Origin of the sequence: Actinocrinis sp., from assembly GCF_035938995.1 — a bacterium.
GTDB lineage: Bacteria > Actinomycetota > Actinomycetes > Streptomycetales > Catenulisporaceae > DASZGI01.
In genome coordinates this window covers 1-52,731 of sequence record NZ_DASZGI010000314.1, presented here as the reverse complement: position 1 = coordinate 52,731, position 52,731 = coordinate 1, and the positions used below count along the sequence as shown (strand labels likewise).

The following is a 52,731-nucleotide window of genomic DNA, read 5'->3' as shown; positions in this document are numbered from 1 at the left end:
TTGGTCGGCTCGCTGCCGAGGAAGAAGTTGCGCCACACCGACATCAGGGGGACCATCGCCAGATCCTGATACACGGTCGCGATTCCGGCCGACCTTGCATCACGCGGGCTGGCGAAGTGGACCGGGCGGCCGTCCACCAGGAACTCTCCCTCGTCGGGCGGGAAGACCCCGGACAGGATCTTGATGAGGGTGGACTTGCCCGCTCCGTTGTCGCCGAGGACGCACGTGACCGTCCCGCGGCGGACCTCCAGTGAGACCTCTCGCAGGGCATTGACGCTGCCGAAGAACTTGCTGATCTGCTTGGCTTGGATGAAAGAGTCAGTCGTGGCCTCGGGCGCTCCGTCCATCCCAGTCATCGCGCTCCTCTCAGGCATGGTCACCGCCTCGCTCTCGTGGCCCGCCGGTAGACGACGGTGTTGACCACGACGGCCAGGAAGAGGATCACTCCGAGGAAGCTGAAGTCCCAGGAACTGTCCCACCCGGAGTAGATCACCCCCTGGAACGCCATGCCGATGATGCACGCGCCGATCGCCGCACCGACGGCGGAGCCGTAGCCGCCGGTGAGCAGGCAGCCGCCCACCACCGCCGCGATGATGTAGTAGAACTCGTACCCGACGCCCTGCTCGGAGACCGCCGAGTCGCTCTGCAGGAACGAGATCACGCCGACCAGGGCCGCGGCCGTGGAGGTGCCTACGAACAGCAGGATCTTGGTGCGGGCCACGGGCACGCCGACGTTGCGCGCGGCGTTCGCGTCGCCGCCGGCCGCGAAGATCCAGTTTCCGAAGGTGGTGCGGCCCAGCAGCCACACCGCCACGACGGTGACCCCGATGAACCACAAGATCGCGGTCTGATATCCGCTCGGGAGCGTGGCGCTGCGGGCGAAGGAACTGCCGAAGACCGCCTTCGCGCTGTTCAGGCCAGGATGCGCGCCCGCACTCAGCCCGATTGACGTGCTGCCGTGGTTCACCTTCAGCACGCCGCCGATGCTCAAGCCGCGGAACACGAAGTACGTCGCGAGCGTGACGATGAAGCTCGGCAGCTTGGACGTGACCACGATGACGCCGTTGAGCAGGCCGATGCAGATCCCGAACACGAACGTGAGCGCGACGGCGAGCCACGTGTTCCAGTGCAGGTTCCCGACCATCAAGGCCATGAGAATGGCAGTGAACCCGGTCATCCCGCCGGTGGACAGGTCGAACTCGCCGCCGATCATCAGCAGGCCGACCGGTACGGCCATGATGCCGAAGAACGCAGCCTGCTGACTCCACGATTCGAGGCCGGTCTGGCTGAGCCACAGGTGCTGCGGTGTGGCGTCGGTCGCGGTGAACAGGATGAACACCACGACGGCGCCGAGCAGCGCGCCGAGGGCCGGACGTCGCATGACCCTGGTGAGGAATGAGGCTTGGGTGAGGCGTTCGTCCACCGCCTCCGCGGCGGACGAGGATGGAGGTGGGGACGGCGGGGCCGGTTCCGGCTCCGCCGTCCGCGCGGCCGGTTCAGTCATCGCCGGCCGCAATCGCCGCCGCGACGTTCTTCACGTTGGTGCTGTCCACCAGCAGCGGGCCGCTGGCGACCGTCGTGCCGCCGCCGACCGCGTTGCCCTCGTGCTTGTCGTACAGGTACAGGAACGTGATCGGCAGGTAGCCCTGGAGGTACTGCTGCTGGTCCACCGCGAAGTCCAGGGTCGGCGGGCTCGCCTGCAGGTCGTTCTGAATATCGGAATCGAGGTCGAATGTAGCGATCTTGACATTTGCCGGCTTGGCGGACACCAGCGCCTGGCCGATCGCAGTGTTCAACGTCATCACCGCGTCGATGCCCGGGTGCGATTGCAGATAGGCAGTGACCTGGCCGATAGCCTGCTGCGGGTTGGACGCCGCGTTCGGGGTCGAGAGGATCAGCTCGGTGCACGCGGGTCCGTTCGCGGGCGCCGTACCGGTCGAGCACGTCGTGCCGACGCCGAGTCCCTGCGCGATGCCGTTGCAGCGGTCGAGCAGGTTCTGGCCCGACTGGTGGACCACGCACAGCACGTTCGTGGCGCCCTGGCTGTGGAACCGCTCACCGGCCTTCTGGCCCGCAAGCGTCTCCGGCTGCCCGACGCATGTCAGCGCTTGCGACGCGGCGATGTCAGCGTCGTCGCATCCTGCGTTCATCAGGACCACCGGGATGCCCGCGGCCCGCGCCGAAGCCAGCGTGGAGTTCATGATGGACGGGTCGTGGTCGGACACCACGATTCCGTTGACCTTGGCGTTGACGGCGTTCTGGATCTGGGCGTTCTCCGCATTGTCGTCCGGCTGCGCCTGCCCTTGCTGCTGGGATCCGTAGACCTCGCTCAGCTTGCATCCGTAGTCGGCCGCCGCGTTCTTCGCCCCCTTATAGACGACGCTCCAGAAGTTGCCGTTGTCGCCGTGAGTGATCACCGCGAAGGTGTAGGGGCACGACCCACCGGCGCCCACCGCGTTGTTGGTGCCCGATGCGGGAGTCGACGTGGTGCACGCGGCGGCGATCAGCACGAGCGGCGCCGCTATGAGGGAGAACAGGAGTCTGCGTCGGCTAGCCATGATCCACTCCTTTGTGGTCGGCTTGGCGGGAGTCACAGGTTTATGGGGGTGTTGTCAGGTCCCGGGGGCCGAGGTCCCGGGCAGGTCAGTCACAAGTCACGGTCACAAGTCACAGGTACGGACGCTGGGCCTTCTTCGCGTCCTCATACGCCGCGCGCGCGGCCCGGGTGGTGTCGAGCGCGGAGGTCTGCGCGACGGGTACGTCCCACCAGGCGCCGCTGTCGGGCGCGGGCAGGAGCGGATCGGTCTCGATGTGGACGACGGTGGTGTGGGACGACTGCCTGGCCTTCGCCAGCGCGCTGCGCAGGTCGTCGATCGTGGTGGCGCGCAGCACCTGCGCCCCAAGGCTTTCTGCATTCGCGGCCAGGTCCACCGGCAGCACCGACCCGTCGAGCCGCCCCTGTGCGGAGCGGTAGCGGTAGGCAGTGCCAAAGCGTTGAGAGCCGAGTGATTCGGACAATGCACCGATGGAAGCGAATCCGTGGTTTTGCACCAGGACGATGATCAGCTTGACGCCTTCCTGGACCGCGGTCGCGATCTCCTGCGCCAGCATCAGATACGAGCCGTCGCCGACGAGCACGAACACCTCGCGCTCCGGGTCGGCCAGCTTCACCCCGAGGCCGCCTGCGATCTCATAGCCCATACACGAATAGCCGTACTCGACGTGGTAGCCCCTGGGGTCACAGGTACGCCAGAGCTTGTGCAGATCGCCGGGCATCGATCCGGCAGCGCAGACGACCACGTCGTGCGGGCCAGCGGCTTCGTTGACCGCGCCGATGACCTCGGACTGCGCGGGCAGCGGACTGTGCCGGGTCGTGTAGGCGGCGTCGACCACGTCGGACCAGGCACGGGCGGCTTGAATCGCTTCCTCGCGGTACTGCGGCGTCACGGTCCAGCCGCGGAGCGCTTCGGCCAGCTCCTCCAATGCCTCGCGCGCGTCGGCGACCACTGCGATCCCGGCGTGCTTGGCAGCGTCGAAGGCTGCGACGTTGATGTTGACGAAGCGCACGTCCGGGTGGGCGAACGCGGTGTGCGACGCGGTGGTGAAGTCCGACCAGCGCGTGCCGATCCCGAGGGCCAGGTCCGCGTCGCGGGCGATCGCGTTGGCCGCCTGGGTTCCGGTCGCGCCGACGGCGCCGAGCGCGAGCGGGTGGTCGAAGGGGATCGCCGCCTTGCCCGCCTGCGTCTGCGCGACCGGGATTCCGGTCGGGTCGATCAGGCGCAACAGGGCCCAGGTCGCCTCGGAGTAGACCACTCCCCCGCCGACGACGATCAGCGGCCGGCGCGACCGCTTGACCGCCTGCGCGGCGCTCAGCACGGCGGCGCGGTCCGGTCTGATCCGCGGAACGTGCCACACCCTGCGGGCGAACAGCTCCGCGGGCCAGTCGAACGCCTCCGCCTGCGTGTCCTGCGGCAGGGCCAGGGTCACCGCTCCGGTGTCGGCCGGATCGGTGAGCACTCGCATCGCTGCCATCAGCGCGTGCGGCAACTGCTCGGGGCGGTGGATCCGGTCGAAGTACCGTGACACCGGGCGCAGCGTGTCGTTGACCGAGACGTCGTGGCTCTGCGGATATTCGAGCTCTTGCAGGACCGGGTTTGCGACCCGGGTGGCGAACACGTCACCAGGGAGCAGCAGCACCGGCAGCCGGTTGATCGTGGCCAAAGCCGCGCCAGTGACCAAGTTCGTCGCGCCTGGGCCGACAGACGTGGTGCAGGCGAGGGTCGACATCCGGTTGCGCATCCGGGCGAACCCGGCCGCCGCGTGCACCATGCCCTGCTCGTTGCGGCCCTGCCGGTAGGGCAGCGCGGCGGGGTCTTCGAGCTCGAGTTCGAGCAGCGCCTCGCCGATCCCAGCCACATTCCCGTGCCCGAAGATGCCGAAGCAGCCCTCGATGAGGCGGCGCTCGATCCCGTCGCGCTCGCTGTGCTGCGCGATCAGGAAGCGGACGAGAGCCTGGGCCGTGGTCAGGCGCACGATAGGGCGCGATGTGCCCGTCATGTGGTTCTCCGGGTGTGCAAGAGGTTCAGAACGCGCGGGTCGACCGGCTGGTCCGGCCAGGTGTCGCGGATCCATGCGAGGGCTGGGTCGTCGCAGATCCGCCAGGCGCGCTCGCCCGGGCCGGCCATCACGTTCAGGTAGTAGAGGTCGTATCCGGGCGACGCGATGGACGGCCCGTGCCAGCCGTGCGGCACCAGGACCGCGTCACCGCTGCGCACCTCGGCCAGCAGGTCGATCGGCCGCTCGGGCGTTCCGTAGAGCCGCTGATATGCGACGCCTGGTTGAGCCGGGCCATCCGCGACCTCGAAGTAGTAGATCTCTTCCAGGACACTCTCGCCCTCGCGCTCCTCGTCGTGCTTGTGCGGCGGATACGAGGACCAGTTGCCGCCTGGGGTGATCACCTCGCAGACCATCAGCCGGTCGGCCTCGAGCGTGTCCGGCATGCAGTAGCCATAGACCAGCCGCGAGCAGTTGCCTGCGCCGCGCGCCTCGACCGAGACCTGCGACGCGGCGACGTGCCGGAATGGGTGCGCAGCCTGTGCGAGGGCAGCTGGCACGGCAAACCGCCCGCCACCTTCACTGGTGATGCTGACCACGGTGTCCACGGGCACATAGACGAAGTCCGTCGGGCCGGAGAACACGTCGGCACGGCCGGTCAACTCGACTTGCCGCCCCTCGCTCTCGACAACACAGGACCCTGCCAACGGCAGCACGAGGACCTCGTTCGAGCCGGTCGCGAATCCGGTCGCGAAGCCAGCTGTGCCGCCCGGCGGGAGATCGACCACCCGCAGTCCGGTCCAGCTCCAGCCGACCCGCTCAGGAACCAGAGACAGCGCCCACGGCCCGTCGACGGACGACCCGGCCGGATAGTGCAACCGCTGCATCAGGATTCACCGGCCTTAGGAGCCGAGCCAGCGACCAGGGACGCCGCAGTATCTACAGCCGCCTCCACGTCGCCATCCGGCGGATAAAGCAGTGCTCTGCCAACCACTAGCCCGCGCACGCCCTCAACCGCGAGTGCCTTCTGCCAGTCCGCGTAGGTCTCGTCCTGGGCTCCGGCCGGATCGCCGCCGAGCAGCAGCGCGGGAAGCGTGGTCGCCGCCATCACCCGCTCCATCTCGTCCACGACCGGCAGCTTCAGCCACGTGTACGCGCTGGTCGCGCCGAGTCCGGCGGCGACGGATACCGAGCGGATCACCGCCGCCGTACTCAGGTCGTTGCGAAGCGCCGCGCCCTCCCGGTACGCGATGAAGGGCTCGATCATGGCGGCCCGGCCCGCGCGGGCCAGCGCGGAGACCGCTCGGCCGCAGGACTCCAGCGTCGCGACGGTGGACGGGTCGGACGGGTCGATCCGGCACAGCATCTTGCCGCCGTCGAGCCCGTATTCGACGACGGAGCGTGCGTCGTACGCCGTGAACCGGTCGTCGAGTTCGAATACCGAGCCCTGCAGGCCGCCGCGGTTCATCGAGCCAAAGACCACCTTGCCGTCGAGCGCGCCGAGCAACAGCAGGTCCTCGACGACGTCCGGGGTACCCAGGACGCCGTCGACGCCGGGGCGGCCGAGCGCGGCGACGAGACGGCGCAGCAGTTCGCCGCGGTCCGCCATGGCCAGCGGATCGCCACGCACGCTCAGTGCGCCGCGCGCCGTATGGTCGGCGGCGATCAGCATGAGCCTGCCGCTCTCGCCCACCAGCGGGCGGCGCACCCGCCGCAGGGCCGCATCCGCGACGGCGCGCGGATTGTGCAGGCGCATCTCGCGCAGTTTGCGCAGCTCATCCAGCCGCAGCACGGTCGGACTCCTTACTGGCGGACTCCTCCAGGGCGGCGAGGACTTCGGCGGTGGTCGGCATCGCGGTCGAGCACTCCAGCCGCGAGGCGACGATCGCCCCGGCCGCGTTCGCGAAGTTCAGGACGGCTTCCAAGGGCCATTGCGCGAGCAGGCCGTAGCACAGCGCCCCGCCGAACGCGTCGCCGGCGCCGATCCCGTTGAGCACGGTCACCGGGAAGGGCGGCACATGCACGGTCTCGGTCGCGGTGCGGCCGAGGACGCCGCGCGGCCCGAGCTTGACGACGGCGAGGTCGACCCCGTGGTCGAGCAGCGCGGCGGCGGCGCTGTGCGCGTCGCGGTGCCCGACCGCGACCTCGCACTCCTCGAGGTTGCCGACGGCGACGGTCGCATACGGCAGGGCCTCCTGGACGTGCTGGCGCGCGTGCTGCGCCGACGGCCAGAACTGCGCGCGGTAGTCGAGATCGAGCACGGTCAGCCCGGCGCGGCCCCGGGCGGACCAGGCGGCGTAGTGCGCTGCCCGGCTCGGCTCCTGGGAAAGGCCGGTCGCGGTGGCCCAGAACACCCGGGCGGCGGCGATCGCGTCGAGGTCCAGCTCGTCCGCCGCGATCTCCAGGTCCGGGGCTTTAGGCCACCGGTAGAAGTAGATCGGGAAGTCGTCCGGCGGGAAGATCTCGCAGAAGGTGACCGGGGTCGGCAGGTGCTCGACGGCGGCGACGTAGCTGTCGTCCACGCCGAGATCGCGCAGCGCGCGGCGCACGAAGCGGCCGAACGGGTCGGCGCCGGTGCGGGTGATCACAGCCGAGCGCAGGCCGTGACGCGCCGCGGCGACGGCCACGTTGGTGGCGCTGCCGCCGAGGAACTTGCCGAACGTCTCGACGTCCTCGAGCCCGACGCCGCTCTGGAGCGGGTAGATGTCCACCCCGACGCGCCCGATCGTGAGCACGTCATACGGCTGCGCCCCGGCGCTCATTGCAGGCTCCTGAGATAGGCGACGCTCGACGCCACGTCGGCTCGCGGGCCGGCCCCGTCCGGCTCGGCAACCAGGACCGTGTCCTGCTCCATCACATACCAGCCCTGATAGCCGTGCGCCTCGAGCGTGTGGACGATGCCGGCGATGTCCACGTCGCCGCACCCGAGCGGCCGGTAAATGCCCTCCCGCACAGCCTCGGTGTAGGTACGCTCGCCTGCGCGAACGCTCTCGGCCAAGCGCGCATCCACGTCCTTGAGGTGGGTGTGCGCGACGCGCTCGGGTACCTCGCGGGCCAGCGCTGCCGGATCAGCCCCTCCGACGAACAGGTGCCCGGTGTCGAGGCACAGCGGGATCCGGGCGCCGTCGAGCAGGCGGTACACGTCGTCGCGGGTTTCGATCATCGTGCCGACGTGCGGATGCAGGCAGGCGTGCACGCCACGCTCCGCGGCCAGAGCGGCGAGCCGGTCGAGGTTCCCGCACAGCGTCTTCCAGCCGTCCTCGTCGAGCTGCGGCCGCTCGTCATAGCCGTCGAGCCCGGTCGCGGCGGCCAGCACGAGCATGTCCGCACCCGCCGCGACGAAGCCGTCGAGTACGGCGTCGACTTCGGGCAGCGGGTCGTGGCCAGGTTCGTGCGCGACGACGGGCACGAAGCCGCCCACCGCCGCCAGGCCGTACCTGGCCAACAGGTCGGCTTTCGCGGCCGGGTCGGCGGGCAGGAAGCCTTCCGGGCCGAACTCGGTCGCGGTGAGGCCGACGTCGTGCATCTCCCGCAGGACGCGGTCGGCCGCCAACTGATAGCCCCAGCCGGGTACTTCGCACACGCCCCAGGAGATCGGGGCCCCCGCGATCTTCACGTTTGCGCTCCCGTCATCCGCACCTCGTCGATCCGCACCGGCCGGCCCTCGGCCCGCGACAGCTCGCAGGCTTCTGCGATATAGATGGCCTCGAGGGCGTCGGCGATCGTGCACGGGCTCTGCGTCCGGCCCGCGGCGAACTCGACGAAGGCGGCCAGCTCGCGGGTGTAGGCGGCGCGGAACCGCTCCATGAAACCGCCGTACGCCGGTCCGGCCGGCCAGTCGACGCCCGGCTCGACCGAGCGCAGCGGCAGCCGCTCGTCTACGCCCACTGCGATGCTGTCCCGGGAGCCGAACACCTCAAGCCGCACGTCGTATCCGGCCGCGTTGTACCGGGTCGCGGACAGCAGTGCGAGCGCGCCGTCGTCCATCCGCAGCACGGCCGCGGCAGTGTCGACGTCCCCGTATTCGCTGAAGAACGGCTCTCCGCGGTTCGAACCGGTCGCGTACACCTCGACCGCCTCGCGCCCGGTCACCCAGCGCACGGCGTCGTAGTCGTGCACGCCGCAGTCCTTGAAGATCCCGCCGGAGGTGGCGATGTACGCGGCGGCCGGCGGCGCCGGGTCGAAGGTCCCGCCGCGCAGCGTGTGCACCCAGCCGAGGGAGCCGTCGGCCACGGCGGCACGGGCCGCCTGGTATCCGGCGTCGAATCTGCGCTGGAAGCCGATCTGCACCCGGCCGCCTGCCTTCCGCGCCAGCTCGGCCACCTCGGCCGTCTGCGCGCCGCTCGGCGCAACGGGTTTCTCGCAGAACACCGGCAGCCCGGCCTCCACCGCGCGCGCGATCAGCTTGGCGTGCGCGCCGGTCGGCGCGGCGATCGCGACGCCGTCCAGCCCCTGCGCGAACAGCTCATCCGCGTCGGCGACCCATCGCGCCCCCGCGCCGAGCGATTGCGCGACGTCCCGCGCCCGCGCCGGGTCCGCGTCGGCGATCAGCACTTCCTCGACCTGCGCCAACCCGTGCAGCGTCGCAGCGTGGAACGCCCCGATGCGTCCCACTCCGACCAGGCCCAGCCGCGCCATGCTCACCCTGTGTTGATCATCCGTCGGTCGTCCGTCGGTCGCTGCGCCGGCCCCGTGCGTCCGGCGCACGCGACTGAGAATGCTCCTGGGCGGAGGCTCGGTCAACGATTTGTTAGGACATTTTTACATGGCGGTGCGATGATGGGCGGCGTCGTCATACGCCGGGCGGCGGCCCCGGCGGTCAGGACTGCGCAGTCAGGAGCAGCGCGTGGCCGAACTCCCCCTGCAACTCGACCGGTCCAGCCCGGTGCCGCTGTACTTCCAGGTCGCCCAGCAGATCGAGCAGGCGATCGAGCGCGGCGAACTCGGCCCCGGGGCGCGGCTGGACAACGAGATCCAGCTGGCGGACCGCTACGGGTTGTCCCGCCCCACGATGCGCCGGGCCATCCAGGAACTCGTGGGCAAAGGGCTGCTGGTACGCAAGCGCGGCGTCGGCACGCAGGTGGTACACGCGCGGGTCAAACGCCCGGTCGAGCTGACCAGCCTCTACGACGACCTGTCCCGGTCGAAGCAGAAGCCCGCCACGCGCGTGCTGCTGCGCGAGGAGGCCCCGGCGCCGGACGAGGTGGCGGTGCGCCTCGGCTTGCCGGTCGGCGCGCCCGCCGTGCACCTCGAGCGGCTGCGCCTGGCGCTGGACGAGCCGCTGGCGATCCTGCACAACTGGCTGCCGGCCGCGCTCGTCCGCTTCACCGAGCAGGACTTGGAGGCGGGCGGCCTCTATGCGCACCTGCGCTCGTCCGGCGTGCGAATATGCGTCGCCACCCAGCGGATCGGCGCCCGGGCGGCGAACGCCGAGCAGGCCCGGCTGCTCGAGGTCAAGCGCGGCGCGCCCCTGCTGACGATGGAGCGCACCACCTTCGACGACACCGGACGGGCGATCGAGTACGGCGACCACGTCTACCGCTCGGACACCTACTCGTTCGAGACGACGCTGGTCGAGCGGCAGTGAGCGCGAGACGGCCGGATCAGTGTTCTGCGTGCTTCGTCAGCCGCGGCAGGATCCGCTGCGCGTCCACGTGTGGCTCGGAGAGCAGCGCGGCCGAACCGACGATGAGCGGGTCCGGCGGCGCGGCGATCCCGGCGTCCTTGTTCGGGTAGTCGAAGAGGGACAGCACGTGCCGCATCGCCTCGAGCCGGGCGCGCTTCTTGTCGTTGCTCTTGACCACGGTCCACGGCGCGTCGGCGGTGTCCGTGTAGAAGAACATCGCCTCCTTCGCCTCGGTGTAGTCGTCCCACTTGTCCAGCGACGCCAGGTCCATCGGGCTCAGCTTCCACTGCCGCACCGGGTCCACCTGGCGGATCACGAAGCGGGTGCGCTGCTCGGCGCGGGAGACCGAGAACCAGAACTTCACCAGCCGGATCCCGTCGCGCACCAGCATCCGCTCGAACTCGGGGGCCTGGCGCATGAACTCCAGGTACTCGGCCGGGTCGCAGAAGCCCATCACCCGCTCGACGCCGGCGCGGTTGTACCAGGACCGGTCGAACAGCACGATCTCGCCGGCCGCGGGCAGGTACGCGGTGTAGCGCTGGAAGTACCACTGGGTCCGCTCGCGCTCGGAGGGCTTCTCCAGCGCCACCACGCGCGCGCCGCGCGGATTCAGGTGCTCGGTGAACCGCTTGATCGTGCCACCCTTGCCCGCGGCGTCGCGCCCCTCGAACAGCACGACGAGCCGTTCGCCGGACTCCTTGATCCAGTTCTGCAGCTTCAGCAGCTCGATCTGGAGCAGCCGCTTGTGCTGGTCGTACTCGGCGCGTGGGAGCCGTTCGTCGTACGGGTAGTCCTCGCGCCAGGTGTCGACCGGCCGCCCGTCGCTGTAGTAGAGCACCGGATCGTCGTCGTCGCTGTCGTCCACGCGCAGGTCGGCCAGGGCTGACGGATCGACGAACTCGCCGAGCGAACCGAGGAGCAGGGGGTGGGAGTGCGGGGCGTCGCCGTTCTCGGTGGTCACCAGGGAAGCATCACCCGAGCGGCGGCCGCCGCGCCAGTCGTCGGCGCGATTGGCAATATGTTGTTCACCGGTTCGTTCGCTCGGTTAAAGCGGTTAAAGCATGGGCAGCAGCATCACCACTGTGCTGGTCAGCATCGTGACTTCGCACGCATGCCCGAGCGGGTCCGGCGTGCGGCGCGGCATCCGCCAGGCGAACGCGAGAGTGAGCGCGCACGCGTAGCCGAACGCCGCGAGCATCAGAGTCGACGCACCGCCGCCACCGGCCCCGCTCGGTGACGGCGGCATGACCATGCCCGGTGCCATGGCCGCGGTGGCTCCGCCCCGTGCCGGAGCCGCCATCAGGACCATGACACCGCACATGGCCGCGTGGTGCAGCCCGTGCCTTCCGCGCGCGAGCGCGAAACTTCCCACGGCCAGGACCACACCCAGCGCGCCGAATCCGGCCCGCAGGACGGAATCCGGCACGACCGTCCCCCGGGGCACCGCCATCAGGACCATGCCGAGCGCCATCGTCAGATGGACCGCCGGGCGGGCCCACGGGCCGCCACGCAGCGCCAGGAACAGGCGACGCCCGGCGATCGCGGCGACCGTCGCCAAGGCGGCGACGAGCACCCACACCACCGCCGCGCCCGTCCAACCAGCGCCCATCGAACTTGCGCCCATCAGAACAGTGCCCCTCGTGCGGCCTAGTCCGTGAAGGTCGGGTCCGCGCCGTGCGGCTTCTCCACGCGGCCCTTGGGCTCCTCCCACGCTTCCTGGCGGCCGAGGGCGGTCATGTCCAGCACGCCGTACGAGCCGCCGAGCTGCTCGGAGCCGCGCGCGAAAGTCGAGTAGGTGTGGAAGATGCGCCCCTCGTCGGTCAGGAAGCAGCTCACGCCCGGCTGCTCGCTGGGGCCCTCGAGGAGCCAGTCCATCCCGGCCTGCTTGAGCTCCTCCGCGCCGCGGTAGTTGTACTCCACCGGTGCGACGGACTGGTCCAGGCTGACGTGGAAGTCGTAGTTGAAGTCGCTGCCGTAGGAGGAGTACCAGCGGTACGGCCAGCGGCGAAGGGCGCGGTAGTCCTCGATCTTCGCCAGCGGTGTACGGGAGATCAGGACGAAGTTGGTGTCCCGCGACCGCAGGTGGGTCAGCAGGCCCTCGGACAGCTCGTCGATGCTGGCGGTGCAGCCCTTGCAGGCGGCGTCCCACGCCGGGTCGAACATCACGTGCTGGACCACCAACTGGCGGCAGCCGTCGAACAGGTCGGCCAGGGTGACCTTCCCGCCCGGCCCCTCGAACACGTACGCCTTCTCGATCTCGACCATCGGCAGCCGGCGGCGGTCGGCGTTGAGCGCGTCGCGCGCCCGGGTCAGCTCCTTCTCCCTGGCCAGGAACTGCTTGCGGGCCACGAGCCACTGCTCGCGGGAGACGACCTGCGGAAGACTCATCTCGACCTCCAGGGTTAGCGAAGCCGCTGCGGCTCTCGCTCTCACCCACTTGGACGAAGCGGTCTCCCGGAATTCATCGGTGTCGGGCTATAGCTTTTCCGGCAGCCCGAACGCCGGGAAGAGCTCGGGATACAGGTACGTGTGAATCTGCTTGATGCGCTCGCCCTCGACCCAGGGGATCTGGATCGAGAAGGGCTTGTGGCCGCCGTTTCCATCCGGCCGGTAGTGGCCGAACGCGAGGGTGCCGTTGACCGCGATCGGCACCAGGCGGGAACCGCGGCACTCGATGCCCGGGCCCAGCATCCACCGGCCGATCTCGCGGGCGCCTTGGATCCAGAGCGCGAGGGGCGGCATCGCCTGGACCGCGTCGTCGTGCAGGAGGGTGGTGAATCGCTCGATGTCGTAGCTCTCGAAGGCGGAGACGAACTCGGCCAGCAGCTCGCGGCGGACCTCGTCGTCGGGGCGCGCCGCGTCGTCAGGGCGAAGCGCGCCGCCCGGGTCGCGCGTAGCGAGAGTGGCCCGCGCCCGCTGCAGGGCGCTGTTCACCGACGCCGAGGTGGAGCCGAGCAGGTCGGCCACTTCCGCGGCCGACCAGCCCAGGACCTCGCGCAGCAGCAGGACCGCGCGCTGGCGGGCGGGCAGGTATTGGAGGGCGGCGACGAACGCCAGGCGGATGCTCTCGCGCTGCGCCGCCACCTGCGCGGGGTCGGCGTGGTCGCCGATCACCCGGTCGTCCGGGACCGGCATCACCCAGGTTTCCTCGGGCAGCATCGGACCGAGGTCCGTGATGTCCGCGGTGGACGACGGCACGAGGCCCATGGGCAGCGCGCGCCGCTTGCGTCCGCGCAGCATGTCCAGGCACACGTTGGTGGCGACCCGGTGCAGCCAGGTGCGCATCGAGGAGCGGCCCTCGAAGTCCGCCTGCGCCCGCCAGGCCCGGATCATGGTCTCCTGGACCGCGTCCTCCGCCTCGAAGAACGAGCCGAGCATGCGGTAGCAGTGGCCGGTAAGATCGCGGCGGTGCTCCTCGAGCTGCTCGAGCCCGAGTTCGCCCACGCCGTCGCCGTGCACGGCACTCGCCGTCATGGAATCGATCGTACGACTCGCCGCCGACAGGATCACAGTCGCGGAACGCTGTGCGCCGAAGGGCTTGACAGCGCCCGGCCGCCCTCACAGGATGCCGTTGACAACGTTGTCATCCCGACCAGGGAAGGACCTCCGCATGGGTGCGTCCGCCCGTCGCGACTTCATCTCCACGGGCACCACGCTGCTCGCGGATGAGCGGGTAAGGCGCCGCGCCCGCGTTCATCCGTGCGTCGCGGTGTCTCCGCTGCCGGGCGTCGAAACGTCCGCCGGCGCGCGAGACATCGCCAGGGCGCGGTTCGCCGACTACGAAAGCGCCCGCGCGATGTTCGAGGTCTGGAACGCGATCTTCTGGCAGGACACCTCGGCTCTGCAGTGGATGTACGACCCCGCCTGGCAGGCCGATGACTACGGCCTCGAGGACGACCACGACGGCGCGTATTTCGGCTCGCGCAAGGGCTGCGAAGCGCTGCACGTCCAAGTGAATCCGACCACGTGGCAGGTGCTGGCGGCCAACCACACGACGGACAAGCTCATCGACGCGACCATCACCGCGAAGGTCTACGATCCCGGCGGCCGGCAGCTCAGCCACGTCGAGCAGCAGGGTGTGGACATCACACCGTCGTCTGCGGCGCCCGCGTTCGCCATCTCCTGGCCTTCCGCGCCGCCGTTCCAGGTGGTGCGGCTTGAACTGCGCGACGGCGACGGCGTGCTGTTGTCAGAGAACGCGTATTGGCGCTATTCGGCGCTCCAGAGCCCGCGGCGGCCGAATTCGTCCGGGCTGGACATGCTCGCCGCCACGCAGCTCGGCCTCTCGGTTCGCGCGGTCGACTGCGGCCGGCTCGTCGCGACCGTCGCGAATGAGGGAAGCACGATCGCCGCGATGGTGCGCCTAGGGCTGCATGATCCTGACGGGTCGCGCCTGACGCCCGCGCGGTACGGGGCCAACTACTTCTGGCTGCTGCCCGGTGAGTCCCGCGAAATCCCCATTTCGTGGCCATCGGACGCGACGGCCACTCAGCACGCGTACGTCAGTGCACAGGCATACAACGCTCCGGCGCGGACCGCACCCAAACCGTGCGCGCCTGTCATTCGCTGACCTACGCCGAATAAGGGTGCCGTCGGCGCGGTTCCCGTCACCGCGCCGACGGCACCCGCTCAGCCGCCCGTCTCTACACGTGATGTAAGCCGCTCAAGCGGACTGGCGCACGATCAGCACGGGGTCGAATATGCGCGAGCCGATCGGCTGGTTGGGCTTCTCGATGTGGTCGAGCAGCATCCGGGTCATCTCGGCCGCCATGTCCTCGACCGGCTGGCGGACCGTGGTCAGCATCGGCCGGCACGCGACCGCCGCGCTGCTGTCGTCGAAGCCGACGACGGCGACGTCCTCGGGCACCCGGCGGCCCCGGTCCCGCAGGGTGAGCAGCGCCCCCTGCGCCATCAGGTCGTTGGCCGCGAAGATCCCGTCCACCTCGGGGTACTCGTCGAGTAGCCGCCCGGTGGCCGTCTCGCCGCTCTCCAGCGTGAATATCCCCTCGACGTGCGGGATGTACGGATAGCCGTGCCTGGCCATCGCCGTGCGGAATCCGGCGAGGCGGTCCTGGGCGGCCGGCACGTCGAGGGGACCGCAGATCGTCGCGACCCGTCGGCAGCCGCGGGCGAGCAAGTGCTCTGCCGCGAGAGCCGCCCCCTCCTGGTGTGCGATGTCCACGTAGCTGATGGGTAGCGGCCGGGCGGGGCGGGCGAACAGGACGGCGTGCAGACCGGTGCCCGGGAAGAGGGCCGGAAGCGGGTCGTCGGCGTGCGTCGAGACCAGGATCGCGCCGTCGGCGTTGCCGCGCTTCAGGTAGGCCAGGACGTGGCGATGGTCCTCGTCGGTCTCGGCGGAGATCAGGACGGGGTGCACGCCTCGCGGGCGCAGGAAGCGGGTCACGCCGTTGGCGACCCGGCCGAAGAAGGGGTCGGCGAAGACCTCGCGCTGGTGGGCGTTCTCGTCCCCGTCGGGCGGGTCGCCCGCGCCGGACACCACGAGCGCGACAGTGCCGGTGCGGCTGCCGACCAGCGAGCGGGCGGCGAGGTTGGGGACGTAGCCCGTGGCGGCGATGGCCCGCTGGACCGCCTCGCGGACCGCCGGGTCGAAGTTGCGGGTGCCGTTGATGACGCGCGAGACGGTGGAGCGGGACAGGCCCGCGGCCCTGGCCACGTCCTCCAACGTGGGAGACGGCTGGAGGAGATCGCTCATGATGGCTTTATAGCACGATTGGAGAGCGCTCCCCGATTTTTGGTACGGAGAGAGGCGCAGAACACACGCAAGCGATTGAGTGCGAGGTGGAGATGAGCGCCCGATCCGTGGCGTCAGAGCCGCCGGTGAGGGTTAAGGCGCTGGTAGAGGCGCAGCGGCGAACGCCGGATTCGGCGAGGAGAGGGGCGCCTCAAGGGACGACCTTCACGAGGCTGCTCTCGTGGGGGCGGACGGCGGGTCCCACCCCCACGAGGAACAACGTTCCGAGCGGAGAGCGCTCTCCACTCACCGGAATAGTCGCGCCGGGACGGTTGGCTTGTCAAGGGCCTAGTTAGGGGTCGGCCAAGAACTCTTCGCGCAAGGTCCGAGTATCGCCCGATTGCATCTTCGACCCTGTGACGTGCAGTCTAGCCAAAGCACCAGTGGAGAGCGCTCCCCGGGTGCGCGGCGCCGATTGGCTGCACAAGCTGACTTTCGTGCAGCCGATCGGCGTTTCGTGAGCGAGCCGGTGGCTGTTACGCAGCGCCCATTACCCAGTGCCTATTACTGAATGACTGTCACGCCGTCGGGCACGTTGCCGACTTGCACCGAGGCGCCCGGCGCACCGGTCGCGACCGTGACCGGCGTGACGTTGTTGGCGTTGGTGTTCACCACCCAGGCGATCGTTCCGTCCGGGCTGAAGCCGACGGCGTAGGCGCCGGAGCCGGTCGGGATGAAAGCACCGGCGGTGGTCGTCGCGGTCGAGATCGGCGTCACGCCGCCCGCACCGAAGTCCGCGACATAGGCCGTCGTGCCGTCCGGAGAGATCTGGACGTATTGCGGACCCGCGCCGGTGGGCACCGTCGCGGTGACCGCGCCGGTCGCCGAGTCGATGACCGAGACCGAGGACGAGCCGCCGTTGGTGATGAACACCCGGCTGCTGTCCGGGGTGACCGCGACGCCGAACGGCGCGGCGCCGACCGTGATCGTGCGGGTGACCGCACGGGTGGCCAGGTCGATCTCGCTGACCGTGCCGTCGCCTTGGTTGGCGACCCAGAGGTCGGCGCCGTCGGGGCTGACCGCCAGCCGCTCGGGCTGGCTGCCGACGGCGATCGTCGGCCCCGTGGTGAGCGTCGCGACGTCGATCGGCTGCACCGTGCCGTCGCCGAAGTTGGTCACCCAGACCGTCTTGCCGTCGGGAGTGCCGGCCACGTCTGCCGCGACGGAGCCGACCGGGATGGTCGCGATCACGGAGTTCGTCGTGGTGTCGACGACGGTCACGTTGTTGCTGTTGTTGTTGGCGATGAACAGTTTCCCGCCGGTCACGATCATGCCGTCAGGCCCGCTGCCGACCGGGACCGGCGGCCCGGCGTTGTGCGTGCGTGTGTCCACCGGCGTGACCGTGTTGTCGCTGTAATTCGAAACGTAGGCGGTCGGGATGCTCTGGCCGGGCTGGGCGACCGTCACCAGCAGCGAGACGGACGGGATGACGGCGCCGTTCGCGGCGTGCGCGGTGAACGCGGCTTGGTAGTAGCCAGTGGCGGTGCCCGCCGCGGCGGTGATCGTCACGGTCGTCTGCGCGGTGCCGCCGGCCGGCGCGCTGAGCGTGGAGCCTGCCGGAGCCGTGGTCAGGCCCTGCGGGGTCGTCGCCTGCCATGCCACGGAGGCCGGGCTGGTGCCCAGGGTGTTGTCGGCCGTGACGGTCACGGTCGTGCTGGTGCCGGGCGCCAGCCGCACCTGGCCGGGGGTCACCGCCAGCGCGGCGCGCGTGCTCGGCGGGAACGTGACCGGTCCGGCGCCGAACGAGGGCGGAGCATCGCCGGGAGCGGAGCCCCATGCGGTGTTCGGGGTCTGCGAGAGGGCGAAGTCGAGTTCGTGGGCGCGGCTCGGATCGATCCAGGTGTTGTTGGTCGAGCGGCCGTCGACCTTGAGAGCACCGACGTAAGTGTCGCCCGCGCCCTGCGCGTTCACGGTCAGGTCGCCGAACGCGCCGTGGATTTCCGCGTGCGGGAACTGCGGGGTGCCGAGCACGAGCATCGGGACGCCCGGTGTCTGCGGATAGAGGCCGAGCGCGGCCCAGACGTACCACGAGCTCATGGCGCCGAGGTCGTCGTTGCCGGGCTCGCCGCCGGGCGTCAGCGAGTAGAGCTGGGTGAGGACCTGCTGGACCACGGCCTGCGTCTTCCACGGCTGTCCGACGCTGTCGTACACCCACGGGGTGTCCAGCGCTGGCTCGTTGCCCTGCCACTGATACGGCTGGTCCGGGCCGGCGTTGAGCTGGGTGAAGAAGGTGTCCAGCCGGGATGAGACGGCCTGGTCGCCGCCCATGCCCTGGATCAAACCGCTGAGGTTCTGCGGGACCATCCACGAGTACTGGGCGGCGTTGCCCTCCTGAAATCCGTCCTGGCCGAAGCCGGTGGCCACCGGCACGGGCGGTCCGGACGGGAAGGCTCCTTGAGCGTCGCGCGGCTCGACGTAGCCGACGGCGGTGTCGAAGACGTTCGCCCAGTTCTGCGACCGCTGGGTGAACGTCGAGGCGGTCGAGGACTGATGCAGGTCCTGGGCCAGGCGCGAGATCGAGAAGTCGTCGAGGGCGTATTCCAGCGTCTCCGAGGCGCCGTTGGGCACCGGGCTGATCGAATCCGAGGCGACGTTCGGCACGTAGCCGTCGGCGATGTAGGCGGCCGCGTTCGGGCGCTCGACGTACCAGCCCTGGACGACGCCCGACGTGCCGTTCGCACCGCTGACCATATCGGCGAGCGCCGACGAGGCGTTGAAGCCCTTGGCGCCGAATGCGTAGGTGTCGGCGAGAATCGGGTCCGCGGCGTCGCCGTTCATCACTCCGGACTCGCCGTTGGCGACCGGCCACTTGGGCAGCGCGCCGCCCTGCGCGGCGTCGTTGAGCAGTGAAGTTGCCATGTCCGCGGCGATGGACGGATCGATTGTGGCCAGCAGCGGCACTTGGGAGCGGTAGATGTCCCAGCCCGAATAGTTGGCGTATTGGGAGTGGCCGGGCTGCACGCTGTGCACCTTCTCGTCGAAGCCCACGTACTGCCCGTTCGCGTCGTTGAACAGGCTGGGCTCGAGCGAGGCGTGGTACAGCGCGGTGTAGAACTCGGCTTGCGCGGTGGCGCTGCCGCCGTGGATACCGATCGTGCGCAGCTGGTGGTTCCAGGCGTCAGCGGCCTTCGCGGCGACCGAGCTGACGCTCCACGAATGCGCTTCGGCGGCCAGGTTGCCGAGTGCGCCCTGCGTGCTCACGTATGAGACGGCGACCTGCATGCCGACGTTGGCGTTCTGCGTGGTGTCGAAGGTGAGCCAGCCTCCTGCCACGACGCCCGAGCCCTGCTGGCCCGCCCCGGACGCGTTCGTCGCAGCGGCGTGGCCGTTGCCGTATCGCTTCGCTTGCGGATTCTGCTTGCCGTTCTCGGTCACCGAGGTGGCACCGGGGTTCCGCGCCAACTGTGCGGCGCTGGTGCCGCCCCAGGTGCCCGAAGCGGTGAACGGACGGTTGAATCGGGCGGCGAAGTACACGGTGTAGCTGTCCGGTTGTCCGCAGAAGTGCCCGCTGGTGACGGCGCCGGTGATCTCCTGGTTGCCGATCGTCTGGAATGTGGCCGAGGAACCGCCGTTGGCGCTGTCGGCGACTTTCACGAGCAGCTGCGCCTGGCTGGTCGCCGGGTAGGTGAATTGGGCGACGCCGGTGCGTGCGGTCACGGCGAGTTGCGTGCTCACCCCGCCCGCGGTGACGGCATAAGAGCCCGGATGCGCGGTTTCCGAGGAGTGGTTGAAGGACGCCGACGCGGAGTCGGGATTCGCCGGCACCGCACCGGTGAGCGGCAGGATGGGGAAGTCTCCGGCGACGGCGCAGCCGGGGCCGGACAGGTGGGTCAGGCTGAAGCCGGTGATCGCGGAGTCGTCGTAGTTGTAGCCGCCGCCGTCCGGCCGCGATGTCGTGTCGGGGCTCCACTGGATCATGCCGAACGGCAGATCCGCGCCTGGGAAGGTGTCCACCTGGCCGACGACCGCGCCCCCGCTGCCGGTGCCGACGAACGGATCGACGAGGGCGGCCGGATCGGAGACGGCCGCTGGGGCGGCGGTGGCCGCCTGGACCGGACCGGCTGTCGACAGGCTGATGGCCATCGCGGCCACGAGAAGGAGCGAAGCGGACCGCCTGGTAGGCCGGACGGACCGGTGGACCTGCGCGCGGAAAGCCCAAGACATCGTTGTCACACCGGCAGGATTTCCAAACCGGTTGATCCCGTCAAGGGTCCTCAGCACCTTACAAGATCAGTGACGGGTCGGAGCAACGAGGTCACGGGCAGCTATCAGGGCTGTCAGGCCGCTGCGGCGGGGCGGTGCGCGCGCGTTCTTCGAGCGTGCTGGAGCAGCGCGGTGACGCGCGGCTGTCAGGCGGCTGCGGTAGGTCGGTTCGAGATCCGCTCCAGGGACGCGACCACGACGGGCGAGGGTTCGCACGCCCAGCGCAGGATCCAGGCGACGACTCGCATCAGTGGGCGGTCGATCAGCGTGCGGACCGCGCGTGGCCGGTCGAGGCGCAGATCGGCACTGGCCCATTCGGGGAGCACTCCGACGGCGCCGTTCATCAGGATGCGTACCGTGATCCGCTGCGGGAGGTTCGCTCCGAAGCGGCGCAGGAACCGCAGCGCTTCGAAGGCGGGCGCGGTGGCTCTCAGCTGCGGCCTTGCCTGCGCGAAGTAGGCCTCGATCTCGGCGGCGCTCTTCGGGACCGCTCGTGCCCCGAGCCGCTCCGCGATGACCGACGTCTCCGCGAAGTAGCGGTCCAGGTCGTCACTTGCGAGAGGGGTCACGTACTGCTGGTAGGCGGCGGCGAAGCAGGAGACCTCCGCGACGTGGACCCAGGTCAGCAGCGCCGGGTCCGACGCCTCGTACGGCACGCCGTCCGGGCCTGTTCCCTTGACCGTCTCGTGGATGCGGATGACCCGGTCGGCTGCTGCTTCGAATGCCGGGGTCGAGCCGAAGGTTGACATGGCGACGAACGCGCTGGTGCGGTGCAGGCGGCCGAACGGGTCCTCGCGAAACGCAGAGTGCTGATCGACTGCGGCCATGGCCTGCGGATGCAGCGTTTGCAGCAGCAGCGCGGCGAATCCGCCGACCAGCATCCCCGGCAGGTCCGCGTGCACGCGCCAGGCGACGCTGTCCGGGCCGAGCACGCCGGGATCTCCGCCAGGCTCGCGGTAGGCGTCGAAGCGCACCGCGGGCCCGCGGATCGCGTCGCTCACCTCGCGCGCGACCCGTTTGCGTAGACTCTCGAGCGGTCGGCCGAGCACCATCAAACCCTCCGCAGACCATGGTAAGACCGCTCGTCGCCTGTAACGCCATGTCGTCGACCGGGTGCTGGCTTGAGGCTGCGGTTGTTCACGCACTTGCTCCCGGCCTCGCTGGCACTCGGCCGTCCGCCCGCACACTCGCGCTGCGCTACCGCCTGCGGCTTGCCCGGCGTTCGCCGGAACTGAGTCCCGCCCGCCCACCCTCCGCTCCGCGGCCGAAACGCGGCGCCGGCTCCTCGCTGCGCTGCGGGGCCGGGCGCCGCTAGGTTCATGGTCCAGTCACGCTGGCCAGTGCCGTCGTCAGGTGTTTCGCCAGAGATCAGCGGATAGGAGTTCAGCCTGCCCGATCGCAGGTAAACCGTCGTCAAGACAACGCATCTGCTGATAGATGCGACGCATAGTTTCCCTGTTTGGGATGTATTCCGTGCCCGCCGCTCTCATCAGCACAGTTCGCGTGTTCACGAGGGTGATGTCTGCCACATGACGACCGCCCGCCCTCAACCGCTTGAGTCGGCGGATCTCGGACATGGCGAGCTTTGCGTCATCGCCGTCGTCAATGAGGATTCTCACCGCCTCTCCCGACTCGGCTATGACAACCGCATGCGCGATGACCATGAGCTCACCCAGGTTCTTGGAGTCCTTCAGCCGTTGTTCCATGGGCAATCGAGTAACCCGTTGTACAACAGCTGCGAGCTCAGGCGTCGGGTTGTCTGGGAGGATCTCCATCCATCTTGGAGTCAGCTTCCGCCAGACCCTGCGGCCGGGCGGAATCGGTCTTGCTCCTCAGACTTGCGCAAGACCTCCTTCTCGACTGTCTCCGGGACACTGAGTTCTCCCAAGACATGAATGAGGAGGCGTTCTTGGTTGATGGACAGAAAGTTCAGGCCGGGTCCGGCGTCAATGATCGGCCGGTGGCTCATCGCGCGTCTCTCTCGGCCGCGGCGCTGTCAGCCTCATCATCCGGTGCGCTGAGGTCGGCTTCGAGTGCCACGACGTCCACGTTAACTTCAGGCAGTTCAGTATAGTCGGCCCACATTACTGGGTGCTCGGGAGGCGCGATCCTCGCCGCGCGCAGGTCAGCCTCGGCATCCTCCACGGGGATTCCGCGCAGAGTAGCGATAGCCTGCGCAGGTAGTACCCCTTCTGCATAGCCCCTGATTGCGCGCGCAAGCAGTCGTTGCGGTGCCCTTCGCTGATCGGAATCGGCCTGCAGTACGCGATACTGGTCGCTCCACCCGAACCGCGCAGCCAGGTGCGGCGTGTACAGAGACATCCACTCTGCTTTGGTGGGCTGGTCAATGTATCCGGCTTCATGAAGCGCGATGGCGGCAATAGCAGGCGACACGAGGAACCGCTGAACGACCGCGGACAAGTCTGCTTGGACAACGGTCTCTTTGGCCCCTAGGAACTCTTGTAGGCCTTCGATGGGGATGAGCAGGTATCGAGCAAAAGCGTCGGCTCGGACCTCTTCCGAGTCTCGCTCGCTCCAGTTATCCGTAGCGCTGTCCGTCCAGTCCTCGAACAGGACGTGGCCAAGCTCGTGGGCAAGCGTGCTGCGCTGTCGCATCGGATTGACACTGCGCGCGACTCCGATGAATACAGCGCCGCGCGCCGGATCCCGCATGGCCATGCCGTGTTCATCCGGATCTGCGTCGAGTATCGCCACATCGACTTCGGCCGACTGCTCGATAACCGCTACAAGATCACCCAAAGGCTGTACGCCCAGGTGGTGCGTATCGCGGAACTGGCGGGCTCTGGCGCGGCCGTCGGATTCTGGACTCATGCTGTTCCAACCCGCGTCAGATGGTGGCAGGGATGGCCTGGTCGTCCAGGTAGTCATCAAGTTCGAGGAAGTGCAGAAGGGCCGCCCGCATGCCCGCCATACCGGAGCCGTTGGTTGATCGCGTCGCGCACTGCACTCGGTCGGCCACTGTCCCGGTCCCAGTCAGCTCGGCAAGGGTATGCCCCGTTGCCCCTGCGATTTCCACCAGCTCAGGCAGCTTCGCCTCCCGATCCCCGGAAATGATCCGCGACAGGGTGGACTGTGAGATGCCGGTGGTGTCCGCCAGGTTGCGCTGGCTGATCCCCGCAGCTTCGCGGGCGCGATCAATCCGCGCGCCGACGTCAGTTGTCGCCATAGTCACCCCTGAATCATGATCACTCTACTTGATTCAAGCATAGGGCGAGCGTCGCGACACCGCCAGTTTGAGCGGTCTTGGCTAGGTCTCCGTACTCGTTGTCGCCATTGCCTCCGATGGCTGGGACCGCACCGGCCAGCGCGATCGGACTACAGGCCGCAGCGGCGCCCGGCCCCGCAGCGCAGCGAGGAGCCGGCGCCGCGTTTCGGCCGCGGAGCGGAGGGTGGGCGGGCGGGACTCAGTTCCGGCGAACGCCGGGCAAGCCGCAGGCGGCAGCGCGTGCGGACGGGCCGTCGGCGCCGAAGTGCATCCGGCTCAGCCGGTGATGGAGCCCGGGGGCGGAATCGTGCCGGGGCCGTTGACCGAGCAGGCCAGGGCGGCCGGGGTGTTGCCGGGCGCGGCGAGCGGCGGCAGTTGCGGGAAGGTCGGGCTGTGCGCCGCGAGCGCCGCCAGGTCCAGGAAGTCGGTCAGGTCGTTCGCGTTGGCGTCACGGAAGGTCAGCGCGGGCAGGTTCCACTTGTGCTCGATCATCGCCAGCACCGAAGTGTGGTCGTAGAGCAGGTGGCTGACGTGATCGCGCTTCGCGTACGGCGACACCACGACGGCGGGTACCCGGAAGCCGTAGCGCGCGAAGCCGTCGTACAGCGACTCGCCGAGCTGGACGACGGGCGGGATCAGGTCCGGCGGGATCGCGGCCGGCGGCGGGACGTGGTCGTAGTAGCCGCCGTGCTCGTCGTATACGAGGACGAACAGGGTCTTCGGCCACAGCGGCGAGGTCCCGATCGCCTGCACCACCTCGGCCAGCAGCGCCTCGCCGACCACGATGTTCTGCGGGTTCTCCTGCGACTGGCTGTTGTAATCCGGGTCCAGCAAGGTGACCGCGGGCAGATCGCCGGCCGCGACGTCGGTGAAGAACTGGGCGAACGGCTTGTTGTGGAAGGCTTCCGGGATCACGTCGTTGATCGGGAACAGGTCCGGGGTGGCGCCGGTCGGATAGCTCGCGACGTAGTTCTCCCAGCTGATCCCGTACGCGTCCAGCAGGTTGAAGATCGTGCCGGCAGCCGGGACGATCAGGCCCAGATCCCCGGCCGGGCTGCCGATGTCGTCGGTCATGCCCGCCGAAGTGGCCGCGATCAGGTAGCGGCGGTTCGGGTCCGTCTGGCCCATCACCGAGGAGAACCACCGGTCGGCGATCGGGAAGGTTGAGGCGAGGCTGTAGGTGAACGGAAGGTCGTCGCCGGTCCAGTAGCCCATCGCGACGCCGCCGACGATCTGCGTGGTGTAGGGGGTGATCGTGGTGCGCACGAACCCGTCGTTGGCCCCGCCGTCGTAGGAGTTGTGCGCCGCCGCCCACTCCTGGCTGGGGGTGCTCGGCAGCTGGCAGGTGGTCGGCATGCGGAAGGCGTGCTGGATCCGTCCGTCCGGATACGGATTGGTGGCGGTCGGCATGCCGTCCGCGCCCAGGGTGAATCCGTCGCCGCGCCCGAGCATGCCGATGAAGTTGTCGAAGGAGTGGTTCTCCAGCATCAGGATGACGATGTGGTCGATGCCCGGCAGCATGTCCGTCCCGGCAGGTACGGCTGGATGCGGCAGGGTGCCGGGGAAACGCAGCGCGCTTCGGCCAAGCGCGCGCAGCGCCGCTGAGTGGTCGCCCGGCGGGACCATCGACGCGGAGTTCGCGGGCACGGCGGGGCGAGCGGGCGCAGCGTGGGCGGCGGCGGCGCTTCCCCCGACGACGGCGGGTGCGACTACTCCGGCGGCGAGCGCCTTTCCGGCGTTGCCGAGCAGCCGGCGGCGGCTGAGCGGCGTCCCGGAGTGTTCGGACGGATCTGGCGACGGCGTGGGTGCTGACATGAGGACCTCGTTCCCTGGGGCCGGCAGCGGGCGGGGCGGGGATACGGCGAGACGGGTCGTCAAGGACGGTGGCACGCGGCCGCGGCGGTTGCAGGAGCTTGAGAGCGAACCCTCCCTAGCCCCGGGGTGAACTTCGCCGTTGCGGCCGGGTGACGCCTGTAACTATGGCGCAACCGCCAGTTCGGTAGAACAGGCTTCGGAAGGCTGCTACCGGTCGAGGCGGAGGAGGCTGCAATGACAGAGGGACCTGCCGGGGAGGGTTTCAGCTCGGACGAGGAGCTGGTCGGTACATTCGACGGTGAGGGCGCACTTTGGGGCGAAAAGCCGCGATGGAGGTTCGGACGTAAAGCCGCGGTCGCCGCGGGGATCGCGGTGGCTTTAGGCGCCGGAGGCTACGGCATCGCCATCGCCGCAGACGGTCAAAACGCGGCGCCGACCGGGGCAGCAGCTGGCGTGCCCGCCGGACAGATCGAGTCCGGCAACGGCTCCGGACCGGGTCCCATGTGCGGCACCATCTCCATGCGCGGCGTGGCGGGAACGCTCAAGTCCGACAACGGATCCACGCTCACCGTGCAGGCTCGCGACACCACGACCCGCACCGTGACCACCACGTCGTCCACGCAGGTTGTGCGGATCGCGGCGGGCAGCCTCAGCGATGTGGCCAACGGCGACCAGGTCGCGGTGGCCGGCTCGTTCGCGAACGACACGCTCACGGCCTCGACCATCGCGGTGGGTACCGCTCTCACCCAGAACCTCACGAATCCGCCCTCCGGCTCGTCGATCTGGGCCAGCCACGGATTCGCGCTCGGCACGGTCGCGAACCGGACGGCGACCGGGTTCACGGTCGTCGCGAGCGACGGTTCGCACGTGTCGGTGACCGCTCCGTCTTCTGCGAAGGTGTCCACGGCGGTCAAGATCGCGGTCAGCGCGCTCAAGGTCGGCCAGCCCGTCTCCGCCTCGGGGACGGTGGATTCGAACGGCACGATCAGCGCGACGCGCGTGGAGGAGAACGACCTGACCGGGACTGCGACCGGACCGGGATTCGGCTTCGGGTTCGGTTTCGGCCGCCCGTTCGGTCCCTTCGGCGGCAAGCCGCAGTCCGCGCCCTCGGGGGCGCCGAGCAACGCACCCGCGCCGCCGCAGGGGATGGCACCGAACCATGGCGGATTCGGATTCGGGGGTCCCGGGCGGGGGCACGGGACCTGCTCCTCGACCTCGCCCGCTCCGGCGCCGTCGGCCTCGGCCTCAGGCGCCGCGTACTCAGGCTCGCTGACCTGACTGATCTGACGGATCTGGCTCCGATGCCGCCGCCCGTTGCGGAATCGCGGCGGGGGGCGGTGACGCGGCGAGCGGGAAGCTGACAGCGATCCGCAGTCCCCCGTCGGGCAGGGGGACTGCGCTCAGCTGCGCACCGTGGGCGGCGGCGACCGCCGCGACGATCGACAGCCCGACCCCATGCCCGTCCGGACGGCCGACGCGCGGCTCCCCGGCCCGACGGAAGGGTTCGAACAGGGTCGGCACGTCGCGCGGGTCGACGATCAGTCCGCTGTTCTCAACCTGCAGCACCGCGCGGCCGTCCCGGATCCCCGTGCGCACGGCCAGCCAGCCGCCCGGCACGTTGTGCCGTACCGCGTTGTCCACGAGGTTCGCCACGAGCCGCCGGACCAGCCGAGGATCGCCAGCGGTGGGCGCCGGGCTCAGGTCGCGTTCGAGCCGCAGGCCGTCCGGCGCGAGCCGGGTCGTCTCGTCCGCAAGCTGCGCCAGGTCGAACGGGGTGCGCCGGTCCAGGCCGCGCTGGCTGCGGGCGAGCACCAGCAGCGCGTCGATCAGCCGTTCTTGCTGTTCCCCGCTGGCCAGGACCCGCCGGCCGACCGCCTTGAGCGAGTCGACTGTGGCGTCCGGGTCGTCCAAGGCCACCTCGAGCAGGGTGCGGGCGCGGGCGAGCGGCGTACGCAGCTCGTGCGAGGCGTTGGCAACGAAGCGGCGCTGCGCCTCGAATGCCGCCTCGATTCGGGCGAACAGGCCGTCGAGGGTATCCGCTAAGTCCTTGAGCTCATCGTGCGGCCCGGCGAACGCCAGACGGGCGCCGAGGTTGTCCTCCGAGATGCGGCGGGCCGAATCGGTCATCGCCCGCAGCGGCCGCAGCACCCGCCCGGCGGCCCACCAGCCGAGCGCCACCGAGGCCACGGCCAGCGCGGCGAGCGCGAGGCCGAGCTCCAGCAGAAGCTGGTGCAGGTCGGCGGTCCGCTGCGAGGTGAGCTGGGCCTCGACGAGAGCGACCACGTCGCGCGCGCGGCCGCCGAACGGCCCTCCCGGTCCGGGGTTCCCACCCGGCGGCGCGCTCAAAGCGCGATCGATGCCCGCCGGATGCCAGCCGAAATCGTGCAATCCGGGCCACGGCAGCCAGTTCGCGGCCAGGGCGTAGGTCAGCGCGAGCATCAGGGCGCCCGAGGCGAGGACGAGGACGCCGTAGAGCGCGGTCAGCCGCAGGCGGACGGTGCGGCGCGGCAGGGTCGGCCGGGAAATCATCGTCAGACCCGGTACCCGGCGCGCGGCACGGTCTCGATGACGGGCGGCTCGCCGAGCTTGGTGCGCAGGCGGCTCACGGTCACCTTCACCGAGGTGCTGAACGGGTCGGCCGCCTCGTCCCAGACCCGCTCGAGCAGTTCCTCGGCGGAGACCACGCGGCCGCGCGCGGCCAGCAGCAATTCGAGCACGGCGAGCTCCTTCGGGCTCAGGTCGAGTCGGCGGCCGTCGCGCCAGGCGAGCCTCCGGGCGGTGTCGAGGGTCAGGCCGCCGGCCTCGAGCACCGGAGGCAGCGCCGGCTGGGCGCGTCGGCCCAGCGCCCGAAGGCGGGCGACCAGCTCGGTGAAGGCGAACGGCTTGCCGAGGTAGTCGTCCGCGCCGAGGCCGAGACCGTCGACCCGATCGTCGACCGACGCTGCCGCGGTCAGCATGAGGACCCTGACGCGACCGCCGGCTGCCACCAGTCGTCGGCAGACCTCGTCGCCCGGCACCCGCGGCAGATCCCGGTCCAGCACGACGACGTCGTAGTCGACGCCGGCGGCGCGTTCCAGCGCGGCGTCTCCGTCGTAGACCACGTCCACCGCCATCTGCGCGCGGCGCAGCCCGGTGCCGATCGCCTCGGCCAGCTCCTCGTCGTCCTCGACGACCAACACTCGCATGGGTACACCTCCTGCTGCCGCTCGTCCTGGAGAAAGACGCTCCCCGGCAAGCATGCGCGCGGGCGGGTTTCCGTGCGGTGACGGTGGTGCGGAGTGAGCGAGCGAACGCTCAGCCCGGCACGTCCAGACCGGCGATCTGGGCCGCGAGGCCGAGGACGTCTTCAAGCATGGCCGGGGTGAGGATGCCGGTGAAGACGTTGCGCTGGCTCGGGTGGTAGCTGCCGAGCAGGTGCAGCTCGCGTCCGGTGACCGGATCGGTGAGTGTGACCTGCACGCCGTGGCCGAACACCGGCCGTGGGCGCGGCACCGGCCATCCCGCGCGGCGGCGATGCACGGCAGCAGGCACTGCCAGGCGAACGAGCCCAACGCCACGATGGCGCGCAGTGTCGGGCGCAGCAGGTCCAGCTCGCGGCTCAGCCAGGGTCGGCAGGTGTCGCGCTCGCCGATGGTCGGCTGGTTGTCCGGCGGGGCGCAGTGCACGGGCATGGTGATGCGCACGCCGCGAAGTTCCAGGCCGTCGTTCCGGTGCGTCGCTGAGGGTTGGTTGGCCAGACCGACCGCATGCAGCGCGGCATAGAGCGTGTCGCCCGAGGCGTCGCCGGTGAACGCGCGGCCGGTGCGGTTGCCACCGTGTGCGGCCGGGGCGAGTCCCACGATCGCCAGCGGCGCGTCGGCCGGGCCGAAGCCGAGGACGGGCCTGGCCCAGTAATCCCATGTGCGGAACGACTTCCGCTTCTCGGCGGCGACCTGTTCGCGCCATGCGACCAGACGCGGGCACGCCCGGCAGTTGCTCAACGCCTCGTCAAGATCGTGCACGGTACGCGCGCGAAGGGCCGAATGCGCGGGATATGTGGAGTCGGCTGGTTGCGCGCCGCCGCTGCCGTCCTCGGCGTCGGCGTCGGCGTGTGCTCGTCGCGCGGTCTGACGCACCATTTCGTGATTCTCTACTGATCCGCGGGATCGTCCGGGCTCTCCGCGGACCCGACGCGGCGGACGGCCGAGACGATGTCGCGGATCGGAGCGCCCTTCACCACGTAGTCCAGCGCTCCCGCCTGCTCCATCTCGCGGATCGCGCCGTTGTCGTGATGGGCGGAGAACGCCAGGATCCGGGTGTCCGGGCTCTGGTCGCGGACCTCGCGGGCGGTCGCCGCGCCGCCGCCGGGCATCCGCACGTCGATGATCGCGACGTCCGGGTGCTGCCGGGCGGCGAGGGCCACGGCCTGGTCGGCGTCGGCCGCGAGCGCGACGACGGTCAGATCCGGCTGCGCGTTGATCACGTCCCGCAGCGCCTCGCGGATCCGGGCATCGTCGTCGCAGATCAGGACGGTGAGCGGCGGGGCGGCGGCGGTCATCACCAGTCCCCCGCGCGGATGGGGGATTCGCCGGAGGGCGCCGGGATCCAGAATTCGACGACCGTGCCGCCTTCGGCTCGTCGCGCCATGGTCCACCAACCGCCCACCGTCTCGGCCCGCTCGCGCATCTCGATCACGCCGAAATGATCCGGCCCCGGGCGCAGATCGCTCGGCTCCTCGATCCCCATCCCGTCGTCGATGACTTGCGTGAGCACGCCGCTGCCCTGAGGGCTTAGGCGGATGGTGACCGCTTTCGCCTGCGCGTGCTTGCGCACATTCGTCAGCGCCTCCTGGCAGATACGGAAGATGGTCACGGCGGACTCTGGCGGCGGCTCGGTCACCAGCTTGTTCTCCACGGTGGATTTCACGCCCCAGTCGGCCCCCGTCTCGGCCAGGTAGTCGCTGAGCGCCGCGGCCAGCGACTGGCGGTCGATGCCGGGCGGCCGCAGCCGGGTGACCAGGTTGCGCAACCGGTTGACCGCGTCGTTGACCCGGTCGCCGAGTTCCCCGAGCTGTCCGGCCTGCGGCTCGGAAAGCTGTTCGGCCAGCAACTGCAAGCGCATCCCGACGGCTGCCATCTCCTGGATGGAGTCGTCGTGCACGTCCCAGGCGATCCGGCGCCGCTCCGCCTCCTGCGCCCTGACCAGGTGCGCCAGGAGCCGCCGCCGGTCGCTCAGGTTCCGCTCGGCTTCGCGGCGCTCGGTCATGTCCCGGGTGACCTTGCCGAACCCGCGCAGCCGGCGCCGGTCGTCATACAACGCGGTGATCACGACGTTCGCCCAAAAGCGGGAACCGTCCTGGCGCAGCCGCCAGCCTTCGTCCTCCACCCGGCCCTCGCGCATCGCGGTTTCCAGGTTGTGCTCCGGCCGGCCCGCGGCCACGTCCTCGCGAGGGTAGAACACCGCGAAGTGCCGGCCGGTGATCTCCTGCGCCGAGTAGCCCTTGATCCGCTCCGCCCCCGCGTTCCAGCTGATCACGTGCCCGGTCGCGTCGAGCATGAAGATCGCGTAGTCGGTGACGTCCTGCACTAGGAGCCGGAAGCGCTCCTCGCTCTCGCGCAGCGCCTGCTCGGCCCGGCGGCGTTCGGTCATGTCCCGGGTGACCTTGCCGAACCCGCGCAGCTGTCGCCGCTCGTCATACAACGCGGTGATCACGACATTCGCCCAAAAGCGGGAACCGTCCCGGCGTACCCGCCAGCCTTCGTCCTCCACCCGGCCCTCGCGCACTGCGGTCTGCAGGTTGTGCTCCGGCCTGCCGACGGCGAGATCCTCGGGCAGATAGAAGGTGGAGAAGTGCTGGCCGATGATCTCCTCGGCGGAGTAGCCCTTGATCCGCTCCGCCGCCGCGTTCCACGTCATGACGTGCCCGTCGGGGTCGAGCATGAAGATCGCGTAGTCGCGGATATTCCGTTCGAGCAGACGGAGGATCTCGTCCGGCGGCTGACCCGAGGTATCGGACCCGGGGGAAGGGGAAGAGGGCGAGTTCGACGTCACTCCTCCAGCCTGCCACTTCGCTTCCGAAGCGGCAGCACCCCCTCCCGGCCGGGTCCGTGGCCGCGGGCCCCGCGTGCGCCGGGCGGTCAGGCCGCGAGAACGCTCCGGTAGAGGTCGTAACTGCGCCCTTCGTGGTAGCGCTCGAACACTTCGGCGACGATCCGCTGGTCGCCGTCCTTGGGTCCGGGCCGCACCGGAAGCCCGAGCAGCCGCCCGATCCGCACCAGCGCGGCGATCGCCCAGGCGGCGTCGGCCAGGAACGGATCGCCGCCGTCCTGCTGCTCACGCCACACGCCGAGGCACGCCGCCGCCGCGCACACGAAGGCGTAGCGGTCCGCCAGCGCGTAACTGTGCGGAGTCACCAGCGCGGTACGCCCTTGCACGGCCAGCTCGGCGCACGCCTTGCGCAGCTGGTCCAGCTCTCCGACGATCTCGTCCACCGCGTCGTGCAGCGCCGCCGCCTGCTCCCGGTCGCGCGCCCACGAGTCGTCGGCCGCGATGAACCGGGCGCAGCTGAGCAGTGCCGCGGCCAGCGGGTCGGACTCGCCGAGCGCCGCCAGGCGGCCGAAGTCCAGCGGCGGCAGGCCGCGGTCGGTGCGGAACAGCCCGGCCGGCGGCTCCTCGCCGTGGAACCAGGAGCGGTCCGCGAACAGCGGCAGCTGCGGGATGATCGTCGCCTGGCGTCCGGCGCTGCCCGAATGTCCGAGCCCGGGCACGGACATGTCGCGCAACTGCTTCTGGAACAGGCCGTAAGCACCCTGCTTCATGTACTGCCCGTCGCCGAGGATCACCGTCAGGTCGTCCGCGGTGTCCGCCAGCAGTTTGGGCACGATGTACGCCGCCGCGGCGGCGCAGGCGCTCATCCCGTCCGGGATGAGGTGCGCCGCCCGGCTCGCCGCGAGGGCGAGGCAGTCCCCGACGAGCAGGTCCAGGAACGCGCCGCAGAGCACGCCGATGTCGTGCGGCGAGAGCTGAGGAATTCGAGGGCTTTCACCAGTAGAGGCACGCGCGGGGCTGTGGTCGATCGCGCACCGGATCGCGATGCGCAGCGCGGTGTCCCCGCAAGCGATCAGCGCTGAGGCGACCGGTCCCCGGATGAGCAGCGATGCGCGCAGCGACAGCTCGATCGCCCCGCCCTCGGCACCGACGAGGCTGTCCGGCGACACCGGCGCGTCGAGCACCGCGAGGCCGCCGAACCAGCAACCGTGCATGCCGACGGTGGCGTAGCGCGGCAGGTCCTCGATCCGGTCTCCGAGGTCCTCACGCTCGATCAGCAGCATCGAGTGGCTGTGGGCGTGGTGCGCCTCGTCGATGCGGGCGAACACCACGAGGGCGGCGGCCCGGTCGGAGTTGGCGATGGCCGACTTCTCTCCGGTCAGTATTGGTCCGTCGGGGGCCTGCTCCAAGGTGAACTCTTCGCGCACGAAGTCGTGGGCGTGCGTCTCGCCGCGCCGGACGACGGCCACCCGCTCGCCCGCCGACAGCAGCTCGGCGGTGCGCCGCCGCTGAGCGGGCGTGCCCGCGATCCAGACCGGTGCGGCCGCGATGTGGCAGGCCAGCGCGTGGCCGAACCCGGTCGAGGGATCGCGGCGGAAGATCGGCCGCAGGATCCGGCCGAGCGCGTCGAGCCGGTCGAGCCGCCCCCCGTCGGCCACCGGGACCAGCTCCGCGCCGATGCCGCGCTCGGCCAGCAGCCGCTCCGCCTCGGCCAGCACCTCCCAGTGCTCGTCCGCGGCCAGCAGCGCCTCGCGGCCGAGCGGATTATCCGGATCGTCCACCGGGCCGAACCCCGCCTCGAGCGCGTCGACGCGCTCCCGCACCGCCCACTCCGTCTCGTCGGCTCCGGCGCCCCGCCTGATCTTCTCGTTCTGTTCCACCTGGGCCTCCGGGTTGTGCAGTGGGCATATACGGCACCGACCATGAACTCCACACCTGGAGAAACCCTCGGGTCCGGGCCGAGCCGACGCTGGGCGCCCTTCGAGCCGGGGTCGACCTGCCGCCGAGGGCCGCGGCCCACCGTGGGACGGCGTCGGCTAGCATGTCGCACACGCGACCGCGGCCGTGTGCGATCCGCTCCGCATGATCGGATGCTGAGCGGCTCGCACACGGCCGCGGGCGGTTCAGGCGGCCAGGCGCGTCTCCGGCTGCTGCGACTCGGCGGCCACCGGGCCGTTCTTCAGCTTTCGCCGGGCCCTGACGTGGTCCAGCGGCGTGTTCACCGACTCGGCCCCGATCAGCTCCTCGCCGCGGTAGCAGTACACGGAGAACTGGCCGTCGGCCGGGTCGCCGACGGTCTCGGTCCGGTCGTGGCCCGCGGTGATTCCGGCGATCTGCACCTTGTCCTGGTACTGATCCGTCCAGAACCAGGGCAGCTCGCCGTACGGCGTGCGGTCTGCTTCGGGGACGGCGAGGTTCGCGGCCGCGCGCTGCGCCTGATCGGTCGCGTTCTGCACCGATTCGAGCCGCACCAGCCCGGCGGTGTGCCGGGTCGGGAAGCTGACGCAGTCGCCGACCGCGTAGATCGCCGGGTCCGCAGTGCACAGATACCGGTCCACCACGATGCCGTTGGCGACCTCGAGCCCGGCCTGTTCGGCGAGCGCCGTCTCGGGCAGTACGCCGACGGCCGCGACGACCAGGTCGGCCGGAATCGACTCGCCGTCGCTCAGCCGGACCTTGTATCCGCCGGGTGTTCCGGCCTCGACGGCCTCGACTGTGCGGCGGGTAAGGATACGAACGCCGTTGCCGGTGTGCAGGGCGGTCAGGTACTCCGAGACGGCCGGGCTGACCGCGCGGGCGATCACCCGGTCGAAGGACTCGACGACGGTGACCTCGAGCCCTGCCGAAGCGGCCGCCGCGGCGACCTCCAGACCGGTGAAGCCGGCGCCGATGACGACGACCCTGCGGCTGTCCGAGAGCCGCGCGCGCAACGCCTCCGCGTCGGCGAGGGTGCGCAGGGCGAGGACGCCTGGGTGGTTCGCGCCCGGCACGGGCAGCGGTCGCGGCCGGCTGCCCAGCGCGAGAACGAGGCGCTGGTAGGGCAGACGCGCCCCGGATTCGAGCAGCACCGTCCGGTCCGAGCGGTAGATCCGCACCGCCGGGTCGCCGAGCCGCAGGTCGATCTCCTGCTCCGGGTAAAAGTCCGGCGCGCGCAGGGCGGTGTCCTCCAGCGTGCACTGCCCGGCCAGGAACTGCTTGGACAACGGCGGCCGCTCGTACGGCGCGGCCGGCTCGCCGCACACCAGGGTGACAGGGCCGCTGTAGCCCTGGTCCCGCAGGGAGGCGGCCGTCTGCAGGCCCGCCTGGCCGCCGCCGACGATGACGATCGGGGCCGCGGTCACCGCGCGCTCCCGGGCTCTCGGTCCGGCGCGGACGCACGCAGAACTCTGTTCAACGAGGCGGGGGAAGTCATGCCCGCACCGTGCGGCGCGCCGCTCGAAGGGCGCTGGAACGACGGCGAAGCGCGGTGGACGCAGAGCCCTGCGGAAGGCGGGGGCCTGGAACGGCGCGGCACTTCGAGCGGCGCTCCGTCCCCTTTCCACCACCCGTTCCGACGATGGCCCCCACCCCCAGTCCAGGAGGGATCCCAGGATGTCCATGAGTCCGGTCGCGGCCCCCCCGTCGCTTGACGAGGAGACCTTTCCGTTCGAACGCGTATGCCCCTTCGCTCCGCCGGCGCAGTACACCGCCTTCCGCGACGAACCGGTGAAGCTGATCACCCTGGCCACCGGGTTGCGGATCTGGGCGGTCACCGGCTACGAGAACATCCGGACGCTGCTGACCGACACCCGGGTGAGCGCCTCTCGCAAGCACGCGAACTTCCCGTTCTACTTCAACGCCCCGCCGGAGTTCCGCACCGAGACCTCGTTCATCGGCTACGACCAGCCGGAGCACTCGGCCACCCGGCGCAAGGCCGCGGTCACCTTCACCAACCGGCAGGTACAGCTGCTGCGCCCGCAGATCGAGAAGGTCGTCGACGACGTCATCGACTCGATGCTGGCCAACAAGCCCCCTGTGGACATGCACCACGCACTCTCGCTGCCGGTCCCGATGACGGTCATCTGCCTGCTGCTGGGCATCCCGTACAAGGACCACGCCTTCTTCCAGGAGAACGGCACCATTCTGCTGGGCGGCACCGCGACGATGGAGCAGCGGCAGGCGGCCCTGGTGGACGTGAACAACTACCTGGTGAACCTGGTCGAGCTCAAGCAGCGCGAGCCGGGCGAGGACCTGATCAGCCGCGCCGTCAAGGAATACCGCGAGACCGGCGAGGACTTCACCACCCGGGACCTGGTCAACCTGTGCCGGCTGCTGATGAACGGCGGCCACGAGACCACCGCGAGCATGCTCTCGCTCGGCACCGCCGCGCTGCTGGAGCACCCCGATGAGCTGGCCAAGCTCAAGGCCGACCCGACGCTGGTCGACGCCGCAGTCGACGAGCTGGTGCGGTACCTCACGATCGGCGACGCCGCGGTGCCGCGGGTGGCGATGGAGGACATCGAGCTGGCCGGCGCCACCATCAAGGCCGGCGACGGGATCCTGTGCCTCGGGCTGACCGGCAACCGCGACCCGGAGATCTACGAGAACCCGGACCAGCTGATCCTGGAGCGCGGCTCGCGCAAGCACCTCGGGTTCGGCCACGGCCTGCACCACTGCATCGGAGCGGACCTGGCCCGGGCGGAGATGCAGATCGTGTGGAGCAAGCTGTTCGTCCGCATCCCCACGCTGCGCCTGGCCAGGCCGTTCGACGAGATCCGCAGCAAGGAGCGGGCCATCATCTACGGCCTCTGGGAACTGCCGATCACCTGGTGACTGTGCCCGGGCCGCGACGTGGCGGCCAGGGACGCGCGAGAGGCCGGCGAGCGACCACGCCGGCCTCTCGCGCTTTGGGCGCCACTGCCGCCACACCGCCTTCCGCCGCTGTTGCAGCGCGGTTCGAGCGCGCTCGGCGACGCTCGGGCAGTCCTCACGAATCGCCCCGGAGAACCCTGAGGAGCCGCGATGAGAGTCGAGGGAATCTACGTGCGGGGCACCGGCCTGCGACTGCCCGCCACGCTGCGGGTCGAGGACGCGGTGGCGTCCGGCGAGTGCGATCCGCGCCTGGTGGCCCGCACCGAGGTGGAGAGCGTCGCGGTCTCCCCGGACGAGTCGGCGGCCGAGATGGCGGTGGCGGCCGCGCGCATGGCGCTGGAGCGGGCCGACTCGGGACCGACCGACGTCGACCTGATCCTGCACGCGGACACCTACCACCAGGGTCAGGATCTGTGGCCGGTCGCGTCGTACATCCAGCGCGAGACGCTGCGCAACCAGTGCTCCGCCCTGGAGATCCGGCAGATGTCGAACGGCGGGATGGCCGCGCTCGACCTCGCGTGCGCGTACCTGGCCGCGGGGCCGCGCTCGGACGCCCTGCTGACCACCGCCGACCGCTTCTGCCCGCCCGGCATCAACCGCTGGAGCACGGACCCCGGCACTCCGTACGCGGACGGCGCCACCGCCCTGGTCCTCTCCCGGCGCGGCGGCTTCGCCCGGCTGCTGTCGATCTCGGTGCTGGCCGACTCGGAGCTGGAGGAGATGCACCGCGGCGACGACGCGTTCGGCCCCGCCCCGTTCAGCGTGCGGATGCCGGTGGACTTCGGCGCGGCCAAGGACGTGTTCGTCAAGCGCTACGGCATCTCGTTCGCCATCAACCGCACGAACTCCGGGCAGCGCTCCGTGGTCAAGCAGGCGCTCGCCGACGCCGACCTGGACCTGAAGGACGCCGAGTGGGTCGTGCTGCCGCACTTCGGCTTCCGCCGGCTGGACGCGATCTACCTCCAGCAGTACGCGATCGATCCGGAGCGCACCGCGTGGAGCTGGAGCCGGACCGTCGGGCACCTCGGCGCGGGCGACCAGTTCGCCGGCCTCGGCCACTTGGTGGACTCGGGCCGCGCCGCCCCCGGAGACCGGTGCCTGCTGATCGGCGTCGGCGCGGGCTACACCTGGGGCGCGGCGGTGGTCGAGATCCTGAGCCGGCCCGCGTGGGCTGCGTCTCCGGAGCATTGATAAAGGACGCTGAGCTGAAAGGCTGTGGCCCCGTCCCGGAAGTTTCGGGACGGGGCCATAGCCGTGTTTGGACTGGGCTAAGCTGCGGCGGCCAAGTCGGCGTCGGCAGGGACGTCCGGCCGCGCGACGGTGGGGGCGACGAGGACATCCGCCTCGGGCAGCACACCGTCGACCAGGTAGCGGGTGCAGATCTCGTCGACCGCCGGGTTGTTCCCGAGCAGGTAGACCTCGTGGTCGCCCGAGTCGGTGACGGTGATCAGGCGGTGGCCGAGCCGTTCGGCCATGCCTACTCCGCCCTCGTAGTTGTCGAAGGGGTCTCCCTCGGCCTGGACCACGAGTCCGGTCGGGTAGCCCCCGCCGACCGCGCGCACCGCGGGCTCGAGGGGTTCGTACGAACGGAAGGCGCTCACCCAGGGCTGCGCGCGCAGCACGCCGTAGCCGTAGGGGTAGTGCTCGCGGAAGACACGCATGTCCGCGTAGTAGACCTCGAGGTCGCTCGGCGCGTACGTCTCAAGCGTGGTGGCCTCCAGCACGCCGTCGCGCAGGTCGCCCTCCAGATCGCCGGGCTTCCAGGTCGAGGTGGGCGCGAGCAGCTGCTTGGCCTGCGCCACGTCGTCCGCGTCGAGGGCCACGTGCACCGCGCCCACCAGCTCGGCGAGTTCCGCCCAGCGGGAGCGGTCGACGGCCTGGTTGCCGACGGCGCCGTCGAACAGGGTCCGGGTGGGAACGGTGGCCGGATCGGCGCCGAGCACGGCCGCGACCGCCTCGACCGTCGCCAGCACCTGCTCGGCACTGGTACCGAGCGCGAAGGTGCGGTGGCGGTCTCCAGCCCACCGCGCCCATGCCTCGACGTTGTTCCGGATCGCCTCGGACTGCTTCAGGAACAGCTCGCGCCAGGTCCAGTCCGGGTGAACACAGGAGTCCAGGACACTGCGGTCGAGCCGCTCGGGGAACAGCGTGCCGTAGGCCGCGCCGACGACCGTGCCGTAGGCGTAGCCGACGAAATTGATCTTCTCTTCGCCGAGCACTACGCGGATCAGGTCCATGTCACGGCAGGTGTTGCGGGTGTTGATGTGCGGGCGCAGATCCCCGCCGCCGCGCTGGCATCCCTCTTCGCGCGCCCGAAGGTCCTCGGCGATGCTCGCGAACAGCGAGTCCGGCGGGCGCGAGTCGAACGGCGTCTTGGGCACCGTGGCGTAGGCGAGCAGCCTGGTCGAGGCGCCGCTGCCGCGCGGGTCGAAGCCGATCAGGTCGTAGACCTCGCCGAGGGTGCTGCCCTCGCGGAGTCTGACCGGGAAGTCGCGGCCCTGGCCCTCCACGCCCCCGGGGCCGCCATTGACAGCCAGCAGCACACCGCGGCGGCGCGCCGGATCGGCCGCCTTGATCCGGGTGACCGCCAGGTCCAGGGTGCGCCAGCCGGGGTTCGAATAGTCCGCCGGGACGTGGATCGTCGCGTGCTCGAGCCCGGGCACCTCGGGGTCCGCGGTCCACTGCGGGCTTTGCGTCAGGAAGTCGCTCAGCAGCTCCGCCGCCGGCGCGTCGTCGGTTCGGACGCTCACCTCAAGTCTCCTTCAGTCCCGCCGGGAACGCGCCCCGGCTGTCCGGTCGCGGTGCGGGTCTAGGGGGTGTCACCGAGTGCAGCATCGGCCGCTGGCGGCGGCCTCGACACGCGCTCGAGCACGGCGCCCGCACCGGCCGTCTCCGAGCCCTGATGAAGTGTGCTTCGAGCCGGCCGCGTCATGCTGCGCGAGGTGAACCTGTAGGACGGCGTCACCGGTTTCGAGCATGTCCGGGGGCGGCCGCGACACCCGCCCTCCACCCTCCGGAGGGAGTCCGCATGACCGTCGAGACACGACCCGCCGCGCCCTTGGCGGCATCCGTCGAGCGGGCTGTCGCGGTTGCCGAGCGGTACGCGGCGGAGGCGGATGCGACGCGCACCCTGGCGCCTGAGGTACTCGACGCGCTGCGGGAGGCGGGCTTCTCGCGGCATTTCGTCGGGGCGCGCTGGGGCGGGCGGGAAGGCAGCTTCATCGAGCTGACTCGTGCGGTGATGGCGCTTGGCGCGGTCTGTCCGGCCACCGCGTGGACCGCATCGCTGTGTGCTTATTCGTCCAGGTACGCCGCGCACCTGCCAGAGGAGGGCCACCGGGAACTGTGGTCCGGAAAGCCGGATGCCTTCGTCGTCACCGGGCTGGTCGCGGCCGGCCGGGCTCACGCGGTCGACGGCGGCTGGCGGCTGAGCGGGCGCTGGAACTACGTGAGCGGCATCGAGTTCGCCGACTGGGCGCTGGTGTGCGCGACCGCGACCAAGGGCGACCACAACGAGCCGCGGTTCTTCGCCCTCCCCCGCGGCACCTTCCAGATCCTGCACACCTGGGACAACGCAGGCATGCGTGCGACCGGGAGCCACAGCGCGCTGGTCGAGGACGTGTTCGTGCCCGACCATCTGACATATCCGCGGTCGGACATGATGCACGGCACCAACGCCGCGTCGACCGCGCACTGCCACACCGTTCCGTTCCAGGCGATCGGCGGGCTCACCTTCGCCGCGCCGGCGGTCGGGGCGGCCACCGGCGCTCTTCATGCGTGCGCGGCGGTGCTCGGCCACAAGCGCCGCACGGTCTCGTCGGACATCGAGCTGGTGCGGGCCTCCGGCGCCGTAGACGTCTCGCGGCATCTGGTGGAGCAGAATGCCGAGGTGCTCGACACCCGCGCGTTCACCCCCGCCATGATGGCGCGCAACGAGCGCAACGCCACGTACGCCGCGGAGCAGCTGTCCGACGCGATCAGCAGCCTGGTACGGGCCACCGGGACGAGCGGACTGAGCGAATCCGCGCCGGTGCACCGTTTCTGGCGCGACGTGATCGGCATCACGAGCCACGTCGCGCTGCGCTATGAGACGGCGGTCGTGCGCACCTATCCCCCGGTGCTGTTCGGCGAGCACTGACACACGCTCCCCGGGTGCTCGAGGCGCATTCCAGCCCGCTCTGCGACATTCATGATCAGACATGAGTCGGCCGGACCTCTGGAGGCCTCGAATGGCGAGGGTCACGTACGTGCAGCCGGACGGAGACGTGCGCAACATCGATGTGCCCAACGGCAACACAGTGATGCGCGGCGCGGTCGTCAACAACGTCAAGGGCATCGTCGGACGGTGCGGCGGGGGCGCGATGTGCGGCACCTGCCACGTGTACGTCGACGAGAGCTGCCCGGTGCCGCTGCCGGACATCCACCCGGTCGAGGACGAGCTGCTGTACGACACCGCCAGCCCTCGGCAGGCGAACAGCCGGCTGTCCTGCCAGCTGCCGGTGAGCGACGCGATCGACGGCTTGGTCGTCCGGCTGCCGCCGACGCAGCTTTAGAAGGGTCCGCGGGCCCGTCGGGGCGGGCGGGCGAGAGCGACGCGGAAAGGGATGCCGACGTGAGTCCACTGCGCGGAATACGCGTGCTGGAGGTGGCCGCGATCGGCCCGGTCCCGTTCGCCGGCATGGTGCTCGCCGATCTCGGCGCGGACGTGGTCCGGGTCGACCGGGTGGACGGCGCCCGATCGTTCCCGGCCTGGCACCGGATCCTGGACCGCGGCCGCCGCTCGATCGCGATCGACCTCAAGGATCCGGCGGGGGTGGACCTGCTGCTGCGCTTGGCCGAGCGCAGCGACGTCCTGCTCGAGGGGTTCCGCCCCGGTGTCGCCGAGCGGCTCGGCTTCGGACCGCAGGACTGCTGGGCGCGCAACTCAGGGCTCGTCTACGGCCGGATGACCGGCTGGGGGCAGCAGGGGCCGCTGGCCCAGGCCCCCGGACACGACATCAACTATCTGGCTCTGTCGGGGGCGCTGCATCCGATCGGCCGGGCCGGCGAGCCGCCCACCGTGCCGCTCAACCTGCTCGGCGATTTCGGCGGCGGAGCGCTGCCGCTCGTCGTCGGGGTTCTCGCGGCGCTGGTGGAGCGGCACGCGCACGGCCGGGGGCGGATGGTCGACGCGGCCATCGTGGACGGCTCCGCGTCGTTGCTGGCGATGCTGCTGGCGATGACCGCGGCCGGGCAGTGGCCGGGGCCGCGCGGCACGAACCTGCTCGACGGGGGCGCCCCCTTCTACGACGTCTACACCTGCGCGGACGGCGGCCACATCGCCGTGGGGGCGTTGGAGCTGCGGTTCTACCTGGCGTTCGTGCGCGGCCTCGGCCTCGATCCGGAGCGGCTGCCCGACCGCGACGACCCGACCGCCTGGCCCGAACTGCGCCGGCGTTTCGCCGAGATAGTCGCACAGCGCGGGCGCGACGAGTGGGCGGCGGTGTTCGAAGGGACAGAAGCCTGCGTCACTCCGGTGCTCGACCTCGACGAAGCCGCCGTGCACCCGCACAACCGCGCCCGCGGGCTTTTCCCGACCGTGGACGGCCTGCGGCAGCCGGCTCCCGCCCCACGCTTCCAGGATGCGCCACCCGACCCGCCCGCCCCGGTCCGCGCGCCGGGGCTCGACACCCGCGAGCTGCTGTCAGAGCTCGGCATCGACCCCGGGTACCAGGCGGAGCTGTTCGCCCGCGGGGTGGTGGCGAACGGCGAACGGCCGGCGCGGCGGGCGGACACCGCGACCACCGGCCCCGGCCGGTGAAGGGAGGAAAGGGCATGGCCGACTTACCGGAATTCCAGGTCTACGACACCACGCTGCGGGACGGCGCCCAGCAGGAGGGCATCGTCAGCACGGTGGAGGAGAAGCTGGAGATCGCCCGGCACCTGGACGACTTCGGGGTCGACTTCATCGAGGGCGGCTGGCCGGGGGCGGTGCCCAAGGACACCGAGTTCTTCCGCCGGGCCGCCACGGAGCTGCGACTGCGCAACGCCCAGCTCGCCGCGTTCGGCGCCACTCGGCGGCCCGGCGGCCGCGCCGACAGCGACCCCCAGGTGGCCGCGCTGCTGGAGGCCGAGACGCCGGTGGTGACGCTGGTGGCCAAGAGCCACGACCGGCACGTGCAGCTGGCGCTGCGCACCACGCTCGCGGAGAATCTCGAGATGGTCCGCGACACGGTGCGCCACCTGGTCGCCGAGGGCCGCCGCGTCTTCCTCGACGCGGAGCACTACTTCGACGGGTACCGGGCCAACCCGGACTACGCGCTCGCCGTCGCCGCGGCGGCCGTCGAGTGCGGCGCCGAGAAGGTCGTGCTCTGCGACACCAACGGCGGGACGCTGCCGCAGCCGCTGGCCGAGATCGTCGCCGAGACCGTGGCGCGCGGCATCCCGGTCGGCATCCACTGCCACGACGATGCCGGATGCGCGGTGGCGAACACACTGCTCGCGGTCGAGGCGGGAGCCCGGCACGCGCAGGGCACGGCCAACGGCTACGGCGAGCGGTGCGGGAACGCGAATCTGTTCAGCGTGGTGGCGAATCTCGTGCTCAAGCAGGGGGAGCCGCTGCGGGCGGCGGCACAGCTGCCTGACATGGCGCAGACCGCCCGGGCGATCGGCGACCTGGTCGCGATCCCGGTGCCGCCCGCCGCCCCGTACACCGGCGGTTCCGCGTTCACGCACAAGGCCGGGCTGCACACCTCGGCGCTGCGCATCGACGCGAGCCTGTACCAGCACATCGAGCCGGAGCGGGTCGGCAACTCGATGCGGGCACTGGTCTCGGACCTCGGCGGCCGTTCCTCCATCGCGCTCAAAGCGCGCGAGATGGGCGTCGAGGTGGCGGCTAGCGACCGCCGCGTCGGACTCGCCGTGGAGCGGGTCAAGCGGCTCGCCGAGGCCGGGTACTCGTTCGAGTCCGCCGACGCGTCCTTCGCCCTGGTGCTGCGCGAGGAGCTGGACGAGAGCCCGGTCCCGCACGCCTTCGAGGTCGAATCGTGGCGCACGGTCAGCTTTGGCGGGCCGCGCGACACGTCCGACAGCAGCAGGGTGCAGGTGCGGCTCACCCGTGCCGGGCGCAGCACCGTGGCCAACGGCATCGCCGACCACCCGGTCAAGGCGCTGCACCGGGCCGTGCTCGCCGCACTGATCCCGGTGTTCCCGGCGGTCCAACGCCTCGAGCTGAAGAGCCATGAGATCAGGGTGCTGGCGAGCACGGGCGTCAACGGCCCCGCGGGCGTGCGTGTCCTGCTGCGCTTCTACGACGGCGAGCAGCAGTGGGGCACCGTGGGAGTGCACCGGGACATGACCGCGGCTGCGCTGCTCGCCCTGCGCGACGCCGCGGACTACCTGCTCGCGGACGCCCTCGACGGGGATGTCGACCCAGAGCTGTCGAAGGCTGCGGTCGGCATTGCTTCCGCCTCCGCCTGACACGCAAGCCGTGTGCTGCTGGCAGGTGGGTGACCGGTCGTCGTCTCGAACGTGTCAGCCGCCGACCGCGTGGCCTGGTGCACGGCCTCACCGTGTACGGCTAACAGATGACCGGTCGTCTCAAGCCCGTCAAACCGACCGCGGGGCTTGGTGCGTGGCGTGCGCTGACGCGCCAGCCCATCGCGTGCGGGCTAACAGATGACCGGTCGTCTTATCGCGTCAAACCGATCGCAGCCAAGCGCCTGGGCTCGCCGAGAGCCGGATCGGGCCGGTCCGCCCGAGTGGCGGGCCGGCCCGATCTGTTGAGCGCACGTGGTTCCTGTTAAGCGCACGTGATAAGCATCGGTCAACCGGCCGAGCCGCCACCGCTCTCGACGAACTCCTTCGCCTGGCGCAAGGTCGTGCGGCTGTTGGTGCCAAGCGCGTGCCGCACCTTTTCCTTGGCCTCGGCGATCGTCGCGTCGGGGCCGAGCGCGGCGCGCACACCCTCGGGGTCGAGGGTGACGGTGTGCCAGGACCTTGCGACGACCTTCCCGTCCGCGGCTTCCAGCTCCCACCGGCCGGTGTGGCTGCGCATGACCGGCGGCACCTTCAGCTGCTTGTAGAGGATCACGCCGCGGTCGGGGAAGCACAGGCGCGCCGAGACGGTCGTGTGCACGCTCCCGTCCACGCTGCGCGTGTCCATCTCCATGTGCTGGACGCCGGCGACGCGTTCGGCCAGCTCCAGCCGGCTCACGTGCGGGAGCCGCTGCGGCCAGAGGTCGGCGCGGTTCAGGAAGTCGAAGACCTGCTCGCGCGGGCCCTCGATGATCTCCTCGTCGTTGAAGGTGACCCGCAGCTCCACGGGCCCGGGAACCGACTCGGCCGCCGTCTTGAGCGCCGCGAGCTCGGCGGTGCTGTTGCGGTCGACCGCCTGGCCGATCCACGCGACGGCTTCCTCGTCGTCCCCGATCGCCTCGTAGTCGTGCAGCAGGGTGACCGCGCAGCCGCCCTCGCCGTCCGGCTCGACGATCCACTCGCCGCCCATCGAGGCGACCGGCGCGCTGGAGACCACCTGGTTGAAGGAGATGCGGTGCTTGGCGCGGTCGAGGGTGCGTCGCGACGTCCAGTCGCGCACCTCGCCGTTGGCCGTGGCCCAGATGTGCAGAAGCTGCTCGGGCCCGTCGTTGAGCAGATCGACGTGGACCGTCGGCCCGAACACGTGCGGCCATCCCGCGACGTCGGCGATGAGCTCGAACACGGTGTCGGCCGGAGCCTTGACGGCGATCTCGTGCGTGGTGTGGTGGGTGACCACGGTGTATCCCTTCCGCCGGCCCCGGGCGGCCGCACCGCCCGGGGTCTGGCCCGTCAGTAGTTGCCGAGACCGCCGCACACGTTGAGCGCCTGGGCGGTGATGGACGCCGCCGTGTCGGTGGCGAGGTAGCCGACCAGGCCCGCGACCTCCTGCGGGGTCGAGTACCGGCCGAGCGGGATCTTGGCCTGGAACTTGGTCAGGACCTCGTCCTCGCTCGTGCCCCAGTGCCCGGCGTAGCCCTGGCGCACCTTCACCGCCAACGGGGTCTCCACGTAGCCGGGGCAGACCGCGTTCACGGTGATGCCGGCGGGGGCCAGTTCCAAGCCGAGCGCCTTGGTGAAGCCGACGACCCCGTGCTTGGCGGCCGAGTACGGAGCGCCGAACACGACGCCCTGCTTGCCCCCGGTGGACGCGATGCTGATGATGCGGCCGGCGCCGCGCTCGAGCATGCCGCCCTTGCCGAGCGCCTCGCGGGTGACCCGGAAGACGCTGTTCAGGTTCGTCTCGATCACGTCGTTCCACAGCTCGTCCGTGATCTGCGCGGTGATCCCGCCGCCGTTGCGCCCGGCGTTGTTCACCAGGATGTACAGCGGGCCGAAGGCCTCCACCGCGGCGGCCACCACCGCGGCGATGTCGTCGCCATTGGTGATGTCGGCGCGGGCGCCGGCCACGGTGGCTCCGCCGGACCGCAGCTTGTCGACCACCGCGTCCACGTCCGCCGCGGTCCGGGAACACACGAACACCGGATGGCCGCGGTCTGCCAGCAGCTCGGCCACTGCCAGCCCGATCCCGCTGGTGCCCCCGGTGATCAGCGCCGGGCGGCTCGTCTCTTGCGTCATCGCCTCATCCCTCTTAGTTCGTACGGGCGCCGGCCGCGACCGCCGCGGCCGGCTGTTGCGTGAGCCGCTCGGTGACGGCGGCGTCGACCGGATAGCCCTCGGCGACGAGCCCGGCGACCGCGCGCAGCAGGTGCTTGCAGTCGGCCTCCGGGGGCCCGGGCTTGTGGCCGAGCAGCGCCAGCACCGCGCTGTGGCCGGCGATCACCCGCGGATGGCGCCGGGCCAGCGCGGCCAGGCCCTGCCCGGGACCGGTCTCGATCAGCAGGTAGTCACCGTGTCCGAGCAGGGCGTCGAGACCGGGGCCGAACAGCACCGGGGCGGCGGGGATCATCGCCCAGAAGCGCGGATCCCGGGCGCGGGCGGCGTCGACGAGACCCGGTACGTGCGAGGAGAACAGCTCGAGGCGCGGGGCGGACAGCGGCACCCGGGCCAGCGCCGGGATGGTCGCCTCGCAGGACTCGACGACGGACGGGCTGTGGAAGCCGCGGCGCGCCTTCGCGGACATGCAGGTGATTCCCGCATCGCGCAGCGCGCGGCCCACCGCGTCCAGATCGGGGTCGGGGCCGGCCAGCAGCAGCTGCCCGGGCCCGTTGACCGCGCCGACCACGACCTCGTCGGTCAGGAACGGGGCCACCTGGTCCTCGGTGGCGACGACCGCGAGCATGCCGCCCGGCCGGGCGGTCTGGAACGCGGCGACCCGCTCCAGCAGCAGGCCGGCGGCGTCCGTGAGGCTCAGCACTCCCGCGTGGACGGCGGCCACGTATTCGCCGGCGCTGTGGCCGAGCAGCGCCCGGATCGCGACGCCCCAGGCCTGGAGCATCCGGCCCATGGCGTATTCGATGCCGAACAGCAGCGGGTGGGCGCGGGTCGCCTCGTCCAGCGGGACGCGCGGGTCCTCGGACAGCCAGTCCGCCCGCACCCGCGCGCCTTCCGCGCCGAGCGCCGCGAACCACTCGTCGAGCGCGTCAGTGAACGTAGGTTCCCGGTCGTAGAGCCCTAGCGCCATGCCACGGTGTTGCGCGCCCTGGCCTGGCAAAAGCAGCGCGACCGGCCTCGGCCGCGGCGCACCCGGTGGGGGATTTCCCATGTCGCTCGCCTCCCTGGTCGCGTCAGGGTGGCCGACCGCGCTCGAGCAGCGGTCGATTCGGAACGCGCTCGTCGGGGCCGGTTTTCCGGGCGGCGCGGCGCGCGAGGAGCCCTCGACGCGCCGTCGAGCCGAGGTCGTGAACCTGGGAGCCGACGGGGCGGCCGCTTGCCGCCCGCAGGTTGACCGCGGCCGCCGCGACGGCCCGGAGGGAGTACGGATGTCAGTCGTCACCGAGGTGGCCGACCGGCCGGTCACCGGCGATCTCTACCAGGAGATCCAGCACTTCTACGCCCGGCAGATGCAGCTGCTCGACAGCGGCGAGACCGAGGCGTGGGCGCTCACGTTCACCGTGGACGGGGTGTTCGACGCGAACGGCCACCCGGAGCCGGTGGTGGGCCGCGACAAGATCACCGCGGGCGCCCTGCTGGCGCGCAAGGCGCTGGACCGGTCCGACGTGCGGCACCGCCACTGGCTGGGCATGCTCACGGTCGGCGAGCGGGCCGACGGCAGCCTGCTGGCCCGCTGCTACGCGCTGGTCGTCGAGATCCCGCTCGGCGGCGAGGCGAAGCTGCGCTTCAGCACCATCTGCGAGGACGTGCTGGTTCAGGTCGACGGCGAGTGGCAGGTGCGCGAGCGTCAGGTGACGCGCGACGACCTGCGCTGAGCGCCGGTGGCAGAACACGACTGAAGGTCCGGATCCCGGTGAGGGTCCGGACCTTCGGTTTGTGCGCGGTGCGCGGACGGAGCGTGGTGAGCCCACCGGCCGCGAGGCAGCACGGCCGTTGCTCCGGGAACCTCTCCCGGAGCAACGGCCGTCAGAGGACTGTGCTGCTAAAGGACCGTGGCCAGCGGGGCGGCCTGGATGAGCTCCAGCAACTCGCGCAGCGTCTCGGCCTCGGAGACGGCGTCGTCCGGCAGCACGAGGTTGTACTCCCGCTGGATCCGGCCGGTGACCTGGAGCAGCGCGAGCGAGTCGTAGCCGAGCTCGATGAACGGCGTGTCCAGGATGTCGCCGTCGAGGTCGACGCCTTCCTCCACGCCTGCGCTCTCGCGCAGCATCTGGACCAGCAGCTCGCGGTCGATCGGCCCGGTGGACGTCTGGGACATGGCGGTTATTCTCCTGTTCGTCGAATGCTCAGCCGCGCACGCACACGGCGGCGTTGAATCCCCCGTAGCCGCGCGCCAGTACCAGCGCGACCAGCGGAGCGATCTGCCTGGGCCGGCCGACGACCAGGTCGATCGGCAGGCCGGGGGCAGGTTCCGGAACGTTGACGGTCGGCGGGATGACCCCGTCCCGGATGGACAGCAGCGCGGTCGCCACGTCCAGCGCGGCGCCGCCCGCCATCAGCCGGCCGGTCATCGTCTTGGGCGCGGTGACCGGGACGCCGCGGGGGCCGAACAGGGTGACCAGCGCCGCCGCCTCGATCCGGTCCAGTTCCGGGACCCCGGCGGCGTCGGCGAAGACCACGTCCACGTCCGACGGGGTCAGGCCGGCGTCGGCGATCGCGCCCCGGGCCGCGCGCAGCAGCCCGGACTCGCCGTGCGCCGGCGCGACGCCGGGCCGCGGGTCGAGCGTCGCGGCGTATCCCGCGAGCTCGCCGTACACCCGGGCCGCCCCGCGCTGCCGGGCCGCCTCTTCGTCCTCGATGATGAGGATCGCCCCGCCCTCGCCCGGCACGTAGCCGGACGCGGTCGCGGCGAACGGCTGGTAGGCCGTGTTCGGGTCCTTCGACGTGCTCAGCAGGCCGGTCGCCAACTGCCCGGCCCAGCCCCACGGGCACAGCGCGCCGTCGACTCCGCCGGAGACGACCAGCGTGGTGCCCTTGCGCAGCTGGCGGCGGGCGTGGCCGAGCGAGTCCAGGCCGCCGGCCTGCTCGGTGACGATCACGCCGCTCGGGCCGCGCATGCCGTAGCGGATCGACACCTGGCCGGTGTTCACCGCGTAGAACCAGGCGAACGACTGGTAGGCGCTGACGTGCTCCTTGCCCTGGCTCCAGAGCAGGCCGAGCTCGTTCTGGCCGAACTCCACGCCGCCTCCGGAGGCGGCGGTGACCACGCCCATGTTGTATTCGGGCAGGGCCTCCGGGTCGACCGCGGCGTCGGTCAGCGCTTCGTGCGCCGCGGCCAGGGCGAGCCGGGTGTGCCGGTCGGTCTGGGGCATCAGCCGGCTGGGGACGTGGTCCTCGTCGACGAAGCCCGGCACCTGCCCGGCCAGCTGCGCCGGGTAGCTGCTCGCGTCGAACCGCGTCATGGCGCCGATTCCGCCGCGCCCGGCCAGCGCGGCCGCCCAGTACTCCTCGACTCCGATGCCGTTGGGCGCCGTGACACCGATTCCGGTGATGACAGCCGCTGCGCTCACTTCTCCACCGCCTCGGGCCGGGCGACCACCATCGCGCTCTGGAATCCGCCGAATCCGCTGCCCACGCTCAGCACCACGTCGGTGCGCTGCTCGCGGGCGACCAGCGGGACGTAGTCGAGGTCGAGGGCCGGGTCCGGCTCGTGCAGGTTCGCCGTCGGCGGCACCACGCCGGTCTCGATCGTCAGCGCGCAGGCGGCGATCTCCAGGGCGCCGATCGCGCCGAGCGAGTGGCCGATCATCGACTTGATCGAGCTGACCGGGACGTTGTACGCGTGCTGACCCAGGCTGGCCTTGAACGCGCCGGTCTCGTGCCGGTCGTTCATCTTGGTGCCGGAGCCGTGCGCGTTGATGTAGCCGACCGCGGTCGGGTCGAGCCGGGACTCGTCCAGGGCGGCGCGGATGGCCTCGGCCATCTCCCGGCCGTCCGGCTTGAGCCCGGTCATGTGGTAGCCGTTGCACCGCGAGGCGAACCCGCTGATCTCGGCGTAGACGCGGGCGCCGCGCTGGCGGGCGGACTCCAGCTCCTCCAGGATCAGGATCGCCGCGCCCTCGCCGAGCACCAGGCCGTTGCGGGTGCGGTCGAACGGGCGGCAGGCGTGCTCCGGGTCGTCGTTGCGCGGGGTGGTGGCGTGGATGGCGTCGAAGCAGGCGGCTGTGATCGGGGCGATCGGCGCCTCGGTGCCGCCGGAGACGACCATGTCGACGCTGCCCTCGCGGATCAGGTCGACCGCGTAGCCGAGGGCGTCGAGCCCTGAGGTGCAGCCGGTCGACACGATCGCGGCCGGTCCCTGCGCCCCGGCGGCCCAGGCCACCTCGGCGGCCACCGAGCTGGGCACGAAGTGCCGGTACAGCTCGGGGACCACGTATTCGTGGTCGATCTCCCACTTCGAGCCGGAGTCGCTGACCACCACGTACTCGCGCTCGAGGCTGGTGGTGCAGCCGACGGCGGTGGCGATAGCGGTCCCGGTGCGGGCCGGGTCGATCGCGTCGGGGTCCAGGCCGCTGTCGGTGAGCGCCTCGCGGGTGGCCACGACCGCGAACTGGGCGCTGCGGTCCATCCGGCGCGCCTCCTGGGCGCTGAGCCCGGACTGCCGGGGGTCGAAGTCGACCTCGGCCGCGACGCGCGAGCGGAACGGCGAGGCGTCGAAGTGCGTGATGGTGCGGGTGGCGGTGCGCCCCGAAGTCAAGAGCTCCCAGTACGCCTTCGTACCGACTCCGCCCGGCGCCACGACGCCGATGCCAGTGATGGCGACACGGCGGGTCATCGCGTCCCTCCTCGGAATGTGCGCACGGCTGCCACCTGCGTCCGGCCGCGCCGTGCGGGCGGGGTTTCGCGCGCTTTCTTGTCGGTGATCACTACTCGCTGCGTCCCTTCTGCGGACCGGGTCCGGGATTTCGCGCCGGGGCGGAGCGGATCGTGTCCTTTCCGCCCCGGCGCCTGGGCAGGCCCCGGGATACCGGGGACACCGCGGATCGGCCCGGATGGTTCGGCTGCGGCCAGTGCCTTGCCTTTCGCGCATCGTCGGGGTGGTTCCTCGACGGGCACTTGAACGGTCGTGGAGGTGCCTGATCAGGGGTCTTACTGCCGCTACGCCGCGTGCAGGACCGGCGGCGCGGCAGGCCGCCGCACCGGCGGGCGCACACTGGTCTTGCGGTTGCGCAGCAGCTGCCGCCACTGCTCGGGGGAGAAGCCGGCCGGCTCGGTCCCGTCGATGAATTCGAGGACGAGTTCGAGGAAGCGGCGCGGGTCGGTGTGGAATGGGAAGTGCCCGGTGTGCGGGAAGATCTCCAGCCGGCTGCCGGGCATGGCCACGTGCGCCAGGCCGGCGTGCCGGGCCGGCAGGATCGGGTCCTGATCGCCCCAGACCAGCATCGTCGGCATGCCCTGGGCGAGGTAGGTGCGGTCCATCAGGGTGCCCATCTGGCCGCGCCAGTCCACCGCGCAGCGCAGGGTCGTGACGAAGGCGCGGCGGCCACGGGGATCGGGCAGCGCTTCGTCGAGGACGCGCATCAGCTCCGGGGCGTCGGCGCCTATCCGGGTGCCCATCTTCTGCAGCATCTTGACCGCCATTCCCACCTGGCCGCGCAGGCCGGGCAGGGTGAGCGCGGCCATCAGCAGCTCCGTGCCGGGAAGCGAGGCGAATCGCAGCAGCGGGGTGACATGACGTCCGACGCCGCCGGTGGCGACCAGCACCAGGCGTTCGGTGCGCTCGGGGTATTGATAGGCGAACTGCATGGCCACCGCGCCGCCGAGGGAGTGGCCGATGACGGTGGCCCGGTCGACGCCCAGCACCGACAGCAGATCTCGTACGCCGTTGGCGTAGCCGCCGACGGAGTAGTCGTGCCGGGGCTTGTCCGAAGAACCGTGGCCGAGCAGGTCCGGGGCGATCACCCGGTGATGCCGGGCCAGGCCGGGAAGGATCGACGCCCAGGTCTTGGAGGAGTCCCCGATCCCATGGATCAGCACCACCGCCGAGCCGTTGCCGGCCATCCGGAACGCGTGTTTGTGGCCGTGGATGGACCGGTACCGCAGCCTCCCCGAGGCCACCGAACCGGTCGGCACCGCCCGCAGCCGGGCGGCGCCATGGGACTTCCGGGTGTCAGTCATCGAAGCACATCCATCCTCAGGCCGGCTGGTTGCCGTGCTTGCGCGCGGGCAGGTCCGCACGCTTGTTGCGAAGCATCGCGAGTGAGCGGATGAGCACCGAGCGGGTGTCGGCGGGGTCGATGACGTCGTCGACCAGGCCGCGCTCGGCGGCGTAGTAGGGGTGCATCAGTTCGCTGCGGTATTCCTCGATCTTGCGCGCGCGATGCGCGTCGGGATCGTCGGCGGCGGCGATCTCCCTGCGGAAGATCACGTTCGCCGCGCCCTCGGCACCCATGACCGCGATCTCGTTACTCGGCCAGGCGAACGAGAGGTCGGCGCCGATGGAGCGGGAGTCCATGACGATGTAGGCGCCGCCGTAGGCCTTGCGCACGACCACGGAGATGCGCGGCACGGTGGCGTTGCAGTACGCGTACAGCAGCTTCGCCCCGTGCCGGATGATCCCCTCGTGCTCCTGATCGACCCCCGGCAGGAAGCCGGGCACGTCCACCAGCGTCACGATCGGGATGTTGAACGCGTCGCAGGTCTGGACGAACCGCGCGCCCTTGTCGGAGGAGTCGATGTCCAGGACGCCCGCCAGCACCGAGGGCTGGTTGGCGAGGATGCCGACCGCGTGCCCGTCGAGGTGCGCGAAGGCGCACAGGATGTTCGTCGCCCAGTGCTCCTGGACCTCGATGTACTCGCCTTCGTCGACGACGCTCTCGATCAGCGTCCGCATGTCGTAGGCCTGACGCGGATCGGTCGGGATCAGGTCCAGAAGTTCCTCGCAGCGCCGGTCGGCCGTGTCGTCCGTGGGCCGCGGCGGCGGTAGCTGCCGGTTGTTCGAGGGCAAGAGGCCCAGCAGGTGGCGCACGTCGGCCAGGCACGCGGCCTCGTCGTCGTAGGCGAAGGCCGCGACGCCGGAGACGCGCGCGTGGGTGTCGGCGCCGCCGAGTTCGTCCATCGAGATCTTCTCGCCGGTCACCGCCTGCACCACGTCGGGGCCGGTGATGAACATCTGCGAGGTGCCGCGCACCATGAACACGAAGTCGGTCA

The 52,731-nt window shown here is 70.7% G+C and carries 44 protein-coding genes and 3 pseudogenes; 10 read left to right on the top strand and 37 right to left on the bottom strand.

The window, feature by feature from the left end:
* The 9 genes from VGZ32_RS22070 to VGZ32_RS22030 all read right to left on the bottom strand — a co-directional run.
* A partial coding sequence (locus VGZ32_RS22070) for an ATP-binding cassette domain-containing protein (RefSeq protein WP_349263711.1) occupies positions 1–347 on the bottom strand: 347 nt, incomplete at its 3' end.
* Between the two features lie 29 nt (positions 348–376).
* Positions 377–1,504, bottom strand: coding sequence for an ABC transporter permease (locus VGZ32_RS22065; protein ID WP_326888049.1), 1,128 nt, complete (start codon positions 1,502–1,504; stop codon positions 377–379).
* Positions 1,497–2,558, bottom strand: coding sequence for a substrate-binding domain-containing protein (locus tag VGZ32_RS22060; RefSeq protein WP_326888048.1), 1,062 nt, complete (start codon positions 2,556–2,558; stop codon positions 1,497–1,499). Before VGZ32_RS22060 ends, VGZ32_RS22065 begins: the two co-directional genes overlap by 8 nt.
* A 109-nt stretch (positions 2,559–2,667) precedes the next feature.
* Positions 2,668–4,557 (bottom strand): 3D-(3,5/4)-trihydroxycyclohexane-1,2-dione acylhydrolase (decyclizing), encoded by a 1,890-nt coding sequence (gene iolD, locus VGZ32_RS22055; protein WP_326888047.1) that lies wholly within the window; start codon positions 4,555–4,557, stop codon positions 2,668–2,670.
* Positions 4,554–5,441, bottom strand: coding sequence for a 5-deoxy-glucuronate isomerase (gene iolB, locus VGZ32_RS22050; protein WP_326888046.1), 888 nt, complete (start codon positions 5,439–5,441; stop codon positions 4,554–4,556). Before iolB ends, iolD begins: the two co-directional genes overlap by 4 nt.
* Positions 5,441–6,310: a Cgl0159 family (beta/alpha)8-fold protein gene (locus tag VGZ32_RS22045; RefSeq protein WP_349263710.1), complete on the bottom strand. Its 870-nt coding sequence runs from the start codon at positions 6,308–6,310 to the stop codon at positions 5,441–5,443. Before VGZ32_RS22045 ends, iolB begins: the two co-directional genes overlap by 1 nt.
* Positions 6,311–6,329: 19 nt before the next feature.
* On the bottom strand, positions 6,330–7,316 hold the full coding sequence (gene iolC, locus VGZ32_RS22040) for a 5-dehydro-2-deoxygluconokinase (protein WP_326888044.1): 987 nt from the start codon (positions 7,314–7,316) through the stop codon (positions 6,330–6,332).
* Positions 7,313–8,170: a sugar phosphate isomerase/epimerase gene (locus VGZ32_RS22035; RefSeq protein ID WP_326888043.1), complete on the bottom strand. Its 858-nt coding sequence runs from the start codon at positions 8,168–8,170 to the stop codon at positions 7,313–7,315. Before VGZ32_RS22035 ends, iolC begins: the two co-directional genes overlap by 4 nt.
* Positions 8,167–9,192 (bottom strand): Gfo/Idh/MocA family protein, encoded by a 1,026-nt coding sequence (locus VGZ32_RS22030; protein WP_326888052.1) that lies wholly within the window; start codon positions 9,190–9,192, stop codon positions 8,167–8,169. Before VGZ32_RS22030 ends, VGZ32_RS22035 begins: the two co-directional genes overlap by 4 nt.
* 208 nt (positions 9,193–9,400) lie before the next feature.
* Here VGZ32_RS22030 and VGZ32_RS22025 point away from each other — a divergent pair, with 208 nt between their 5' ends.
* A complete protein-coding gene (locus VGZ32_RS22025) occupies positions 9,401–10,141 on the top strand; it encodes a GntR family transcriptional regulator (RefSeq protein ID WP_326888042.1) in 741 nt (246 codons plus the stop codon).
* 16 nt (positions 10,142–10,157) lie between these two features.
* Here VGZ32_RS22025 and ppk2 read toward each other — a convergent pair whose 3' ends face one another.
* The 4 genes from ppk2 to VGZ32_RS22005 all read right to left on the bottom strand — a co-directional run bounded on the left by ppk2 (position 10,158) and on the right by VGZ32_RS22005 (position 13,654).
* Complete coding sequence (gene ppk2 / locus VGZ32_RS22020; RefSeq protein ID WP_349263709.1) at positions 10,158–11,102, bottom strand: polyphosphate kinase 2; 945 nt, start codon at positions 11,100–11,102, stop codon at positions 10,158–10,160.
* A gap of 132 nt (positions 11,103–11,234) precedes the next feature.
* Entirely contained in the window at positions 11,235–11,804 is a 570-nt protein-coding gene (locus VGZ32_RS22015) for a DUF5134 domain-containing protein (protein ID WP_326888040.1), read from the bottom strand.
* 23 nt (positions 11,805–11,827) lie between these two features.
* Positions 11,828–12,568 (bottom strand): DUF899 domain-containing protein, encoded by a 741-nt coding sequence (locus VGZ32_RS22010; protein ID WP_326888039.1) that lies wholly within the window; start codon positions 12,566–12,568, stop codon positions 11,828–11,830.
* A gap of 87 nt (positions 12,569–12,655) precedes the next feature.
* Entirely contained in the window at positions 12,656–13,654 is a 999-nt protein-coding gene (locus VGZ32_RS22005) for a sigma-70 family RNA polymerase sigma factor (RefSeq protein ID WP_326888038.1), read from the bottom strand.
* 136 nt (positions 13,655–13,790) lie between these two features.
* Between VGZ32_RS22005 and VGZ32_RS22000 the strand changes: the two genes are divergently transcribed.
* Positions 13,791–14,750, top strand: a complete 960-nt coding sequence (locus VGZ32_RS22000; RefSeq protein WP_326888037.1) for a hypothetical protein — start codon at positions 13,791–13,793, stop codon at positions 14,748–14,750.
* 93 nt (positions 14,751–14,843) lie between these two features.
* On the opposite strand, the gene VGZ32_RS21995 is transcribed toward VGZ32_RS22000, so the two are convergent.
* The 7 genes from VGZ32_RS21995 to VGZ32_RS21965 form a co-directional block, all read right to left on the bottom strand.
* Positions 14,844–15,893, bottom strand: coding sequence for a LacI family DNA-binding transcriptional regulator (locus tag VGZ32_RS21995; RefSeq protein ID WP_326888036.1), 1,050 nt, complete (start codon positions 15,891–15,893; stop codon positions 14,844–14,846).
* A 543-nt stretch (positions 15,894–16,436) separates the two neighbouring features.
* On the bottom strand, positions 16,437–20,015 hold the full coding sequence (locus tag VGZ32_RS21990) for a GH92 family glycosyl hydrolase (RefSeq protein WP_326888035.1): 3,579 nt from the start codon (positions 20,013–20,015) through the stop codon (positions 16,437–16,439).
* A gap of 266 nt (positions 20,016–20,281) precedes the next feature.
* Complete coding sequence (locus tag VGZ32_RS21985; protein ID WP_326888034.1) at positions 20,282–21,187, bottom strand: oxygenase MpaB family protein; 906 nt, start codon at positions 21,185–21,187, stop codon at positions 20,282–20,284.
* A gap of 297 nt (positions 21,188–21,484) precedes the next feature.
* Entirely contained in the window at positions 21,485–21,841 is a 357-nt protein-coding gene (locus tag VGZ32_RS21980) for a hypothetical protein (protein WP_326888033.1), read from the bottom strand.
* A gap of 259 nt (positions 21,842–22,100) precedes the next feature.
* The gene (locus VGZ32_RS21975) at positions 22,101–22,967 is read right to left on the bottom strand and encodes an ImmA/IrrE family metallo-endopeptidase (protein WP_326888032.1); all 867 of its coding nucleotides are present in this window, start codon (positions 22,965–22,967) and stop codon (positions 22,101–22,103) included.
* Between the two features lie 16 nt (positions 22,968–22,983).
* Positions 22,984–23,322, bottom strand: coding sequence for a helix-turn-helix transcriptional regulator (locus VGZ32_RS21970; RefSeq protein WP_326888031.1), 339 nt, complete (start codon positions 23,320–23,322; stop codon positions 22,984–22,986).
* Between the two features lie 315 nt (positions 23,323–23,637).
* The gene (locus tag VGZ32_RS21965) at positions 23,638–25,176 is read right to left on the bottom strand and encodes an alkaline phosphatase family protein (protein WP_326888030.1); all 1,539 of its coding nucleotides are present in this window, start codon (positions 25,174–25,176) and stop codon (positions 23,638–23,640) included.
* Between the two features lie 234 nt (positions 25,177–25,410).
* Between VGZ32_RS21965 and VGZ32_RS21960 the strand changes: the two genes are divergently transcribed.
* Positions 25,411–26,454 (top strand): DUF5666 domain-containing protein, encoded by a 1,044-nt coding sequence (locus VGZ32_RS21960; protein ID WP_326888029.1) that lies wholly within the window; start codon positions 25,411–25,413, stop codon positions 26,452–26,454.
* Here VGZ32_RS21960 and VGZ32_RS21955 read toward each other — a convergent pair.
* The 8 genes and pseudogenes from VGZ32_RS21955 to VGZ32_RS21920 form a co-directional block, all read right to left on the bottom strand.
* Positions 26,437–27,705 (bottom strand): sensor histidine kinase, encoded by a 1,269-nt coding sequence (locus VGZ32_RS21955; protein ID WP_326888028.1) that lies wholly within the window; start codon positions 27,703–27,705, stop codon positions 26,437–26,439. The two genes, VGZ32_RS21960 and VGZ32_RS21955, sit on opposite strands and share 18 nt — an antisense overlap.
* Positions 27,706–27,707: 2 nt before the next feature.
* A complete protein-coding gene (locus VGZ32_RS21950) occupies positions 27,708–28,361 on the bottom strand; it encodes a response regulator transcription factor (protein WP_326888051.1) in 654 nt (217 codons plus the stop codon).
* A 109-nt stretch (positions 28,362–28,470) separates the two neighbouring features.
* Positions 28,471–29,294 (bottom strand): annotated as a pseudogene (locus VGZ32_RS21940) (uracil-DNA glycosylase).
* Between the two features lie 11 nt (positions 29,295–29,305).
* Entirely contained in the window at positions 29,306–29,713 is a 408-nt protein-coding gene (locus VGZ32_RS21935) for a response regulator transcription factor (RefSeq protein ID WP_326888027.1), read from the bottom strand.
* A pseudogene (locus VGZ32_RS29125) lies at positions 29,713–30,327 on the bottom strand (sensor histidine kinase); the annotation flags it as partial. The pseudogene VGZ32_RS29125 and the gene VGZ32_RS21935, both read right to left, overlap by 1 nt.
* Positions 30,328–30,369: 42 nt before the next feature.
* A pseudogene (locus tag VGZ32_RS29120) lies at positions 30,370–31,206 on the bottom strand (PAS domain-containing protein); the annotation flags it as partial.
* An 86-nt stretch (positions 31,207–31,292) separates the two neighbouring features.
* On the bottom strand, positions 31,293–33,083 hold the full coding sequence (locus VGZ32_RS21925; protein ID WP_326888025.1) for a hypothetical protein: 1,791 nt from the start codon (positions 33,081–33,083) through the stop codon (positions 31,293–31,295).
* Positions 33,084–33,326: 243 nt separating this feature from the next.
* Positions 33,327–34,544, bottom strand: a complete 1,218-nt coding sequence (locus VGZ32_RS21920) for an NAD(P)/FAD-dependent oxidoreductase (RefSeq protein WP_326888024.1) — start codon at positions 34,542–34,544, stop codon at positions 33,327–33,329.
* A gap of 250 nt (positions 34,545–34,794) precedes the next feature.
* Between VGZ32_RS21920 and VGZ32_RS21915 the strand changes: the two genes are divergently transcribed.
* Both VGZ32_RS21915 and VGZ32_RS21910 read left to right on the top strand, forming a co-directional pair.
* Complete coding sequence (locus VGZ32_RS21915) at positions 34,795–36,015, top strand: cytochrome P450 (RefSeq protein WP_326888022.1); 1,221 nt, start codon at positions 34,795–34,797, stop codon at positions 36,013–36,015.
* A gap of 189 nt (positions 36,016–36,204) precedes the next feature.
* A complete protein-coding gene (locus VGZ32_RS21910; protein WP_326888021.1) occupies positions 36,205–37,245 on the top strand; it encodes a ketoacyl-ACP synthase III family protein in 1,041 nt (346 codons plus the stop codon).
* 77 nt (positions 37,246–37,322) lie between these two features.
* Here the strand turns inward: VGZ32_RS21910 and VGZ32_RS21905 are convergent, their stop codons facing one another.
* Positions 37,323–38,804: an alpha/beta fold hydrolase gene (locus tag VGZ32_RS21905; RefSeq protein WP_326888020.1), complete on the bottom strand. Its 1,482-nt coding sequence runs from the start codon at positions 38,802–38,804 to the stop codon at positions 37,323–37,325.
* Between the two features lie 278 nt (positions 38,805–39,082).
* On the opposite strand from VGZ32_RS21905, the gene VGZ32_RS21900 reads away from it, so the two are divergent.
* From VGZ32_RS21900 to cimA, 4 genes are all read left to right on the top strand, one after another.
* Entirely contained in the window at positions 39,083–40,192 is a 1,110-nt protein-coding gene (locus VGZ32_RS21900) for an acyl-CoA dehydrogenase family protein (RefSeq protein WP_326888019.1), read from the top strand.
* Positions 40,193–40,283: 91 nt separating this feature from the next.
* Entirely contained in the window at positions 40,284–40,607 is a 324-nt protein-coding gene (locus VGZ32_RS21895; RefSeq protein ID WP_326888018.1) for a 2Fe-2S iron-sulfur cluster-binding protein, read from the top strand.
* 59 nt (positions 40,608–40,666) lie between these two features.
* Positions 40,667–41,854, top strand: coding sequence for a CaiB/BaiF CoA-transferase family protein (locus VGZ32_RS21890; RefSeq protein ID WP_326888017.1), 1,188 nt, complete (start codon positions 40,667–40,669; stop codon positions 41,852–41,854).
* A gap of 14 nt (positions 41,855–41,868) precedes the next feature.
* The gene (gene cimA, locus VGZ32_RS21885) at positions 41,869–43,512 is read left to right on the top strand and encodes a citramalate synthase (protein ID WP_326888016.1); all 1,644 of its coding nucleotides are present in this window, start codon (positions 41,869–41,871) and stop codon (positions 43,510–43,512) included.
* Between the two features lie 346 nt (positions 43,513–43,858).
* On the opposite strand, the gene VGZ32_RS21880 is transcribed toward cimA, so the two are convergent.
* The 3 genes from VGZ32_RS21880 to VGZ32_RS21870 are packed head-to-tail and all read right to left on the bottom strand — an operon-like array spanning position 43,859 to position 46,732.
* Positions 43,859–44,806 carry an aromatase/cyclase gene (locus VGZ32_RS21880; RefSeq protein WP_326888015.1) on the bottom strand — a complete coding sequence of 316 codons (948 nt, stop codon included), beginning with the start codon at positions 44,804–44,806 and terminating at the stop codon, positions 43,859–43,861.
* Positions 44,807–44,859: 53 nt separating this feature from the next.
* A complete protein-coding gene (locus VGZ32_RS21875) occupies positions 44,860–45,645 on the bottom strand; it encodes an SDR family NAD(P)-dependent oxidoreductase (RefSeq protein WP_326888014.1) in 786 nt (261 codons plus the stop codon).
* A 13-nt stretch (positions 45,646–45,658) separates the two neighbouring features.
* The gene (locus VGZ32_RS21870; RefSeq protein WP_326888013.1) at positions 45,659–46,732 is read right to left on the bottom strand and encodes an acyltransferase domain-containing protein; all 1,074 of its coding nucleotides are present in this window, start codon (positions 46,730–46,732) and stop codon (positions 45,659–45,661) included.
* On the opposite strand from VGZ32_RS21870, the gene VGZ32_RS21865 reads away from it, so the two are divergent.
* The gene (locus tag VGZ32_RS21865) at positions 46,731–47,396 is read left to right on the top strand and encodes a nuclear transport factor 2 family protein (protein WP_326888012.1); all 666 of its coding nucleotides are present in this window, start codon (positions 46,731–46,733) and stop codon (positions 47,394–47,396) included. The two genes, VGZ32_RS21870 and VGZ32_RS21865, sit on opposite strands and share 2 nt — an antisense overlap.
* Before the next feature lie 167 nt (positions 47,397–47,563).
* Here the strand turns inward: VGZ32_RS21865 and VGZ32_RS21860 are convergent, their stop codons facing one another.
* From VGZ32_RS21860 to VGZ32_RS21840, 5 genes are all read right to left on the bottom strand, one after another.
* Positions 47,564–47,839, bottom strand: coding sequence for an acyl carrier protein (locus tag VGZ32_RS21860; RefSeq protein WP_326888011.1), 276 nt, complete (start codon positions 47,837–47,839; stop codon positions 47,564–47,566).
* A gap of 28 nt (positions 47,840–47,867) precedes the next feature.
* Positions 47,868–49,091, bottom strand: coding sequence for a ketosynthase chain-length factor (locus tag VGZ32_RS21855; RefSeq protein WP_326888010.1), 1,224 nt, complete (start codon positions 49,089–49,091; stop codon positions 47,868–47,870).
* Positions 49,088–50,356 carry a beta-ketoacyl-[acyl-carrier-protein] synthase family protein gene (locus VGZ32_RS21850; RefSeq protein ID WP_326888009.1) on the bottom strand — a complete coding sequence of 423 codons (1,269 nt, stop codon included), beginning with the start codon at positions 50,354–50,356 and terminating at the stop codon, positions 49,088–49,090. The genes VGZ32_RS21855 and VGZ32_RS21850 overlap by 4 nt, the downstream gene beginning before the upstream one ends.
* 323 nt (positions 50,357–50,679) lie before the next feature.
* Positions 50,680–51,699: an alpha/beta hydrolase gene (locus VGZ32_RS21845; RefSeq protein ID WP_326888008.1), complete on the bottom strand. Its 1,020-nt coding sequence runs from the start codon at positions 51,697–51,699 to the stop codon at positions 50,680–50,682.
* A 16-nt stretch (positions 51,700–51,715) separates the two neighbouring features.
* On the bottom strand, positions 51,716–52,731 hold a 1,016-nt coding region (locus VGZ32_RS21840; protein WP_326888007.1), incomplete at its 5' end, for an acyl-CoA carboxylase subunit beta.

Excerpts from the sequence above, each read along its gene's own strand:
- VGZ32_RS21915 (WP_326888022.1), top strand. The coding sequence starts at position 34,795 with ATGTCCATGAGTCCGGTCGCGGCCCCCCCGTCGCTTGACGAGGAGACC.
- VGZ32_RS21970 (WP_326888031.1), bottom strand. The coding sequence starts at position 23,322 with ATGGCGACAACTGACGTCGGCGCGCGGATTGATCGCGCCCGCGAAGCT.
- VGZ32_RS21965 (WP_326888030.1), bottom strand. The coding sequence starts at position 25,176 with ATGTCAGCACCCACGCCGTCGCCAGATCCGTCCGAACACTCCGGGACG.
- VGZ32_RS21950 (WP_326888051.1), bottom strand. The coding sequence starts at position 28,361 with ATGCGAGTGTTGGTCGTCGAGGACGACGAGGAGCTGGCCGAGGCGATC.
- iolB (WP_326888046.1), bottom strand. The coding sequence starts at position 5,441 with ATGCAGCGGTTGCACTATCCGGCCGGGTCGTCCGTCGACGGGCCGTGG.
- VGZ32_RS22030 (WP_326888052.1), bottom strand. The coding sequence starts at position 9,192 with ATGGCGCGGCTGGGCCTGGTCGGAGTGGGACGCATCGGGGCGTTCCAC.
- VGZ32_RS22060 (WP_326888048.1), bottom strand. The coding sequence starts at position 2,558 with ATGGCTAGCCGACGCAGACTCCTGTTCTCCCTCATAGCGGCGCCGCTC.
- VGZ32_RS21895 (WP_326888018.1), top strand. The coding sequence starts at position 40,284 with ATGGCGAGGGTCACGTACGTGCAGCCGGACGGAGACGTGCGCAACATC.
- VGZ32_RS21935 (WP_326888027.1), bottom strand. The coding sequence starts at position 29,713 with ATGACCGCCGCCGCCCCGCCGCTCACCGTCCTGATCTGCGACGACGAT.
- VGZ32_RS22015 (WP_326888040.1), bottom strand. The coding sequence starts at position 11,804 with ATGGGCGCAAGTTCGATGGGCGCTGGTTGGACGGGCGCGGCGGTGGTG.
- iolC (WP_326888044.1), bottom strand. The coding sequence starts at position 7,316 with ATGAGCGCCGGGGCGCAGCCGTATGACGTGCTCACGATCGGGCGCGTC.
- VGZ32_RS21955 (WP_326888028.1), bottom strand. The coding sequence starts at position 27,705 with ATGATTTCCCGGCCGACCCTGCCGCGCCGCACCGTCCGCCTGCGGCTG.
- VGZ32_RS21995 (WP_326888036.1), bottom strand. The coding sequence starts at position 15,893 with ATGAGCGATCTCCTCCAGCCGTCTCCCACGTTGGAGGACGTGGCCAGG.
- VGZ32_RS21985 (WP_326888034.1), bottom strand. The coding sequence starts at position 21,187 with ATGGTGCTCGGCCGACCGCTCGAGAGTCTACGCAAACGGGTCGCGCGC.
- VGZ32_RS22005 (WP_326888038.1), bottom strand. The coding sequence starts at position 13,654 with ATGACGGCGAGTGCCGTGCACGGCGACGGCGTGGGCGAACTCGGGCTC.
- VGZ32_RS22000 (WP_326888037.1), top strand. The coding sequence starts at position 13,791 with ATGGGTGCGTCCGCCCGTCGCGACTTCATCTCCACGGGCACCACGCTG.
- VGZ32_RS21975 (WP_326888032.1), bottom strand. The coding sequence starts at position 22,967 with ATGAGTCCAGAATCCGACGGCCGCGCCAGAGCCCGCCAGTTCCGCGAT.
- VGZ32_RS21980 (WP_326888033.1), bottom strand. The coding sequence starts at position 21,841 with ATGGAACAACGGCTGAAGGACTCCAAGAACCTGGGTGAGCTCATGGTC.
- VGZ32_RS22010 (WP_326888039.1), bottom strand. The coding sequence starts at position 12,568 with ATGAGTCTTCCGCAGGTCGTCTCCCGCGAGCAGTGGCTCGTGGCCCGC.
- VGZ32_RS21870 (WP_326888013.1), bottom strand. The coding sequence starts at position 46,732 with ATGGGAAATCCCCCACCGGGTGCGCCGCGGCCGAGGCCGGTCGCGCTG.
- VGZ32_RS21875 (WP_326888014.1), bottom strand. The coding sequence starts at position 45,645 with ATGACGCAAGAGACGAGCCGCCCGGCGCTGATCACCGGGGGCACCAGC.
- VGZ32_RS21900 (WP_326888019.1), top strand. The coding sequence starts at position 39,083 with ATGACCGTCGAGACACGACCCGCCGCGCCCTTGGCGGCATCCGTCGAG.
- VGZ32_RS21990 (WP_326888035.1), bottom strand. The coding sequence starts at position 20,015 with ATGGCCATCAGCCTGTCGACAGCCGGTCCGGTCCAGGCGGCCACCGCC.
- VGZ32_RS21860 (WP_326888011.1), bottom strand. The coding sequence starts at position 47,839 with ATGTCCCAGACGTCCACCGGGCCGATCGACCGCGAGCTGCTGGTCCAG.
- iolD (WP_326888047.1), bottom strand. The coding sequence starts at position 4,557 with ATGACGGGCACATCGCGCCCTATCGTGCGCCTGACCACGGCCCAGGCT.
- VGZ32_RS21865 (WP_326888012.1), top strand. The coding sequence starts at position 46,731 with ATGTCGCTCGCCTCCCTGGTCGCGTCAGGGTGGCCGACCGCGCTCGAG.
- VGZ32_RS21910 (WP_326888021.1), top strand. The coding sequence starts at position 36,205 with ATGAGAGTCGAGGGAATCTACGTGCGGGGCACCGGCCTGCGACTGCCC.
- VGZ32_RS21960 (WP_326888029.1), top strand. The coding sequence starts at position 25,411 with ATGACAGAGGGACCTGCCGGGGAGGGTTTCAGCTCGGACGAGGAGCTG.
- VGZ32_RS21850 (WP_326888009.1), bottom strand. The coding sequence starts at position 50,356 with ATGACCCGCCGTGTCGCCATCACTGGCATCGGCGTCGTGGCGCCGGGC.
- VGZ32_RS21845 (WP_326888008.1), bottom strand. The coding sequence starts at position 51,699 with ATGACTGACACCCGGAAGTCCCATGGCGCCGCCCGGCTGCGGGCGGTG.
- VGZ32_RS22045 (WP_349263710.1), bottom strand. The coding sequence starts at position 6,310 with ATGCGCCTGCACAATCCGCGCGCCGTCGCGGATGCGGCCCTGCGGCGG.
- VGZ32_RS22065 (WP_326888049.1), bottom strand. The coding sequence starts at position 1,504 with ATGACTGAACCGGCCGCGCGGACGGCGGAGCCGGAACCGGCCCCGCCG.
- cimA (WP_326888016.1), top strand. The coding sequence starts at position 41,869 with ATGGCCGACTTACCGGAATTCCAGGTCTACGACACCACGCTGCGGGAC.